Annotated in this window: 47 protein-coding genes and 1 pseudogene (1 of these 48 running past the window's edge); 11 read left to right on the top strand and 37 right to left on the bottom strand. The window is 35.8% G+C overall.

Annotated elements, in window-relative coordinates:
- The 5 genes from QQS35_RS07500 to xylA all read right to left on the bottom strand — a co-directional run.
- Window positions 1-1240, bottom strand: partial view of an extracellular solute-binding protein gene (locus QQS35_RS07500; RefSeq protein ID WP_285931323.1) — the 5' portion only. It extends 89 nt beyond the left edge of the window; only the first 1240 of its 1329 coding nucleotides appear in the window; its start codon is at window positions 1238-1240; its stop codon lies off the left edge, out of view.
- Window positions 1241-1352: 112 nt separating this feature from the next.
- The gene (locus tag QQS35_RS07495; protein WP_285931322.1) at window positions 1353-2132 is read right to left on the bottom strand and encodes a response regulator transcription factor; all 780 of its coding nucleotides are present in this window, start codon (window positions 2130-2132) and stop codon (window positions 1353-1355) included.
- Entirely contained in the window at window positions 2122-3876 is a 1755-nt protein-coding gene (locus QQS35_RS07490) for a sensor histidine kinase (RefSeq protein WP_285931321.1), read from the bottom strand. The genes QQS35_RS07495 and QQS35_RS07490 overlap by 11 nt, the downstream gene beginning before the upstream one ends.
- A gap of 524 nt (window positions 3877-4400) precedes the next feature.
- Window positions 4401-5900, bottom strand: a complete 1500-nt coding sequence (gene xylB / locus QQS35_RS07485) for a xylulokinase (protein WP_285931320.1) — start codon at window positions 5898-5900, stop codon at window positions 4401-4403.
- Window positions 5901-6169: 269 nt separating this feature from the next.
- Window positions 6170-7495: a xylose isomerase gene (gene xylA / locus QQS35_RS07480; RefSeq protein ID WP_285931319.1), complete on the bottom strand. Its 1326-nt coding sequence runs from the start codon at window positions 7493-7495 to the stop codon at window positions 6170-6172.
- A 137-nt stretch (window positions 7496-7632) separates the two neighbouring features.
- Here xylA and QQS35_RS07475 point away from each other — a divergent pair, with 137 nt between their 5' ends.
- On the top strand, window positions 7633-8811 hold the full coding sequence (locus tag QQS35_RS07475; RefSeq protein WP_285931318.1) for an ROK family transcriptional regulator: 1179 nt from the start codon (window positions 7633-7635) through the stop codon (window positions 8809-8811).
- A gap of 219 nt (window positions 8812-9030) precedes the next feature.
- Window positions 9031-9501 carry a nucleoside deaminase gene (locus tag QQS35_RS07470; protein WP_285931317.1) on the top strand — a complete coding sequence of 157 codons (471 nt, stop codon included), beginning with the start codon at window positions 9031-9033 and terminating at the stop codon, window positions 9499-9501.
- 733 nt (window positions 9502-10234) lie between these two features.
- Here the strand turns inward: QQS35_RS07470 and uxaC are convergent.
- A complete protein-coding gene (gene uxaC / locus QQS35_RS07465; protein ID WP_285931316.1) occupies window positions 10235-11656 on the bottom strand; it encodes a glucuronate isomerase in 1422 nt (473 codons plus the stop codon).
- A 24-nt stretch (window positions 11657-11680) separates the two neighbouring features.
- Window positions 11681-13174, bottom strand: a complete 1494-nt coding sequence (locus QQS35_RS07460; protein ID WP_285931315.1) for a tagaturonate epimerase family protein — start codon at window positions 13172-13174, stop codon at window positions 11681-11683.
- A 328-nt stretch (window positions 13175-13502) separates the two neighbouring features.
- On the opposite strand from QQS35_RS07460, the gene QQS35_RS07455 reads away from it, so the two are divergent.
- On the top strand, window positions 13503-14489 hold the full coding sequence (locus tag QQS35_RS07455) for a LacI family DNA-binding transcriptional regulator (protein WP_285931314.1): 987 nt from the start codon (window positions 13503-13505) through the stop codon (window positions 14487-14489).
- 401 nt (window positions 14490-14890) lie between these two features.
- A complete protein-coding gene (locus tag QQS35_RS07450; RefSeq protein WP_285931313.1) occupies window positions 14891-15055 on the top strand; it encodes a Gfo/Idh/MocA family oxidoreductase in 165 nt (54 codons plus the stop codon).
- 240 nt (window positions 15056-15295) lie between these two features.
- Here QQS35_RS07450 and QQS35_RS07445 read toward each other — a convergent pair whose 3' ends face one another.
- The 18 genes from QQS35_RS07445 to QQS35_RS07360 form a co-directional block, all read right to left on the bottom strand.
- Window positions 15296-16810, bottom strand: coding sequence for a glycine betaine uptake BCCT transporter (locus QQS35_RS07445; protein WP_285931312.1), 1515 nt, complete (start codon window positions 16808-16810; stop codon window positions 15296-15298).
- Between the two features lie 539 nt (window positions 16811-17349).
- On the bottom strand, window positions 17350-18174 hold the full coding sequence (gene larE / locus QQS35_RS07440) for an ATP-dependent sacrificial sulfur transferase LarE (RefSeq protein WP_285931311.1): 825 nt from the start codon (window positions 18172-18174) through the stop codon (window positions 17350-17352).
- Window positions 18175-18236: 62 nt separating this feature from the next.
- Window positions 18237-19007 carry an SDR family oxidoreductase gene (locus QQS35_RS07435; protein WP_285931310.1) on the bottom strand — a complete coding sequence of 257 codons (771 nt, stop codon included), beginning with the start codon at window positions 19005-19007 and terminating at the stop codon, window positions 18237-18239.
- A gap of 55 nt (window positions 19008-19062) precedes the next feature.
- Window positions 19063-20331 carry a nickel pincer cofactor-dependent isomerase, group 22 gene (locus QQS35_RS07430; protein ID WP_285931309.1) on the bottom strand — a complete coding sequence of 423 codons (1269 nt, stop codon included), beginning with the start codon at window positions 20329-20331 and terminating at the stop codon, window positions 19063-19065.
- Window positions 20332-20488: 157 nt separating this feature from the next.
- A complete protein-coding gene (locus tag QQS35_RS07425; protein ID WP_285931308.1) occupies window positions 20489-21331 on the bottom strand; it encodes a sugar phosphate isomerase/epimerase family protein in 843 nt (280 codons plus the stop codon).
- A gap of 240 nt (window positions 21332-21571) precedes the next feature.
- Window positions 21572-22585, bottom strand: coding sequence for a sugar kinase (locus tag QQS35_RS07420; RefSeq protein WP_285931307.1), 1014 nt, complete (start codon window positions 22583-22585; stop codon window positions 21572-21574).
- On the bottom strand, window positions 22582-23235 hold the full coding sequence (locus QQS35_RS07415; protein ID WP_285931306.1) for a bifunctional 4-hydroxy-2-oxoglutarate aldolase/2-dehydro-3-deoxy-phosphogluconate aldolase: 654 nt from the start codon (window positions 23233-23235) through the stop codon (window positions 22582-22584). The genes QQS35_RS07420 and QQS35_RS07415 overlap by 4 nt, the downstream gene beginning before the upstream one ends.
- 156 nt (window positions 23236-23391) lie before the next feature.
- Entirely contained in the window at window positions 23392-24966 is a 1575-nt protein-coding gene (locus QQS35_RS07410; protein WP_285931305.1) for a glycoside hydrolase family 28 protein, read from the bottom strand.
- Complete coding sequence (locus QQS35_RS07405; RefSeq protein ID WP_285931304.1) at window positions 24963-25664, bottom strand: rhamnogalacturonan acetylesterase; 702 nt, start codon at window positions 25662-25664, stop codon at window positions 24963-24965. The genes QQS35_RS07410 and QQS35_RS07405 overlap by 4 nt, the downstream gene beginning before the upstream one ends.
- A 209-nt stretch (window positions 25665-25873) precedes the next feature.
- Entirely contained in the window at window positions 25874-26980 is a 1107-nt protein-coding gene (locus QQS35_RS07400) for a glycoside hydrolase family 88/105 protein (protein ID WP_285931303.1), read from the bottom strand.
- Between the two features lie 132 nt (window positions 26981-27112).
- Window positions 27113-28672 (bottom strand): glycoside hydrolase family 43 protein, encoded by a 1560-nt coding sequence (locus tag QQS35_RS07395; RefSeq protein ID WP_285931302.1) that lies wholly within the window; start codon window positions 28670-28672, stop codon window positions 27113-27115.
- Window positions 28673-28695: 23 nt separating this feature from the next.
- A complete protein-coding gene (locus QQS35_RS07390) occupies window positions 28696-30246 on the bottom strand; it encodes a glycoside hydrolase family 43 protein (RefSeq protein ID WP_285931301.1) in 1551 nt (516 codons plus the stop codon).
- 31 nt (window positions 30247-30277) lie between these two features.
- Complete coding sequence (locus QQS35_RS07385; RefSeq protein WP_285931300.1) at window positions 30278-31807, bottom strand: glycoside hydrolase family 28 protein; 1530 nt, start codon at window positions 31805-31807, stop codon at window positions 30278-30280.
- A gap of 19 nt (window positions 31808-31826) precedes the next feature.
- Window positions 31827-32141 (bottom strand): cupin domain-containing protein, encoded by a 315-nt coding sequence (locus tag QQS35_RS07380; RefSeq protein ID WP_285931299.1) that lies wholly within the window; start codon window positions 32139-32141, stop codon window positions 31827-31829.
- 26 nt (window positions 32142-32167) lie between these two features.
- Window positions 32168-33361: an MFS transporter gene (locus tag QQS35_RS07375; RefSeq protein WP_285931298.1), complete on the bottom strand. Its 1194-nt coding sequence runs from the start codon at window positions 33359-33361 to the stop codon at window positions 32168-32170.
- A 31-nt stretch (window positions 33362-33392) separates the two neighbouring features.
- On the bottom strand, window positions 33393-34505 hold the full coding sequence (locus QQS35_RS07370) for a prenyltransferase/squalene oxidase repeat-containing protein (protein WP_285931297.1): 1113 nt from the start codon (window positions 34503-34505) through the stop codon (window positions 33393-33395).
- A gap of 137 nt (window positions 34506-34642) precedes the next feature.
- Window positions 34643-35533: a carbohydrate ABC transporter permease gene (locus QQS35_RS07365; protein ID WP_285931296.1), complete on the bottom strand. Its 891-nt coding sequence runs from the start codon at window positions 35531-35533 to the stop codon at window positions 34643-34645.
- A 21-nt stretch (window positions 35534-35554) separates the two neighbouring features.
- A complete protein-coding gene (locus tag QQS35_RS07360) occupies window positions 35555-36523 on the bottom strand; it encodes an ABC transporter permease (protein WP_285931295.1) in 969 nt (322 codons plus the stop codon).
- A gap of 240 nt (window positions 36524-36763) precedes the next feature.
- On the opposite strand from QQS35_RS07360, the gene QQS35_RS07355 reads away from it, so the two are divergent.
- A complete protein-coding gene (locus QQS35_RS07355; protein ID WP_285931293.1) occupies window positions 36764-37666 on the top strand; it encodes a pectinesterase family protein in 903 nt (300 codons plus the stop codon).
- 157 nt (window positions 37667-37823) lie between these two features.
- On the opposite strand, the gene QQS35_RS07350 is transcribed toward QQS35_RS07355, so the two are convergent.
- The gene (locus QQS35_RS07350; RefSeq protein WP_285931292.1) at window positions 37824-39359 is read right to left on the bottom strand and encodes an extracellular solute-binding protein; all 1536 of its coding nucleotides are present in this window, start codon (window positions 39357-39359) and stop codon (window positions 37824-37826) included.
- A gap of 1150 nt (window positions 39360-40509) precedes the next feature.
- On the opposite strand from QQS35_RS07350, the gene QQS35_RS07345 reads away from it, so the two are divergent.
- Together QQS35_RS07345 and QQS35_RS07340 are read left to right on the top strand one after the other, a co-directional pair.
- Entirely contained in the window at window positions 40510-41148 is a 639-nt protein-coding gene (locus tag QQS35_RS07345; RefSeq protein WP_285931291.1) for a YesL family protein, read from the top strand.
- 69 nt (window positions 41149-41217) lie between these two features.
- Window positions 41218-43515 (top strand): AraC family transcriptional regulator, encoded by a 2298-nt coding sequence (locus QQS35_RS07340; RefSeq protein ID WP_285931290.1) that lies wholly within the window; start codon window positions 41218-41220, stop codon window positions 43513-43515.
- 130 nt (window positions 43516-43645) lie between these two features.
- Here the strand turns inward: QQS35_RS07340 and QQS35_RS07335 are convergent, their stop codons facing one another.
- From QQS35_RS07335 to gloA2, 6 genes and pseudogenes are all read right to left on the bottom strand, one after another.
- Window positions 43646-44659 (bottom strand): dienelactone hydrolase family protein, encoded by a 1014-nt coding sequence (locus QQS35_RS07335; RefSeq protein ID WP_285931289.1) that lies wholly within the window; start codon window positions 44657-44659, stop codon window positions 43646-43648.
- Window positions 44660-44938: 279 nt separating this feature from the next.
- The gene (locus QQS35_RS07330) at window positions 44939-45685 is read right to left on the bottom strand and encodes an NAD-dependent epimerase/dehydratase family protein (RefSeq protein ID WP_285931288.1); all 747 of its coding nucleotides are present in this window, start codon (window positions 45683-45685) and stop codon (window positions 44939-44941) included.
- 164 nt (window positions 45686-45849) lie between these two features.
- Window positions 45850-46239: a VOC family protein gene (locus tag QQS35_RS07325; RefSeq protein ID WP_285931287.1), complete on the bottom strand. Its 390-nt coding sequence runs from the start codon at window positions 46237-46239 to the stop codon at window positions 45850-45852.
- 12 nt (window positions 46240-46251) lie between these two features.
- A pseudogene (locus tag QQS35_RS07320) lies at window positions 46252-47221 on the bottom strand (Gfo/Idh/MocA family protein); the annotation flags it as partial.
- 175 nt (window positions 47222-47396) lie between these two features.
- Window positions 47397-47852 (bottom strand): hypothetical protein, encoded by a 456-nt coding sequence (locus tag QQS35_RS07315; protein ID WP_285931286.1) that lies wholly within the window; start codon window positions 47850-47852, stop codon window positions 47397-47399.
- 340 nt (window positions 47853-48192) lie between these two features.
- Entirely contained in the window at window positions 48193-48576 is a 384-nt protein-coding gene (gene gloA2 / locus QQS35_RS07310) for an SMU1112c/YaeR family gloxylase I-like metalloprotein (RefSeq protein WP_285931285.1), read from the bottom strand.
- Window positions 48577-49247: 671 nt separating this feature from the next.
- On the opposite strand from gloA2, the gene QQS35_RS07305 reads away from it, so the two are divergent.
- From QQS35_RS07305 to QQS35_RS07295, 3 genes are all read left to right on the top strand, one after another.
- The gene (locus tag QQS35_RS07305; protein ID WP_285931341.1) at window positions 49248-50174 is read left to right on the top strand and encodes an aldo/keto reductase; all 927 of its coding nucleotides are present in this window, start codon (window positions 49248-49250) and stop codon (window positions 50172-50174) included.
- Between the two features lie 143 nt (window positions 50175-50317).
- Window positions 50318-50515, top strand: coding sequence for a methionine aminopeptidase (locus QQS35_RS07300; RefSeq protein ID WP_285931284.1), 198 nt, complete (start codon window positions 50318-50320; stop codon window positions 50513-50515).
- Between the two features lie 135 nt (window positions 50516-50650).
- Window positions 50651-51184: a hypothetical protein gene (locus QQS35_RS07295; RefSeq protein WP_285931283.1), complete on the top strand. Its 534-nt coding sequence runs from the start codon at window positions 50651-50653 to the stop codon at window positions 51182-51184.
- A gap of 147 nt (window positions 51185-51331) precedes the next feature.
- Here QQS35_RS07295 and QQS35_RS07290 read toward each other — a convergent pair whose 3' ends face one another.
- The 4 genes from QQS35_RS07290 to QQS35_RS07275 form a co-directional block, all read right to left on the bottom strand.
- Complete coding sequence (locus QQS35_RS07290; RefSeq protein WP_285931282.1) at window positions 51332-52153, bottom strand: sugar phosphate isomerase/epimerase family protein; 822 nt, start codon at window positions 52151-52153, stop codon at window positions 51332-51334.
- 11 nt (window positions 52154-52164) lie between these two features.
- The gene (locus QQS35_RS07285) at window positions 52165-53331 is read right to left on the bottom strand and encodes a dihydrodipicolinate synthase family protein (RefSeq protein WP_285931281.1); all 1167 of its coding nucleotides are present in this window, start codon (window positions 53329-53331) and stop codon (window positions 52165-52167) included.
- An 11-nt stretch (window positions 53332-53342) separates the two neighbouring features.
- Window positions 53343-54494, bottom strand: a complete 1152-nt coding sequence (locus QQS35_RS07280; RefSeq protein ID WP_285931279.1) for a Gfo/Idh/MocA family protein — start codon at window positions 54492-54494, stop codon at window positions 53343-53345.
- 112 nt (window positions 54495-54606) lie between these two features.
- Complete coding sequence (locus tag QQS35_RS07275) at window positions 54607-55425, bottom strand: AraC family transcriptional regulator (RefSeq protein WP_285931277.1); 819 nt, start codon at window positions 55423-55425, stop codon at window positions 54607-54609.
- A gap of 250 nt (window positions 55426-55675) precedes the next feature.
- Here QQS35_RS07275 and QQS35_RS07270 point away from each other — a divergent pair, with 250 nt between their 5' ends.
- Entirely contained in the window at window positions 55676-56860 is a 1185-nt protein-coding gene (locus tag QQS35_RS07270) for a Gfo/Idh/MocA family protein (protein WP_285931276.1), read from the top strand.
- A 245-nt stretch (window positions 56861-57105) separates the two neighbouring features.
- Here QQS35_RS07270 and QQS35_RS07265 read toward each other — a convergent pair whose 3' ends face one another.
- Window positions 57106-57258: a hypothetical protein gene (locus QQS35_RS07265; protein ID WP_285931275.1), complete on the bottom strand. Its 153-nt coding sequence runs from the start codon at window positions 57256-57258 to the stop codon at window positions 57106-57108.
- Window positions 57259-57671: the final 413 nt, after the last annotated feature.

The raw sequence follows: 57671 nt of genomic DNA, 5'->3' as shown, positions 1-57671 counted from the left end.
AGTGAACTTCTGCAACTCCTGGACTTATTTGCACATCTGCATAAAGCGTTAGGTTAGATGCATCATTTAAATCGTTTAGAATATCGATATACATTTGCGGAAGATCTGTTTCCGACGTATCAACTTTTGTAGCCGGAATAACACCTGCTTTTGTTACAGATTGCTCTCCCCATTTTTCTACAAAGAATGCCGCAAAGTCTTTTGCTTCTTCTTTCACGTCTGATTCTTCAGCTACGAACAACCCAACACCAGGTCCACCTACATAGCTATTGATGTCTCCTTCTCCACCTTCAACTGTTGGGAACTTAAAGTATCCTACAGAATCTCTGAATTCTTGTGGATTATCTTCATTTGTCGTCCATTCTGGAAGATCCCATGTAGCCATTAAATACATTGCTGCTTGTTCATTAATGAAGTACCCTTTTGCTTCGTCATTTCCTAGTCCGTTGAACCCTTTTACAAATGCTCCCATGTCTACTAGTTCTTGAATTTGTGCTGCTGCTTCAACTAAAGCTGGATCCTCAAAACTACCTGTACGGTTGATTGCATTTGTAAGTGTTTCTGGTCCACCAATTCTGTCTGCTAGGTACATATACCACATGGAACCTGTCCAGCTATCTTTATTACCTAAAGTAATTGGCGTAACACCGTTATCTACCAATGTTTGAACAACTTCTTTTAATTCTTCAAATGATTCCGGTGCTTCTAAGCCATACTCATCAAAAATTGCTTTGTTGTAATATACTGGAGTAATGTTTAACTCAAGTGGTAATCCATACGTATTGCCGTCAAGAGCATAAGCTTCTGCTGTACCTGGTACAAATGCATCACTTAGATTTTCTTCGATAACATCATCTAATGTAGCGAATTTATTTCCCTCTACATAAGGTTCTAAAAATCCCGCTGACCAAGTCATACCAACATCTGGTAGTTCGTTAGATGCAGACAATACTTTTAGTTTTTCTTTGTATTGCTCGTTACCAAGAATTTCAACTTCTACTTCTACACCTTCGTTATTACTTTCGTACTCATCAATAATTGAATTTACAATTTCATTATGCTGTTTTGAACTTCCTTCTGGCCATAAGTGCATAAAATCAATTGTCTTTACATCACCGCCATTTGAACCGCTTTCATTTTCGGATTCAGAAGATGATTCCGTATCACTAGAACATGCTGCTAGCATAAGAGATGTAACTACAATTAACAGAAAAGATACCGATAACGCTTTCTTTTTCATTTTAAAACCCCCATAAATTCAGTATTTAATATGACTTATCCTACAATTAAAAGCTTATCATTGGAGGGGTAATTTCGTAAGGTAACTACGATTGGCTAAAATACTACTTATTTTAGAAATCGCTTACATTTAACTTACGATATGCATTTGGTGTCATACTTTCCTGCTGTTTGAACAGCTTAATAAAATACTTGGATGTTGAATAACCAACTTTTTCAGCAATTTCTGTTATCGGTAATGTTGTGGAAATCAACATGTTTTTGGCATGTTGTAATCGTGTTCGAGTGAGATATTCACTAAAAGTTAATTGAAGTTCCTCCTTAAATAAAGCACTTAAATAACTCGCATTTAAATGGACGTGATCTGCCACTTCTTTAAGTGTGATTTCTTGGTTATATCGTTGATCAATATACGTTAAGCTATCTTTGATTGATGAATTGTATCGTTCATCCATATTTATAGTAAGTAACTTATCATCGATTACGCGCTCTATTCTCCCAGTACGTGTCCTTTTTTCTACTTCCTCAAGAGCCTCTTCAACCGCTTCCATTAACTTTTGCTTACTAATTGGTTTTAATAGGTAATTGACAACCCCAAGCCGAAGTGCTTCATGTGCGTATTCAAATTCGGAGTATGCAGATATAACGATTACTACAGGTTTTTTTGATTGTTCTTTTAAGATTTCTAGTAATTTCAACCCGGTCACTTCAGGCATACGGATATCTGTAATTAACAACATGATTTTACGTTGTTTAATTATGTCAATCGCTTCCAAAGCGCTAGCAGCACTGATAACTTCATAACTAGTCTCCGCCCAGTTTTCTAATGTCTTTTTCAATCCTTGTCTTGTTCTTGGTTCGTCATCAACAATTAGAATAGTTTTACGATCCATTGTTATCCTCCTCATTAATAGGTATTTCAAACGAGATGCGTGTGCCTTTTTCAACTACACTATCAATTTCTAAACCTTTCAAATTATGGTTTTGATAATATAAGTGAAGTCGCTTATGAACATTAGCCAAAGCAATTCCATTTCCTTTTAAAGATGAGTTTCCTCCTTGTTCAATAGATTGATAGATCCACCTCAGTGTTTCTTCCTCTATCCCATTACCATTGTCTTCCACAGTCACTCTAAGTCTATTTTTTTTGTTTGCTTTACGTATCGTGACGGTAACAACACACGCGCGTATTGTATTTCCGACGCCATGTAAAATAGCATTCTCTACTAAAGGTTGAATCAATAATTTTGGTATTTTCACATGTTCCCACTCAGGTTGCACACGCTTATCCCATTGAAGTCGATCACCAAAACGCATTTGCATAATGTTTATATATCGATCGCTATGATCGATTTCTTCTCTAATTGTTACCCATTCATTTTTGTTCTGATGGCTAATTGTGTACCTGAACAGTTCAGACATATCTAACACGAGTTCTGCTAATTCTTCTTCCTCTTTATCTTCCAATGACCAATATAGAGAATCTAATGTATTAAATAAAAAATGCGGATTTATCTGGGCTTGTAATGCTTTTAATTCAGAGCGGCTACGTATTAATTCCTTTTCATAAACCATTTGAATTAAGTGATTTGTTTCCACCACTAATTGATTGTATGTATTATTTAACTCATTAATCTCATTGATTGATGCACTATTAGGTGTCATCGTTAGCGTCCCCTTACTCGCTTGTTGCATTGTTTTCGTTAACTTTATAATTGGCTGAGTAATGAGCGTTGATAAAAAGAATGAGCAAACAGAAAAAATGATAAAACCAATGATTCCAGAAATAACAATCACTGTTCTTAAGACAGTGATACCTTTTGTTAACGTATGTACTGGTGTCAATATTGCCAATGTCCATCCAGTTAATGGAGATGTTTGTTTAACTAGCATGTAATCCTCGTCATTTATACGAATGGTACTATCTGTTGTGGTGAAAAGATGACTAATATTTGCTTCATAATTTGATATAATAGGTTGACCATTACTATCAACTAAAATCGTATAATCATTGCTCTGATCATCGCTTATGCCCTGATTTATTTGAAAATAATTTTTATTAATTCTAATTAATAAATACCCGCCTGTGCTAAATGCTCGATCCATCATACTAACTCTTCGCATCGCTAAAAAAAACTCTGGACTTCTTGGATCCTGACCAACCCAAATTAAACTTCCTTTGGCCTGGTTGGCTTTTTTAATCCAATCAGCATCAATTCGACCAAGTAAGTGTTCATCACCTAATGGTAATATTTTTTTGTAGTCTTTCGTATATAATTCGATTGAATAGATACCATCTGCGTTAGCCTGTAGTGTATTCGCTGTTTGCATTAAAGACTGACGTTCATTAAAGGTTGCTGCTTTTCCATCCAGCTCATTTAAAAGTAACTTTTGTAAATCCTCATTCGTTGCTACTTGTTTTGTCACCATATTTAACTGCTCAAATAACGACTCAAAACGACCATTTGCTTCCACTGCTGTTTGTTGCATTTGTTCTTCAGCATTGCTTGTTAATAGGGTAGACACACGACTGTAAGTCAAAATCCCTACGATCAAGAGGACAATCATCATAACAAATAAAAAAATAAACAGTATTTGATTTCGTAGTGTATTCCACTTTTTAATTAAATTCAGCATTGTTTGTCATTCCTTTATAAAATATGAGTTTTAGTCGACAATACTAATCTATTCTTTTTTAGGCTTTTTTCGTTAACATTGTTTTTAGACAGCCGTCGAACTTGATAGAAAGTCTTCACTAAGTTTATCGTAACTTCCTTGCATTCTTTCTGAGATAAGCGCTAAATCCAACGCTACGGAAAAACACTCCCTTTTCGTGGGGCGACACTCCTGCAGGAAAGTGCGAGCGGAAGATCGACTCAGAAGCGGTTTTCTTCTGAGTTAGCTGAAGCCGTGCCTGCGGAAAGGGAGTCGATTTTGCTTGAGGAGCAGGGCAAGTGCTCTAGTACAGACTTTATATTTTATCTGTCATAAACAAACTTTTAGATAACAGCTTTTTTAAAAATGACTTGCATTCAAAGACCGGAGGCATACTATTTTGGTGAAATATAGGAAGGGGGTATTTAATAGATAAGGAAGGAACACACTGTATAATTTTTTCAAAATTTAATACTAGTTTGTTCCTTCCTTATTGCATGTACTATTTATCTACGAAAAGGTGCTAATTGTTTATTTAAACTAGCTGTTTGAACATAAACATCTTTATATACTTCAAACAATTCGGCATATTTTTTAACGTTTTCTTGAATTGGTTCATACACTTCCGCTTCCTCCAGAAATTCTTCTGCACATTCCTCCAAAGAAGAAAACCAACCACAGCCATATGCTGCAAGCATTGCTGCACCCATACCAGGACCTTGCTCACTTTTTAATTTCACCATTTTAGCATTAAATATATCTGCTTGAATTTGAAGCCATTGCTCACTTTTTGACCCACCACCAATAGAATAAATCGTATCAATTGTTTTACCATTTTCTCGAAAAATAGCAATCGACTCGTTTAACGAAAAAGTGATTCCTTCTAAAACTGCACGGGCAAAGTCTATTCGTTTATGTGAGCTATCCATACCGATAAAACTTGCACGGATTGTCGCGTCAGCATGTGGCGTTCTTTCTCCAACTAGATACGGTGTGAATAATAATCCATTAGATCCAACTGGAACCGTACCAACTTCTTTTAGTAACGTATCGAAATCTTCTTCTTCCGCAAATGTATTTTTAAACCAGTTCAAACTATGTCCTGCAGATAATGTTACACCCATTGTGTAATAGGCGTTTGGTGCACCATGATTGAAATAATGCACTTTCCCTTTGTAATCCTTGTCACCAGTTTCTTCATAAGAAAGAACGACCCCAGATGTCCCAATGCTTGCAAACGTCTTTCCTGGAGAAAGAATACCCGAACCAATCGCCCCACATGCGTTATCTGCTCCACCAGCGAACACACTCGTTGTTTCTGCTAGTCCTGTTTGATTAGCAAAATCAGTAGTAATCTTGCCTACATTATCGTGTGAATTTACTAATGGAGGACAAATCGAAATATCAATATTGAGTAGGTCACAAATTTCTTTACTCCAGCCTTTCTCACTTATATCTAGTAAACTTGTACCAGCCGCATCGGAATACTCCATTTGTAATTCACCAGTTAAGCGGTAACGCAAGTAATCTTTTGGTAGTACAAACTTCTTAACTTTTGCATAAAGACTGGGCTCATTTTCTTTCACCCATAATATTTTTGGCAAGGTAAATCCTTCTAATGCAAGATTCTTTGTAATAGAAATGAACTTTTCTTTACCAACTTTCTCATAAATATCTTGGCACTGTTTTGTTGTGCGTGTATCGTTCCATAAAATTGCGTTACGCAGGACGGTATTTTCTTCATCTAAAAGTACCAAACCGTGCATCTGTCCAGAAAAGCTAACTCCTTCAATATCTATATTATTTCCATCAAATGTTGCAAGTAGTTCAGCAATACCACTTGCCGTTTGGCTTATCCACTCTTCAGGATCTTGTTCACTATAACCGGATTTTTCTTGAATTAATGGATAGGATTTAGAAACTTCATGGACTACTTCTCCAACGCGGTTAACTAGTAAAAGTTTGACAGCACTTGTACCAAGATCAACTCCAATTACATATTTCATCAGTGCACCTCTTTCAATAAATAAGTTTGGCTATTTCACAAAGCCTATTGTTGGCTAAAATATATAGAATCCGACAGTGTGACTCCTTACGCACTTTGGAAGATGAGGGTTAATGCGTACTGCGGAAAGGGAGCCAATATCACTTGAGTAGCGGTTCAAAAACTACGACGATTTGGATCAACTTCGGAAATCGAGTTTAATACCCTCACTTGCGTTGTTAAGTGAGGGTATTAAAAATAACAACAGGAATGAGTTAGGTTATTTTAAACTTATTCGCCTGCGTATGCTTTTAATAGATATTGGTTAATGGTAGCTTTAATACTTTCTAATCGACCAGACTTGTTCTTGATTTCTGTTAATCCTAATGCATGGTCTTCTAATGACTTGAAGTTAGCTTTACCTTCAACGATTTCTTTTCCAATTCCACTCGTATAGCTTACATAACGATCATCAATAATATTTTCTAATACTTTATCCTCGATTAATTGGTTAGCAATTTTGTAACCTACCGCAAAAGCATCCATACCTGCAATGTGTGCGTGGAATAAGTCATCTTGTTCAAATGAACCTCTTCTTACTTTCGCATCAAAATTAAGACCGCCTGTTCCTAGTCCACCATTTTTAATAATTTCATACATTGCTAATGTAGTAGAGTACAAGTCAGTAGGAAATTCATCTGTATCCCACCCTAATAATGTATCACCTTGGTTCGCATCAACAGAACCTAACATACCGTTAACTCTTGCATAACGTAGTTCATGCTCAAAAGTATGACCCGCAAGTGTAGCATGATTCGCTTCTATGTTAAATTTGAAATGTTTTTCTAGACCATAACTTTGTAAAAATGCATATGCAGTAGCAACATCATAATCATATTGATGGGTAGTTGGTTCTTTCGGTTTTGGTTCAATTAGGAACTGTGCATCAAAGCCTATCTCTTTTGCATAATCTACTGCCATATGGAAGAAACGCCCAAGATTATCTTGTTCTAATTTTAAATCCGTGTTTAACAGTGTTTCGTATCCTTCACGGCCACCCCAGAACACATAGTTTTCTCCACCTAGTTCTTTACCGATTTCTAATTGTTTCTTCACTTTTGCAGCAGAATAAGCAAATACATCTGCGTTATTTGAAGATGCTGCCCCATGAACAAAACGTGGATTTGTAAAGTTATTTGCAGTATTCCAAAGCAATTTCACTTTACTATCCTTCATGTAGTCTTTTATCATAGCAACAATCACGTCTAAATATTGATTTGATTCTTTTAATGTGTTTCCTTCAGGTGCGATATCAACATCATGAAAACAGAAATATGGTACACCTAACTTTTCAAAAAAATCAAAAGATGCTTCGACACGTGCTTTTGCTAAATCCATACCTTTGAATTTGTCCCAAGAGCGAACCATTGTACCTGCGCCAAATGGATCTGAACCATCAGCAGCAAATGTATGCCAATAAGCAACGCCATAACGTAAGTACTCTTCCATTGTTTTTCCATTAATTATTTCTTCTGGATTATAAAATTTAAATGCAAAAGGATTCGTTGATTTTGCACCCTCAAACTTAATCTTGTTAACGTTTCCAAAATGAGTCATGTGAAATTCCTCCGTTTTTATAATTTGGTAACTGCTTGGTTAGATTATATCAACGCCCCCGCACTTTGTCTAGTGGATAAACAAAGTTTATGATAAAATAAATAAACATGATAATAATTGAGAGCGAGTGATTAGAAATGAACCAAACTTGGAATCAACATGTTGTTAAAAAAGAAAACAAAACGTTGGTACTTGAGATTATAAAGAATCAAGCACCAATATCCCGAGCGGATGTTGCCCAGGTAACTGGATTAAATAAAGGAACAGTTTCTTCTCTAGTGAGCGAACTTATTAAGGAGCAATTAATTCAAGAATCAGGACCTGGTGAATCAAGTGGTGGCAGAAGGCCAGTGATGTTGCTATTTAACCACTTAGCTGGTTATTCTATCGGAATAGATTTAGGCGTTAATTATTTACTAGGGGTTTTAACTGACCTTGACGGAAACATTGTACATGAAAGAAAAGTTCAATATAAAGATTCTTCCTACCAAGAAATAATGCAACAATTATTTGAATCGATTGATGACTTAATAGCCTCTACACCTTCTAGTCACTATGGTGTCATTGGCATAGGAATCGGTGTCCCTGGAATTGTTAGTAACGAAGGAGAAATTTTACTTGCTCCTAACTTAAATTGGAAAAGAATTAAACTAAAAAAAATGGTTGAAGATCATTATGAATTACCTGTAATTATAGAAAATGAAGCTAACGCTGGTGCCTATGGTGAAAAAATGTTTGGAGTAGGTCAGGATTGTCAAGATATTGTGTATGTTAGTGCAGGAGTTGGAATTGGAATAGGTCTTATTTTAAATGGATCTCTTTATAAAGGAAGTGCTGGTTTCTCTGGTGAATTAGGTCATATGACTATTGAAGTAAATGGATTAGAATGCAGTTGTGGGAATAAAGGTTGCTGGGAATTATATGCTTCAGAACAAGCCTTAATTAGAAAGGCCGAACAATCTGTCACTCTAAATTCTAAAGGTTATGACCTTACACTTGATCGTTTAAATCAACTTGCTGAGAGCGATAAAGAGGCTACTAGTCTATTTGAAGAAATTGGTGACTATTTAGGTGTTGGGATTACAACGATTGTAAATACATTTAACCCTGAACAAATTATTATAGGAAATAGATTAGCATCTACCGAGAAATGGGTAAAACCTGCACTTATCAATCGAATCACTAATTATGCCTTAAAACAACATCAAAATAATCTAAAAATAAATTTCTCAAAACTAAATATCCACTCTACTGCGATGGGAGTCATCGCATTTACGATTGAGAAATTTTTAGAAGTTGATCTTACTCATAAATAACCTATTAACATATAAGGGAAACTCAGTATTATACCTAGTTTCCTTTGATATCATAATTAAATTCGGTGAAATGGCATTTCTTGAATATTGGTAGTGAAATTCTGTTGAATAGAACTTAACAGACAGGATGACAAAGAGTATTCAGAAATTTCTTTCAATTTTATCAACTTATTGGTATTATTAATTATAAAAAGAGAATAGATTTTGGGGGAATTTACAATGAGCAATGAAGAATTCTTAAATACAGCAATACAACTTGCAGTCGAAAATGTAGAAAGAGATGGCGGACCATTTGGTGCCATAATCGTAAATAAAGAAGGCGTTATTGTAGGACGTGGACAAAATCGAGTTACAGACAATAATGATCCTACTGCTCACGCAGAAGTACAAGCCATTAGAGAGGCCTGTCAAAAACTAAACGATTTTCAGTTAACTGATTGTGTCTTATATACTAGTTGTGAACCTTGTCCGATGTGCCTTGGAGCTATTTATTGGGCGCGTATCAACAAGGTATATTACGCAGCAGACCAAAAACTTGCTGCAGCTGGCGGATTTGATGATGCATTTATTTATGAAGAAATCGCTAAAAAATATGATGATAGAACGATTCCGTTCAAAATGATTGACTTACAAAATAAAAATCTTCCATTTGAACAGTGGGCAAAGCAGGAAGCAAAAGTTGAATATTAATTAATAAAACTTTAAAAATAGTGTATGTAACTTCATTCTCAAAGTATAAAGAGAATCCGATCATTCCATTTAGATGATCGGATTCTTTTTATTAGCTTTAAGTTTTTAAAAACACCTTAATTGCTGCCTAACATTCTACTAGACTTCTGTTAGTTGTCTAACTTAAATTGTTCACAGTTGATATAAAGTGCGAAGTAACCGCTATGTTGATTTCCGCTCCGGGCAGTCGCACACCTTAGGGCACGGCTTCAGCTAACTCAAAAGCAAAGTACGCTTCTGAGTGGATCTTCAGCTCGTGGGACTGCGATTACTCGCCCCATCGGAAACATTCGCTGTTCCCGCAGGAGTCGACTGCCCTCCGCTCCAATCAACAATCTAATGTGAGTAGTTGTTATCTGATTAAATTTTGTTTTAGAACAAAGCACTATTCCTATACCAGGCTAAAGAAATACACTACACTTTTGAACGGCTAACCCCTCTCATGAATGAAGAAAACCATATCAGCGTAGGGAAAATGCGAGACTCCTATGGGAAAGGAACAGTCTGAAGGCCCCGCAGGGAGCGTTCTTTGCTCGCGAGGAGACTGAAGCGTTCCCCATGGAAAGGGAGTATTTTTCCGTAGCGCTGTTTAACCACTCATCTTAAATAGAATGCAAGGAAGTTACGGTAAAGTTAATGAGTACTTTATATTTTATCTGTCATAAACAACTTAACTTTCAAGAAACAGCCATTCTTAATTATTCACCTTCGCTTTTTTGAAGTCAAAGTATTCCTCGGCATTGTAATATGAAATGCCTTGAACGATTTGCCCCAATACTTTCTCATTATTAGGATATTCACCGTTTTCTACCCATTTCCCTATCAAGGAACATACTAGCCTTCTAAAATACTCATGCCTTGTGTATGAAAGTAAACTTCTAGAGTCTGTAAGCATACCGATGAATCGGCTGAATACTCCGATGCTTGCGAGCGTCTCCATTTGGTCAAGCATTCCTGGTTTCGTGTCATTGTACCACCAAGCTGTACCAAACTGTATTTTTCCCGGTATTCCTCCACCTTGGAAACTACCGATTATCGATGCTATTGTGCTAAAGTCAGTCGGATTAAGTGAGTAAATAATTGTTTTTGAAAGTGCATCTTCTTTCTCCAATGAATCTAGTAAATTAACTAAAGGTTTAGCAATTAATTCATCATTCATAGAATCATAACCTGTATCCGGACCAAGTTCGTTAAACATTCTTGTATTGTTATTTCGGTGTGCATTGATATGGAACTGAGTAACCCAATCACGTTTCGCGTATTCCTTACCTAAAAACGTTAATGTATATGATTTAAACTTTCTTTCATCTTCTAAAGAAACGTTCTCTTTATTTAATGCATTTCGAAAAATTTCTTCTACTTCTTCCTTGCTAGTATTCGAATACATCATTGTATCAAGTGCGTGGTCAGAAACCTTACCACCTAGTGAATCAAAAAATTCAACTCTAGATTCAAGTGCTTTTAGATAAGCATCATAAGATTCGATCGTGATCCCAGACACTGCATCAAGTTTCTTGACCCAATCATGGAATCCAGCACGATTTATTTCCAACCCTTTATCAGGACGAAAACTCGGTAGTACTTTCACATCGAACTTAGTATCCTCTTTCAATAACCGATGATATTCCAGACTGTCAGTTGGATCATCCGTAGTACATACGACATTTACTTTTGATTTCGTTATAAAGTCACGTGCACGGAATTCGCCACTTGTAAGCATCGTATTTACTTTCTCCCAAATCTCAGGTGCACTTGCTTCATCTAGAACTTCATCAATTCCAAAAAAACGTTGTAATTCTAAATGCGTCCAGTTATAAAGTGGATTACCAATTAACATTGGGACAGTCTTTGCCCATGCGATAAACTTATCGTAATCACTCGCATTACCTGTAATGTATGTTTCATCTATTCCATTCGCTCGCATGGCACGCCATTTATAATGGTCCCCATAAAGCCAAATTTCCGTAATATTGGTGAATTCTTTGTTTTCATATATTTCCTGTGGTATCAAATGACAGTGGTAATCGATGATTGGTAAATCCTTTGCATAGCTATTATACAATCTTTTAGCGAGTTCATTATCCAAAAGAAAATCGTCATCCATAAAATTCTTCATCATGCACCAACTTTCAAAGTATTTTTACAGTCCAAGTAAATCAACATGCTTCCCAATATGTTTTACAAGCGCTTGACTATAGGTTTCTTCCTTCTCATTTAATGTCTTAAAGAATTCATCCTTAAACAAGAAATTTCCTTGTTCATCTGTAGCAGTAAGCAAAATACCATACGTGACATGGAATAATTGACGTGCAGCATCATTATCCATGTAATTCGGTAGATCAGCATCCTGTGTAATTTCAAGTGGCGCAATGCTTTTGAGATCTGGAGTTACATGGTAGTACTTTAGCGTTTCCTCAAAGTGTTCTTCTGCATGAATATGCATTTTTCTATAAAGGTCTGGGTTTGTATTAGCAATCACTCTAACCGCTTCCAACCAGTTCGTTCCAGCAGTTTTAATATGAAGAACGCCCTTCGTGTATTCACCTATGATAGGAAAAACACTAAATTTGTCACTTCCAGAGTGAATGCTAAGTTTGTATCCAAAATATTCTGCAATCGATGCATGCTCACTTAGCTCTTTTTCAAATTGCTTCATATCCCCAATGTAGTCAATTCCTTTCTGGAATTCACCACAGAATCTCGGAGCAAGACTGGTAACAGACACTTGTCTTCGCTTAAGTTCATTGGCAACAAAGAAATGTGCATCTGGTGATGTTATTGTTTCTGTTTCATCAATGGAAATCTCAAAGTCTATCGCCTTGTCTGCTTCAGTAATATAGGATTTATACACATGTTCCGTATAATTTAATGCTCCACCATATAACAAGACATTTTTCATCAAAGCGATTTCATCATATTTTATTGCCAGACCATCTACATCAAATGATTGATTCAGATAAATCTCATTAAAATAATCTTTGGTTTCTTGTGGAAGTTTTTCATAGTCTGCACGTACATCACTATCTGAAGCAGATTCTATTTGATTGGGTATGTGATCGGAACAATCCAATGTTAAAAATGAAATTCCTAATGACAATGCATACGCAATATCTTTTTCTTCTTTTATATGATCACCATCTGCACCGTATCCATCCTTATACCCTTCCTGAAAAACCGCAAAGCTAGCTGCATCAAGTATATCAATCATCGTACGATTGGTGAGCGTTAGTTCACGAATGCTTTGCTGTGCTAAAATCGGCTTTACCTTTCGATTTCTTAATGTTTGAATATGTCCAGGTGAAGCAAGTCCTAGACGATCACCAAGTCCCATCGTTGCAACCTTTGTACCAAATGCTTGAGGAACGGTGTACGTAAAATAATTATTTAACACCAATCGATTTTCGTGAGAGAGCGGACAAGCTTTTCCAAGACCTTTGATATCTTTACCATTTAGCTCTTTATATAATTCCCCATCACCTACAGCTAGAATCCACTTACCATCTTGCTCATTAACCATAACCAGTTTCACATTTTCTTTTTCTGTAAAAGATTTCTCATACACTTTCACATTCGAATCCGACTCTGCAACTTTTCCTTCTTTTAACAATTCTAATACCGAAATAAGATGTTCCATTCATCTACACTCCTCTTTTGTTAACGTTTTCATTAAACGTTTAAAAACCGTATTAATCTTTTCAGATAAGTACTAAAAAAATTGATTACCATTTTTAACAACGTTGTTATTTATATAGTAAAGCATTTTTTTATATTCAACAACCTTTTTAATGATTAATTTACTAAAAATTCAAAATCTCTCTAACAGCATTACGTTTAACCAAAATCATACTGTAAAAGTGTTCAATATATGATAAATTATAAGGATAAGCAATCTGATATTGTTATTTTAGTTAATACTGAAATCAATTTTAATAAAATAAACGAACGGTTTAGGTGATTCTGTCATGAATATTACAATTAAAGACATAGCCACTCTAGCAGGTGTCAGTTACTCTACTGTCTCTAAAGCTTTGAATGGCAGCCCGTTAGTTAAGGAAGATACAAAAAGAAAAATAGTTGAGATTGCTAAAGAAATGGGCTATGAGCCTAACATTGCTGCTCAACGTTTAGTAAGTAAAAACACAAAAATAATTGGATTAATTTGGCCAACAATTGAAAGAACTGTTCTTGCAACATTAGTAACGAAAATAAGTGATGAAATTGCAAACACTTCTTATTCTATGGTTTTATCTGTGGATCCAATTCAAAAGGCAATGGATACGTTCAAAAAGTTTCAAGTCGATGGCATTATTTTGTTTGAAGAAAATGTCAACATCGACATTAATCCTAATTCCACCCCGCTAATTGCTTACGGTGTTTCCCGTCAAAGAAATTATCAATATCCCATTATTGATGCAAATCATGAACAGGCGATGTACGAAGCAGTCCATTATTTATATGGTCTAGGTCATCGAAATATCACATACATTGGAGATATTTCACCGATTGATCCATTTCAAATGGAAAAGTACGAAGGATTTAAAAAGGCAATGGATAAATTTGGATTGGCTGGTGATGAATATATTATCGATACAAGAGGTTTAGATTGGTACAATGGCTATGTAGCAGCAACTAAATTATTAGAGCTTAATTCCTTACCGACAGCAATTGTTGGAGGTAGTTACGATATTAGTGGTGGAATTATTCGATGTTTAAAAGAAAACAATGTTAGTATCCCTGAGGATATTTCTGTAATCAGTTATGACAATATACCACAAATGGCCAACATGGAAATTCCTTTAAACTGTATAGGCGTTTCTGTTGAAGCACTAGCATCTGAAATTGTCCATTCGATTATTAACCTTGTTGAAACGGAAAATTTGGAAACCCAGTATAAAAAAATGACTCCAACTCTTATTGAAAGATCATCCTGTGCCTACGCTAGGACATAAGAAACCAAAGATAATTTTAAGTAACATTTCGTTTGTAAATTTAACAATCCCATTTATTTGTTTGACAAACAAATATAAAGAAAGCACATGAAACAGAATCTAATAGTAGTTCAGTAGAAAGCTTTTAATCGCTAGGAGGAAAAACATAACATATGTTTATTTTGCTATTGTTGGTTGTGGAACTATTGCCAAGAAGGATATAAAAGCAATTGAAAATACTATGGGCGCTAAATTGGGTGCCTTATATTCAAGCGATCAAAAGAAAGCAAAAGAATGGGGATAGACATATCAAGTTCAAACATATTCCCAATATAAACAATTACTAACTAAATGATACGATTGACGCCGTTGTTATTTTAACACCTAGTGGATTACACGCTAAGTATAGTATCGATGCAGCTATGGCAGAGTCTATTCAATCCTTTACTCGACAATATACGGATATCGTTGAGTCCATCCAAGATAACAGGGAACCCCTTATTAATGGCGATGAAGCGATAAAAGCACTTCGTTTGATATTGGCCATCTATGAATCAGCAAAAAAAGGACACCCAATAAAATTATAATAACAGGCCTACTTTATATTGGTATTAATACCAAGGATAAAAGCTCAGGGCGCCTTACTCACCCTTGGGCAATTAAGACGAACATCTATGTGGTGTTCTTTACCACGGGTAGGCGCTGTAGCTGGACGTGGCACATGCAATAGTCAGTTATCCACAGGACACAAAAATCTATAATTTCCTATACCAATAAGAAAGGCTAGTTGAAGCAGGTAACAACCTGTTCAACTAGCCTTTTTAACTTTATATATTTTTCTTCCTTTTAGGTTTCAAATAAAGCCCTAGTTCCTTTTTCTCTTTCGCTAATGAACGATAAAGAGAAAGCATCATCAGTAATATGATGAATGAAAAAGGAAGTGCAACAATGATTGCGGCATTTTGGAGAGCTTGTAGTCCACCACTATATAATAAAATTAAAGCGATAGCAGACTGAGAAACTCCCCAAGTTAATTTAACACTATTTGGTGGTGTTAATGAACCATAGGTTGTTTGCATTCCAAGAACGAACGTAGCTGAGTCAGCAGAAGTAATAAAGAACGTACTGATTAACACAATAGCTACGAAGGACAGTGTAGCTGCTCCAGGGTACTGACTAAAGGTTGCAAATAAGACTTCTTCTGTTGCAAATTGTGTTAAGTCAATTAGTCCTGCTTTTTGCGTTTCAATCGCCGAAGTACCGAATACTGCAAACCATAAGAAACTTACAAGTGAAGGTAGTAGTAATACCCCAATTAAAAATTCTCGAATGGTTCTTCCTCGTGAAACGCGAGCGATGAAAATTCCTACGAATGGTGCCCATGACATCCACCATGCCCAATAGAAAATGGTCCAATCATTAATCCAGGCACGATGCCCTTCATTAAACGGAGCAATCCGGAAACTCATACGTATGATATCCTGAATGTACCCACCAAGTGAATCTGTAAAAACATTCAAGATAAAAATAGTAGGTCCAATAAAAAACATTAAAACAAATAACCCAATACCTAATATCAAATTCGTGTTACTTAAATATTTAATTCCTTTACCTAAACCAGACCAAGCTGAGATCATAAATAACACTGTAACAACGAGAATGATGATAACTTGCGTAGTGTAATTGTTTGGTATACCAGTGAGGTAGGATAAACCTCCATTGATTTGAGCTGCACCAAATCCTAAAGTGGTTGCGACACCCACAACTGTTGCAAATACAGCTATCACATCAACAACTGTACCTAATGGTCCATCCATGCTTTTTCCTAAAACAGGTTTCAATGTTGCTGAAATTAGACCTGGCTCGCCTTTTCGGAATTTGTAATAAGCTAACGACAAAGCAACAATGGCATAAATGGCCCAAGCATGAATACCCCAGTGGAAAAACGCATATCTCATAGATTCTTTGTTCGCAGCATTTGTGGAACCATCTGCTAGCGGTGGGTTTATATAGTGGAAAAGTGGTTCTGCCGCTCCCCAAAAAACAAGTCCAATACCCATACCCGCACTAAACAACATAGCAAACCATGTTCCTTTTGAGAATTCAGGTTCATCTTCTGGCTTTCCTAGTTTTATAGCGCCTACAGGACTAAAAATAAGAAAGATACAAAAAATAACTAAAACTGTAACTAAAATAAGATAATACCAACCGAACGTTGATTTAATAGCTGATTGTATATTATTTGTGACTTCTTGGAAGCTTTCTGGACTAAAAAAACCGTATAATACTGCTGCAAATACAAGTGCAATCGTAATCCAAAAAACGCTAGATATTTTCTTCATTCAATTTCTCCTTCTAACCTGAAATGATATTTATCCCAATGTGGCCTTAAATTTCTTATGAGAACTTGATAGTTAATAGAAAAAATACTAAACCTTATTAAATCGACACCAATGAAAATAATTGATAAAACGTTGGGATGAAGACGCTACTGGATATCTGGTAAAGATGCAGGCGGTATCGCACCCTAGATAAACTTAGATCTATCACTATCGTTTCCTGAGTTGCAAGATTTATGCATAATAAAGACCCCTTCATACACTAGACAATGAGAGGTCTGATGTCAATGAATATACTTTTCAACAAAAGATTCCACTGATAAAATTAAGCGTGGAAACAGAGATAATATTTCTTCATCAAATAGTTCCACGGTTAAATTCCCTCTGATAGAATCAAATTACTCGCAAGTGCTTTGTAACAAGATAGTATAAAAACAAGAACACTTGGAGATTAAAGATCCAAGCGTTCTGTTTTGTTATTTACCGCGCTAATCCCAGGGTATCGTAATTTTTCACTAATGGTTCGCTTCGTATGTTATTGATTAACCAACATCAACGTTTAATGTTTTATCCTCTAGTACTTCATTCATACTACCTGTTCGATATCCTCTTAAGTCTACTGAAATATATGAGAAACCTAAAGATTTTAATTTTAAATAGATTTTATTACTCGATTCCATTACCTCAATCATTTGTTCCGGTACTACTTCAATTCGAGCCACATCACCATGGTGACGAACACGCACCATATCAAAGCCGAGCTTCGCAATAAACTTTTCTGCTTCATTGACTTGATTAATTTTCTCCCTATCTATCTTTACTCCATAAGGTATTCTTGAAGCAAGACTACAAGATGCAGGTTTATCCCATACAGGAAGGTCCATTGCTCTAGACAAATCACGTATTTCTTGTTTATATAACTTAGCTTCTTGAAGTACACTACGAACACCCGCTTCAGTTCTTGCTCTTAGACCTGGACGAAAGTCATCAAGATCATCCATAATCATACCGTCTAATACATATGGATAACCTTTTTCATCAGCCAACTGATTTAAATGAGAATATAACATTTTTTTACTATGATACCAACTTTCTGGTGTATTAGCGACGATTGCTTCATTATCAAGCTCTTTAATCTCAGTTTTTTGAATTGGTACACCCATTTCAGTTGCTAATTTAACAGCACCTTCAAGTTCTTCATTACGAAACAATTCTGATGCAACAACAACAGCTAATACATTAGATGCACCTAACTCCTGTTCTGCTCGTTTTAGAACAAATGTACTATCGACACCACCAGAAAAAGCGACCATCACACGTCCCATGCTTTTTAGAATATTACCAAGCTCACGATTTTTCTCCATCATTCTTTTTCTCCTCCTTCATATTTTTTGTATCAAAATTCCAATCTTTACTAATATATGCTTTTTTATATCGTCATACTTCCAAATCCACCATCCACACGTAACATTGTTCCAGTTACAAAACTAGAGGCCTTATCGGAAGCTAAATAGATTGCAGCCCCTTCTAGTTCTTCTGGTTCTCCAAAACGGTTCATTGGCGTATGGCTCATAATAGATGCCACTCTATCTTCACTTAGAATTTTGCGGTTTTGTTCAGCAGGAAAAAAACCTGGAATAATCGCATTAACTCGAATTCCATTTGGTGCAAACTCTTTTGCTAAAAATTGAGTGATACTATTTATACCAGCTTTAGAAGCCGAATACGTAAATACTTTTGACAATGGCGTTGTTGAGGAAACAGAAGAAATGTTAATAATACTTCCTTTTCTATTTTGTTCCACCATTCTTTTAGCAAAAATCTGTGTAGTAAAAACAACTCCTCTTAAATTAACATCCATGATTTTATCCCATTCTTCTGGTTCAAGTTCAAAGAAAGGGGTCGGACTATTCATTCCAGGAGCGTTTAGAACAATATCCCAACCTCCTGCCCATGCTTCAATTTCTTTCGCTGCTTTTTCCACCGTTGCCAAGTCACTTACATCAGCCTGAAATGACTTAGCTATACCACCATTTTCTTCAATAGCCTTTGTTACTTCTTCTGCTTTCTCCATATTCCTACCAACAATCGCGACCTTGGCTCCATGTTCTGCAAAGCTTTTGGCTATCGCTCCCCCTAACACACTATTTCCACCCACTGCTACGGCAACTTTTCCACTCAAATCGAATAATTTACTCACTAATTTTTCATCTCCTTTAAGCTAAAGTACTCTGTTAGATTGCTTCGACCTAAAACTAATTCAAGTTTCCATTTTCATTAAATGTAAGCTCCACAAAGTCTGTAAGTAGCTCCATACTTTCATGTTCCCTAACGTGATCAAACAAAGCCTCTGATACTTCTATTTCGCCAATATCCAGTGTGTTTTTTATACGGACTAATTTTACTTTTTTAAAATCAAGAATATTACACGTCTTAATTGCAGCCTTTATTGCTTGTTCGTCATTCGGAAGGGCGGTCGAAATATGCGTAGGACCTACTACTGTTGAAGTTAAACCATTAGCGTATGTTGTATCACGGTCCATTTTATCTACTAGTCGCTGGGTCGTGAAATCAGCAGTCCCAACGCCGTTTGCGTTACCTTCTGTTTGCTTTGTTAGATCTAGTACTACCATTTTAGTAACTTCCGGGCCACCATATGCATATGGAGTTGGGTAGCGTCCTGTTATGTTCGGGTCCATCCCGTCTCCACTTATATTTTTACCAATTTGGTCAATGACAAGCACATCAATCTGATCAAAGAAAAGCTTCGGTAATAGTTGCTTAGACAATTGTTGCATTTCTGTTTCTTTTTCTTCAATCTCTTCAGGGGTCCAAACTTCAACTTTGGCAACTTTATCAAACGCATTTTCTACTGTTGCGACTGTAAACAAGAATGGCATTTTGGAAAGTGTCAGTTTTGCCATGGCAGGTACATGCTCAGCCATATGTTTAAAACCTAGTTGGTGGCATGCTTCTGCGCCTTTTTGTTTCCCAAGTCCAATACTAATCATTTTCATAATCCCGCTTTCCACCGGGCCACGGAAAGCTGTATGTGGTTTGATACGATTAATGACTACAATACCATCTGCTTCAGAAGCAAGCTTATCGATAAACACTGGTAGACCGTTTGACAACTCCCCTAGTTTAATAACTTCCATGGAGGATTTAATTTCAGCATGAACGGTTTCTTTTGTAACACCTAAGTGTTCCAATACCGCCTTTTGACCTTCTGCAGATGCACCTCCGTGACTGCCCATACTCGGTACAATGAATGGCTTCGCTCCTAGCTCTTGTAAAAAAAGCACTGTTTCCGCTGTAATCTCCACAAGTCGGTCTAACCCTCTGCTCCCAACGGCAATTGCTACTTCCATACCCGGCTTTATCGTTTCTTTAATTGACTCTCTGCCTAATTTACTTTGTAATTCTGCAGATAAATCAGCAATTTGATTATTATCAAAGGTTTGCCTGACCTTTGCTGTCTTTGGAAGCGGAATATCTTTCAACAAATCCTGAATAACACCCATGATCTTATTTCACTCCTTCTGCATCTCGTTTTTCGCTCTGAATTGATACCCATTACAAAACCGTTACTTTATTTGTTTGACGGATAAACTAATATAAAAACTGTATCATGCAATTCATTCTTCGTCAATAATAGAAGGCTTTGAAAAGCCTGAATAATCAAGCTTCATCATACTTCTTTTCTAAATAAGTTATACTATCATCAATGTAGGGTTCTTTCGTATTTTCTAATAAAATATGGATAAAAGGTTTGTTCTGTTTTAACCATTTAAAAATGAAGTCATAATTTAGTAAGCCCTCACCAACCGGAACCATTTTAATCCAGTTATCTTCTATTACAAAATCCTTCGCATGAATAGCAACTATTCGGTCACCAAATAGATGAAACGCTTGTTCCACAACTTTTTCTTGCTCTTTATAATTATCCATCGAGATAAAGTTGGCTGGATCAAAGATAACCTGTAAGTTATTCGATTCTATGGTATCTAATAATCGTTTCATCAATTCAGGTGTATGAACCGGATGATTAATCCCTCCTTCAATTCCAACGATAACGCCAAATTTTTCTGCCTCTTTTACTAGTTCACGAACACTATCAACTACTTCTAAAAAAGGTTTTTCATGAAAATTGTCTTCCGTATAACCCATCTTTGCATAAACATTTCCTGTTTCAGAACCAACAATGGTACAACCAAAATCTCTCGCGAAACGAATATGTTCTTTAAAACGAGTTAATAGATTTTTTCTTGCTTGTTTTTCTGGATGAATCATATTAATATAGCAACCTAAAATAGCAATATTAACCCCCTGATTCTTAAATTCATCCCTAATATGATTGGCATACCCAGTACTTAAACATCCACTTGCAGTTTTAAAATCTTTGAACGACTTACCTAATGCTAACTGTACTGAGGATAGGCCTTTTTTTGAAACCTCTTTTGCAATTGATTCCGGTTCATGAAGGTCTATATCGTGCGCACGAATTCCAAGATTTAGTTTCATACTAATATCCTCCAGTTTATTTTCGTTAAAACTAAATAAAAGCTGACAGAATTGCATCTATAGTCAGCCTTTTTTATAGTGTTACATCCTCTCACCATTAAAATAGTGAGCTCCCAAGTGAAAGTAGAGGTGATTGCTCGCTAGCACGGAGACGATTCGGTTGCTACTTGATTCTGTAATCACTTGATTTCACCCTCCGAATTACCTCAAATAGGTTTCTATTAATTTCAGCACCTCTATTTAACGACTAATTTTACCGGATCCATTTTCAGCAAATGCAATAATTTCTTCTAATGAAAAAGTATTACAATCGCCGTGTAATGTATGTTTTAGTACTGATCCAGCAGTAGCAAACGATACCAGTTTGTTAGGCTTTAATCCTTCTAGAATCCCATATAAAATTCCAGCAGCAAATGCATCACCACCCCCTACTCTATCCACCACCGGATCTATCGTGTGCATTACAGATTGATAAATGTTAGACCCTTTAAAATAATTCCCTTGAAGTTTATGTTTAGATGCTGAAATCACGTCTCGAAATGTGCAACTGATATGCTTAATATTTGGGTAACTTGATTGGACTTCTCGGTAATAGTAGTCTAACTTTTGAGCTCCATCCATTGCTTGATTGGCTCTTTCAATTCCTAAAAAATGAACTGCATCCATTTCACCCATAAAGCAAATATCTACATACGGTAAAAGTTCCTTAAAAACTAATGCTGCATCATCCGTCCTCCATAGCTTTGATCGATAATTGAAATCAAAACTTGTTAATACTCCTTTTTCTTGTGCCGTTTTCAGTGCACGTAATGTGATTTTACTTAAAGCAGGTGATAATGCAGGAGTAATCCCAGTAACGTGGAACAAGTCTACTCCTTCAAACACCCTACTAAAATCCAATTCATCTGTTGAAATTTCTGCAAAACTTGAGTATTTTCGATCATAAACTACCATAGCATTCCTTTGTCCAACTCCAGACTCCATATAATAGGTGCCTAATCTTTCGCCACCTTTTAGTAGAAAATCTGTTTGTACATTGTTAGCTCGCAAATGGCTCTCAGCACCATTTCCTAATAAATTATCAGGAATCTTGCTTACAAAGTTCACATCATAACCAATGTTGGCCAATGATATTGCCACATTTGTTTCTGCACCTCCATAGTGCATATGTAGCTGGTTTGTCGTAGAAAGACGCTCACCAACATTGGTAGAGAGACGGATTAGCAATTCCCCCATCGTTACTATTTTTTTCATAATAAAGCACCTCTTGCTTCTTCTACCTTTTTGACATATTCCTCTGCAATTTTAGTTATTTTTTCAAAATCACCATCTTTAGCTGGGGCAATAAGATTACCACCTACACCTACTGCGACAGCACCATTTGAAATCCAGTCTTTTATATTATCCAGACTTACTCCACCTGTTGGCATGATATTCACTTGAGGTAATGGGGCTTTAACCGCTTTCAAAAAACTCGCTCCGAACCCATTACCTGGAAATAGTTTTATAATGTCTACACCATATTCTAGCGCCTCTCTCATTTCTGTGATGGTTAAGCACCCAGGCATGTACGGAATTTGATACATGTTACAAATTTTTGCAGTAGCTTTATCAAAAGTTGGACTAACGATAAATTCAGCACCTGCAAGAATAGCAATTCTAGCAGTATATGGATCTAATACTGTTCCTGCACCGATAACGACATCTTTATTGTTTTGATACTTATCAACAAGTTGTTTAATTACCTGGTCAGCATCATTTACAGTAAAAGTTATCTCGACACCGTAAAGCTTTCCTTTTATACAAGCGTCAGAAATCTCTATTGCTTGTTGAGGCGAATCTCCTCTAACCACTGCAACTATTCCATGGTTAACAATTTTAGATAAAACATTTAGCTTTTTCATAAGCTCTCCTCCAAACTTAAATGTTTACATTTTGAAACGTATTTACACTTAGGGAACCTTTATCACTTAATCTAAATTAACTAATTTGTACCAAGCTCAAAGAAGAGGATTGCTTGAGGTGTAAATAAACATCTTATTCATTAATGTACGGACTAATTAGTTAATCACAATCTGATTTCGGTTAACTTCGGTAGCTACTTCTAGCATTTGCTCACAGTTAACCTTACTATCAATACATTTAATAGACCTATTGTTTATTCCAGATACATCCATAAACGTACATACTTGGGTATGATTTTTGAATTCTTTGATAAAAATCTCATCACAGTTTTTTATTTTCATTAGGGGGCCCTTATTTATGTCAACTTCCATATTACAAAAATCAAGTTTTTTCGCATTAGAAACTTCGATACCATTCTGTGAAACAATTGAAATTTTTTTAAAAGTAATAGAATCAAGTGGCATCTCTGGTAGACCTTTTAGTACAATAGCTGACGTTGCATTTGTACATTGGATATCTTCCATATAAATATTCCGGAAAACTGGAGTGCCATCTGTCACCTCTTCTTCTAAATCATCTATCTGTTCTTCTTCATAGTACATCTGAAAAATGATAGCCTCTTGATTAATCTTGTTCATCCGAATCTTTTCAATGGAAATATTCTCTACTATTCCGCCTCTACCTCTAACTGTTTTAAAACGAATGCCTTTATCCGTTCCAGAAAATAAACAATCCCTTACCTTAATGTTCCGAACACCACCGGACATCTCACTACCGATAACCACTCCACCATGTCCACTGTAGACAATGCATCGTTCCACTAAAATGTCTTCACTCGGGACTGCAATCCTTCTACCAGCTTCATTTTTTCCAGACTTTATACATATGGCATCATCCCCTACATCAAACACAGAGTCTGTAACAGTAGCATAACGACATGATTCTAAATCAAGCCCATCACCATTTTGAGAATACCAAGGGTTCCTTACAGTTATGTTCCGAATCGTTATGTGCTGACATAACCACGGGTGTAAATTCCAAGCAGGAGAGTTTTGAAATGTTGGACCATCTATTAAAATTCTTTTAGATTTTCGTAAACTTAATAGATTTGGTCGTAAATATTCACGAACCGGTAGATAGTCTTCTATTTCAACAAAAGGTTTATTTTTCAGTTCTGCTAGTATCGATGACCCGTTTTTCGCTTTTTGTGTAGGCCACCATATCTCGTTCTCTTCGTCAATAGTCCCTCCAGATTCTACCAATTTTGCCCACTGTTTCTCTGTCATCTTCCACTTTTTGACCGGACGCCACCGCTCCCCAGACCCATCAAAGACTCCTTTACCTGTTATCGCCACATCTTCTAGACCTTCTCCATCTATCGGGGATTGGCAACGCACAACTGGTTCACCTTCAAAGCTAGACATAATTAAAGGATATGCCTTGTAATCATCCGTAAACAAAACGAGTGAACCAAACTCCACATGCAAATTCACTTTGCTTTTCAGCCGAAGCGGACCTGTTAACCAAATACCTGAAGGGATAACTACTGTTCCGCCACCGGCATTAGAACAAACCTCAATCGTTTTGTTAATTGCCTCTGTATTAAGATGTACACCATCGCCAATTGCACCGTAATCCTTAACATTAAAGCGCTCTTCCGATATTATTGGTAAATCCACTATAAATGAAGGGATCTGTTTGTTTTCCAGTGGTTTATATTCACTAGTCATACGTTCCCTCCATGTACACTTTCTTTTAAGCACTTTACTAGTGGAAAATCGAATTCTTTTAATCCATCTACAACTAACTGTGCAATTCGTTCGGCACCTTCCAGAGAAAAATGAGTATTATCTTGCTCACCATCTGGGTAATAATCGTATTCTCCTGGTTCTAGCCACATAAAAAGCTTTTTAGAAGACCTGTCTCCTAATTTTGCCAACATTGTTGTACTAGACTTCGTTATATCAATTAGCGGAACATCTAATTCCTGTGCTAGCTCTCGCATTGCAACAGGATAATCCTTATGCGAATCAATTACACTACCATCTGGTTCAAAATTCCTCCTCTGCACCGGTGTTAACAAAACTGGTTGTGCTTGTTTTTTTCTTGCTACTTCTATAAAAGCACGCAAGTTTTTCTTATACGTTGTAAAGGGATCCGTGTATCGCTCACTATCTACTTTTGAATCATTGTGACCGAATTGGATAAACAAGTAGTCATTCGGACGAATCTTTTCGTCAATCTGTTGCAAACGTTCTTCTTCCATAAATGTTTTCGTACTACGACCAGAGGCCCCATGATTACAAACTATAACATCCTCTTTAAAATGATTTTGAAACACTTGCCCCCAGCCTGTTCTCGGATATCTTTCGGGTTCGTAATCAGACATTGTCGAGTCACCGGCTAAATATACATGAATTTTCTCCATGGTTCTTCACCACCATTTTATTAGTTATTCTTGTTTTTTGAGTCATTTTCATAATTACCTTATTCAGTCATCTAAGGGCAAGTAGGTGACGACAAAATTGGTATTATGAAATTCATTTTTTCAGCTAACTTTTCTAATATTTCTATTGATTCCGAACTGTAGTCACTATAGATTGGAAGTTACATTCTCTAAACATATGATTGTGTAATCTATTGATCATGCTGGTGAATTTGAACACTTGCTAATATAAAAGCTCCTACACCATGAAGATCATTTTCACTCGTTTCTCGGTTAACATAGTAATCATAAACACCGATCGATGTTCCAATACAAATTCCACTTAGTGTTAAGTTACCTTTGTTATCAACGTCAATGCTATGTTTTAAAAGACCTTCATATCCTTTAACTGCCGCTTCAAAATAGGACTCATCTATATATCCTTTGTTTACTGCTTTTGCAATGGAATAAACAAACAAACTAGAGCATGAACTTTCTAGCCAGTTATCTGGTTGATCACCCTTGTCAACGATTTGATACCATAGTCCAGTCTCTTTGTCTTGAAACTTGATAAGATTATCAATTAATTCTCGTACAACAAGTTTCAACTCATCACGTTTCGGATGATTTTCAGGTAACATTTCTATAAAATTCGTCGTTACCATACTGTACCAACCAAGTGCACGCCCCCACACCTCAGGAGCATGACCATTGTGAGTTGCCCATGGCGCTTGTTTACTCTCATCATATCCATGGTAATAAAGCCCCGTAATTTCATTTTTTGTGTTATTCCTCATTAATTCTTCTTGATACATTACTAAATCAGTTAATTCAGGTTCATCAAACAGCTGTCCATACTGGATAGCAAACGGTCCACCCATATATAAGCCATCTAACCACATTTGGTATGGGTATTTGTCCTTATGCCAGAAACCGCCCTCTCTCGTTTTATTCAACGTCTTCAGTAAGTTTCTAAGTTTTGTGGCAGCGATCTTATACCGTTTTTCACCAGTTTTTTCATATAAAGGAAGTAATAATAGACCTGGCTGGATAGCATCTAACTCACTACGAGCAAACAGAAAATTCCCTTCCTCATCTATAAGCTTATCTACATACTCTTTAAAGTAGTCGTAATAAGATTCTTCATTAGTTTCTTTCCATACATCATGCATTCCACATAGAAAAACACCTTGGTGATAATGCCATCTATTTTCTGGCGGAAGTTTAATCGGTTCATACTGATTCATTAAAGTTTTACATGCTTCTTCAGCCCATTCTAATGCTTTTTTTCCTTGATATGTTTTCAGCTTAACAGTCATTCAATCTCCTCCCAATCATTAGGATAATAGTCTTTAAACGAGTCAATTTCATAATTACCTTATTCAGTCATCTAAGGGCAAGTAGGTGACGACAAAATTGGTATTATGAAATTGATTAAAACAAGTAAGTAATTAAATTTCGTTGTATTCAAACCAATCAAAATCAGCATGGTTATCACTGGCTTTACCGTTGCTACTTGCATAGAGTCCAATATAGGCACCAACAAATCCACCAGCTATATCTGTACTTAAAATAGTTCCATCAACGTTTAAAGCAAGCTCTTTCCAGTCCGTTTCTGTACGATAGAAAAAGCTATATTTTTGGCCATATGCCTCAACCTTTAGATACAGCCTATCTTTATCAATCACCTCGGCAGCTATCTTCTCGTCCTTGCCTTGTTCTCTTCTAATTAATTGAATCTTGTTCTTCTGCCCTTCTAGGACATGTTCCATTCGAAATTGAAAATCATTGTTTTGCAAGAGGACAACACCCGCTGTATCTGATTGTTTATTTGGTTGAAAATCCATCACAGTCGTTACCTCAAAATTAATATGCTGCTGGCGCCTACATACAAAAGCTGGATTTTCCACTTCCATTATTGTCTCTGGTTTTAACTTCAATCGTAAGTATCCTGGTCGTTCTTTTAAAGACCAGAAATTCCCTCGTGGTGTTCGTAGAAAATTCCATTGTAACTGCAAATCTTCTGACTCAAAATTGTCGCAGGCAGGCGGACGGATCCACCTTGTCTCTTTAAGGTTCGGAAACTCCATTTCCATTTCAATCATTCCTTTACCTGGGTTAACAACTGGCCAGCCATCTTCCCAAATAAATGGTGCTAGGAACGTTTCTCTACCAAGATTTCGGTAGTAACCACCATATGGACGAGATCCAAGACAAACCATCCACCAATCTCCGTCTTGTGTTTCAACAATGTCAGCATGACCAACATTAACGATTGGATGTTTTTTTCCAAGGTGGCGATGCGTCAAGATAGGGTTTGTTTCAGTTGACTCATAGGGGCCGGTTATATTTTCACTTCGGGCTATCGTAACGGCATGTGTAAAACCAGTACCACCTTCAGCAATAATAAGATAATACCAACCATTAACCTTATAAAGGTGAGACGCCTCTTGGGCATGGGCCTGTTTTAGTGCACCTTCCCACAAACTAAATGTTGGTCCAACGAGTTCTTTCTTTTCTAGATCTAATTCTTGCAACCAAATCTCATTGTGTTTCGGATATTGTTTTCCTTTCAGCGGTGGACGGTTCCCAGTGTAGTAAGCCTTTCCATCCTCATCAAAAAACAAGGATGGATCGATTCCAGGTGCACCTTCCAACCAAATTGGATCAGACCAAGGACCAGCGGGGTCTGTTGCTGTTACATAAAAGTTCTTTCTAGCTCCCGTTTTACTAACAACAAATGTTGTAATCATATAAAAAACACCATCATGATAGCGGATTGTAGGCGCATAGATGCCCTTTGAACATGGCGTTTCATCTAGATTTAATTGTGACGGACGATCTAACACATGACCTATTTGACGCCAATTTACTAAGTCTTTACTGTGAAAGATGGGTACTCCTGGAAAATACTCGAACGTAGATGTAACTACGTAATAATCTTCTCCTACCCTACAAATAGAGGGATCTGGATAGAAACCTGGTATGATAGGGTTTTTGAATGTTTTCATACGCTTACACCTCCATTACTGTCTTATTTATGAATCTTAAACCAATGCACATCCGTGTAACCTGAACTGTCTGAAATCCCTTCCTTTACACAAAACATCCCTACCTGACTCCCTATCCATTGACCAGGAGTTGCGACAAACGAATCACCGATTTTGATGAAATGTTCACCATCCGTGCTGTAAGTAAATTGACATTTTGCTCCAATATCTACTACTACCTGAAGATACAAGTTAACCTTGTTGGATTGCTCTAGTTTAATTACATCTTCAAGCACTTCCGATTCAGACAGATTTCCTGTTACTTTTGAGATAGTTAGATTGCCTTCTATCTTTTTCACTTTAAGTGAGGAATACTGCCTGCCCGTCACGATAAATCCAAGACAATCATCCTCGCTTGCTGGTTTAAATGTTAGCTTTGTTGTCGCTTTAAAGGTTGGTGAAGGAAATTTTTGTGTTACGATATTTGGAAGATCATATAAGGTTCTTAAATAATTAGGTTGAGAAACAGCATGTAGTCTTAGTCGGTTATCTAAAAGCGTGTACCAGCTATTGTTTACATTGGCCTTCCATTGCCACTGAAGTCCCAACGTTTCACCTGTAAAGTCATCAGACATTTGTGGTACAGTAACTTCTTTATTTTCTATAGACACTGATGGTTTCTTCCATTCCAGTACCGGTTCACCTACACCATTTTCATCCTGGTCTGTCCCCATTATCGGCCAATCGTTCTCCCAGCTCATTGGCTGAAGATGCGTGATTCTGCCGTAAGCACCTTTATCTTGAAAATGAATAAACCAACTTTCTCCAGATTCAAGCCCAACCCAGCCTCCTTGATGTGGACCATTCACATCTGTTTGTCCCTGTTCCAAGACAATTTTGTCCTCATATGGACCATAAACTGATTTCGAACGCAAAACCGTTTGCCAACCAGTCGCAACACCACCAGCCGGTGCAAAAATATAATAATAGCCATTTCGTTTATACATTTTAGGACCTTCAATAGTTGGGTGATTTTCTGTGCCATCAAAAATATATCTTCCTTCATCTAGAAGCTCTGTACCATCTGGCTTCATTTTACAAACTTGTAATATGTGTTTGATACCAGCCCTACTTCTAGCAAATGCGTGGACTAAATATGCATTTCCGTCGTTATCCCAAAACGGGCACGGATCAATCCACCCCTTCGCCTTTTTCACTAGATGCAAAGGACTCCATTCACCAAATGGATCGTCCGTTGTACTCATATAAATCCCTTCATCAGGAGCACCAATAAACACCCAATACTTCCCATCGTGATAACGGATACTTGGCGCCCAAACCCCATCACCATGACGTGGTAACTCATAGGAGGAATCAGGAAATGTATCAGAAACATAATTTATAATTTCCCAATTCACTAGATTCTTAGAATGTAAGATTGGCAAACACGGAGACATATTAAAGCTTGATGCCACCATGAAGAAATCGTCACCTACTCTAATCACGTCAGGGTCAGAATAATCAGCATGGATGATTGGATTTTGGTAATAGCCATTTCCTAAATCAGCGACCCATACATTGTTAGTCTCCTTCATCACTTCATCCCCCCCTTTACTACTAAATTCTTCAGTTAAATAGTATTTTGCTTGAGCTGTCCTTATCTAATGCAGCATATTCATCCGCTAAATTTATCGATTGTCTTCCACAAATATATATATCCTCCACATTGTTAAGTTTTACAACTGGTGTATTCGCATGGATATTTTTCATCGTCAGATTATCAATTTCTGCATCTTTAGTTTCCTCTAGAAATAATGCACAGCCTTGTCGTGTTTCAACACGAACACGATGAAACTCAATTCCCTCAACGTACTTACAGAAGATACCTTCACCAACCATAAAGATTTCCTCTTTAACCATATCTGGTTCACCGCCTGCTGCTGCAGGGTCATTTGTCATTTCTATCGTTACATGACGTAAACTAATGTCTTTTACAGGCATTTCAGGAAGTCCATATATAAATCCTGCTGCAGCACGACATTTCTTTGCTGTGACATTGCTAATTTGAATATGTTCTATCACTGGCGTTTTTTCAGTAATAGGCATAGGCGACTGATCAACCATCGATGGATCAGTTAGATCGACACCATAGCGATAAAAAGAATTAATCGCAATTGGACATAATACATCTTCCATGAATATATTGTTAACGAGAATATTTCGGATATAGCCTCCTCTGGCACGGTTCGTTTTCAAACGAATTCCACGATCAGTCCCAATAAACACACAATTAGAAACGGTTACATTTTGGATACCTCCTGAGTTTTCGCTCCCCAGAACAACACCACCATGCCCATGAATCATCGTACAATTTGTAATTGTAATGTTTTCTGAAGGTTTACCTATTCTTCTTCCTTGCTCGTTGATGCCAGACTTCACTGCAATACAATCATCACCAACATCAAAATAGCAGTCAGATACCCGAACACTAGAGCAAGAGTCAATATCAAGCCCATCCCCATTTGGAGTATCCGATGGATTTCTTATCGTGACATTATGTACCGTCACATTGTCACAGTAAACCAAATGCGTATTCCAAAATGGAGAATACTGTAACGTAATTCCATCTAACGTAACATTTTCACAATTCATTAATTGTAATAGGGCTGGACGTAAGAACTGTGAATCCCATTCCACTAAATTAGTATTTTCTGGTTCAGTTAACTCCTTATTCAATTCCGCTATTTCGTCCGTTTCAATCGATTGATAGTTAATACCCTGCTTCAAATCCCTATTCACTTTCCACCAGGACTCGCCCTGACCGTCAATGACACCGTCACCTTTTATCGAAATGTTTTTCAAATCTTTTCCGTAAATTAACGGTGAGAAACCGAAACATTCATAGCCAGACCACCTAGTTAAAACCGGTGGATAGGCATTAAAATCATCGGTGAATAATATTGTTGCTCCTGCATCCACATACAATGTAATATTACTTTCCAAATGAATTGGTCCTGTTAAATAAGTTCCGGCAGGGAAATAAACCATCCCACCACCTTGATTACTACAAGCCTCAATCGTTTTTCGAATACTAGTTGTATTTAGATTCTTCCCATTACCTTCTGCACCATAGTTTTTTACATTATAGGAATACAAGTTACAGTCCTCCCAACTTTCATTTGAGTAAATCTTCACGTAACGGATTAAACGTATCTAATAGGCTACTTGGCTCTAGTGCTTTCACACCATGTACAGCATCGCTTGGAATATGAATGGATTCACCTTGAGACAGAATCGTAATTGCACCTTCTATATCAAATTCCATTTTACCTTTCAGACAGTAAGTTAACTGCTCATGTGGGTGACTATGTTTTGCCCCAATTGCCCCTGTCTCAAATTCCACTTCCATCATCATTATGTTTTTACCAGGCTCATGAATCTTTCTTGTTACACCTGAATCCACGTTTTCCCAGTTGCCAATGTTGGCCATAAAAAAATCCTCCTATATTATGTTTATTATTTTTCCTTTGCTAAAAAAGGAAGAATCATTTGAATTACCATCACTATGAAAATGACATACGCAACAACCGATGTATCGATATCATTAGAAAAGATCATAAAAATGATAATTCCCATACCTCTTCCTAGATTGATGATTGTTTCTCTTAGAACGACAGATTCCACACGAAATTCTCGTTTAAGTGGCAGTAAATCTATCCACTTTAAGTAATAGGCTGCAAATGAATTTGCTTGTAGTGGCTTAAATAGATGGCTAATACACATAAATAAAATAACTGTAAGCATATTTATATCCCAGATTAAAAATAAAGCTGAAAGTGTAAAACCTAACGCTGCAACTAATAAGTATTTTCTAGTAGAATTTATTACTGCAAATCTAGATATTAGGTAACTGGAAATAATAGAAAGACCTAAAAAACCAACATTTAAGTAGCCCACAACACTTTCATCATTAAAAATGCTATAAATAAGTATCGGTGGGATATACATCAATACACCTTGGGGGAATCCAATTAAAAACCAACCGATCAGCGCTTTAAGGAAGTTTGGCTTTTTACGGATCATTAAGGGTAAATATTTCATGTAATACGTTCGATGATGAATATGTTCTTTTTGAATTCGGAAACTACCAATAGTCGCTATGACAAACATAAGAAACGCTAAAGAGAAGACAATAATATAACCACCAAGCTCACTTGAGATACTAATTATCCAACCTGCAAGAGCGGGGCCTAATAAATTCGATCCCCCCATTACTATCTGATTCCAACCAAGATACCGGTGCCGGTTACTGTTGGAGGATACTTGGTGAACAATGGTAAAATACGCCACCCAATATAACCCTTGAGCTATCCCTTTAATCAATGCGAACCAATAAAAATGATTGATGATACCCTCTTGTACAATTACAATACAAAGGTAGAAAAAAGCTGTTAGGAAGATACCATAACGGTACATGATTGTTCGGCCTTTTTTCTTGGCCACTTTCCCGATAGAAAAAGTTGTAGCTGCTTGTGTCAAAATTGCAATCAAGTTATATAAGCCATTGACCCATAAGCTGTTCGTCAATCTCCATAAGTACAAGTTAACAAAAATGATTGATAACGAATTTCCAAACTGATAGATAGCGTGATTAACAAGTATTTGAACAGCTTGTGGTGCGAGTTGTTTATTCTCAATTCGTTTTTTCATCTATTTGCAACACTTCTTTCAATTCAACATTTCAAGTCTGTTGCAGAAATTTCAAAAAGTTATTGGCATTTTTATGTGGATTAATTTCTTGACCACACAACTGGTAACATTGCATTCGAATCAAAGTGGCTTGTGTACTGGCATTCATATCCCCTTCGTACAATCCTTTACTTAGAGGCACTGGTTCTGGCATATTCGGATATTGTTCACCGCTTTTCACTTGAGCTACATTTGGTGCAATTGGTGAGTTTCCTGATTCCCTAGAAAACCCTCCATCTTCCCTTTTTAACTTTTCCATATTGCTAATGGTTATCTCTATTATTTCTAGTAATTCCTCATCTGGAATCTTTAGATCTAAGTAAGCAAGCAGGTTAATCGGATTACGGATATAGCACATATCCGTCGCCTGTTCTGTTCGGAGACACGTTAGAATACTTTTATAAATCAATTCTTGATTGGGCATTGGGAGTTCAAACCTACTATAAAATGTATGCAGTTTAAACGTACCTGATATTCTTACATAAAGACTTCCCTCTCCCCATAAGCCCGTTTCTTGATTTTGAATACTTTTTAGATATTTCACGGCTTTATTTAGAAACGGCTGTCTGTCTTTCTTTGACATTTGACTCATATATACGCATGAGGTAGCTAGAAGATCACAACCACGCCAACTGTTACTCATATCTATGGATTTCCACTTTTCGAGATAAGATTCCGGTGATTTCACATATATTGGAGCATGGTTAGAATGAAACGGTAATTCGTATAATGGATTATTTCCTAGTTTTCGTAATGAACCAATAGCATAACCAATTGCACGATGGACCATCACTTCATCGTTTCTCATCGACGGGTGTTCATCATAAAAGTAACCGGTTACTGGATCTTGTTTTGATTGGTAAAATTGCGTCATTTTCCGTTTCATGCTGACTGGTATTGACTCTATAAGTCCATTTCTTATTAATATATTTAGTGCTTGTGAAGTCGATTCGATATCAGGGGAAAATTCTCCTATAGAACTTCTGGCATAATAAAATCCACCAGATTTTGGTTCATATTGTTTAGCCAACCATAAAAATAAATCGTCAAACAACACTTCCATTCTTTCAAACTGTTCCTTTAAATTATTTGAATAATTCGACATCCACCCACCTACTTTTCTCTTAGTTACAGTAAATTAATAGAGAGGATTAAAATATTTAATACCGTATCTAGTCGCACCTGTCTTTCTCCTTGTAGACAGGTGCCAGACCTTTCATTACCTAAACAGGTTCGATCTTTTTAACCTTTTACAGAACCTAGTAAGGCACCTTTCGCAAAATACTTTTGAAGGAAAGGATATACCAGTAATACAGGAACTGTTGCAACAACAATGGTAGCCATTTTAACTGTAACTTCCGGTGGTGGAACATCTGTATATGACGCACCATCATAGTTAATACCACTAGCAAGTACAACAATTTGTCTTAAAAGAACTTGCACAGGCCATTTAGCAGAGTCACTCAAATACAATATTGCGTGCATATAGGTATTCCAGTAAGTAACTGCGTAAAAGAGAGCGATTGTTGCAATAGCTGGTAAAGATATTGGAATGACAATACGGAACAGAATACTAAAGTCATGTGCACCATCAATCTTCGCTGATTCTTCTAAACTTTGTGGAATATTCATAAAAAAGCTTCGTAAAATAATCATGTTGAATGCATTAATGGTTACAGGAATAACTAGTGCCCAAAGTGAGTTCATTAAGCCTGTTTCCTGAACAACTAAGAAAGTAGGAATCATACCACCATTAAACAGCATCGTAAAAATGATTAAGAAATTTATAACTCTTCTTCCTACAAGGTCTCTTCGGGATAAACCATAAGCAGTTAATACAGAGAAAAACATACTCCATATCGTTCCACCAATTGTTACTACAGCTGAGACACCTAAAGCCCTAAATATTGTGTCTGTTGAAAATATATAACGATAGGCACTCAAGCTAAATTCTGTAGGAAAAAGCAAAAACTTTGTATTGGCAACTTCTGCACTTGTAGCGAATGAACTACCTAACACATGAATGAACGGCAGAATCGTTATGATTCCTAGAAGTCCAAGTAATAAATAGTTAAAAAAATCAAAGATATTACTTCCTTTTAATCCTCTTTTTCTACTTTTAATTTTCTGCATGTATTTCACCCCTTAGTTTGATTAGTATATTCCTTCTTCATTAAATCGCTTGGCTAATTTATTCGCAAAGATTACCATGATTAACCCAACAATTCCTTTAAAGAAGCCTACTGCGGTACTGTAACTAAATTGACCTTGTTGCAGACCTGCAACATAAACATACGTATCAAATATTTCTGCTACTTCACGATTCGATGCATTTAATAATAGATACACATGCTCAAATCCAAGTTCAAGAACATCACCAATTTTCAAGATTAGTAAAACAATGATTACACTTCTAATTGCTGGTAAAGTAATATGCCACATTTGTCTGAAACGATTTGCCCCGTCCATTTTTGCTGCTTCATATAACTGTGGATCTACTGCTGTAATGGCTGCCAAAAAGATAATTGTGCCCCAGCCAGCCTCTCGCCATATTACTTGGATAATATACATTGGCCGAAACCAATCTGCATTCATAAGAAAATTTACTTTTTCAAACCCAAGAACTTCGAATATCGAGTTGATAATACCGCCATCTAATGTAAGCATCACATAACTAATGGAAACAATTACAACCCATGACATAAAGTGAGGTATATAAACTAGCGTCTGTATTCCTCTCTTAAAGAATGAATGCCTTACTTCATTTAACATTAATGATATAAGGATAGGGATTGGGAAAAAGACAAAAATTTGTAAAGCAAATAATATAAGGGTGTTCTTAAAAATCATCCAGAAATCCGGACTAGTAAACAACCGCTTAAAATGTTCTAAACCTACCCACTCACTACCGGAAATACCAAGATATGGCTTGTAGTCTTGAAATGAAATGATTAACCCGTACATTGGTAGATACTTATATACAATAAAGTAAAGAATTCCAGGTAAGATCATTAAATACAGTAGTTTATTTTTCTTAATTTGTTTCCACTTTTGAGCTCTTAACTTCTTTTTTATATCGATGTTTACGTCTCTACTAGAATCTGTAATCGGTGTATGTTCCATAAGCAACTCTCCCCTTTTTAAGATTTGATAATTGTTTTGCTTGCTTTATAACTTATTTAAATCCTAATTCAATAAACACGTATGGTAAATAATCATTATGTTATCAACTCAATGTTTAAAGCGTTTTCATTAGTTTGCACCCAGCCTTTTTATCTAGATATAAGATAATGATTATTGTAACTACCTAAGCGTTACAGTAATGTTATATTATAAAAAGCAACGTCAGGAGGAAATACATATATGCATAAAGTTTTCGTAGCCAAAAATGATAATGCTGTATTTCAAACCATTCAAGATGCCATAGACAGCATACGGGTTTTCCCACTAGAGGATGTCACGATTCATATTGCTGATGGCATTTATTATGAAAAGATTATCGTTCCTGAAAATAAACCAAATGTTCATTTGATCGGTGAAAGTCCCGAAAACACAATACTTACCTTTGATGATTATGCAGAGAAAACCGATTATTTTGGTAATAAACTTGGTACATTTAGAACTGCAACAGCAACGATTCATGCAGATAACTTTACCCTTGAAAATATAACGATTGAAAACAGCGCTGGCTTCGGAAAAGATATTGGCCAAGCGGTAGCATTGTATCTTTCTGGCGATCGATGTACGATAAATAACACTCGTTTGTTAGGTAACCAGGATACACTATACACAAGTAAGGGTCGGCAATTTTTCAAAGATTGTTATATCGAAGGGCATGTAGATTTCATTTTTGGTGCTGCCACTGCAGTATTCGAGGAATGTGAGATTCATAGTCTTCGCGAAGGCTACGTTACTGCTGCTTCTACACCTAAAACACAACCCTATGGTTTTGTATTCTTCAACTGCAAACTTACGGGGGAAGCAACAGCTGATTCTGTATTCTTAGGTCGGCCTTGGAGACCTTATGCCCATACTTTATTTATAAATTGCATGTTAGGAAAACATATTAAACTAGTTGGCTGGGATAATTGGCGTAATCCTAATAATGAAAAGACTGCACGGTACGGTGAATATAACAGTTTGGGACCCGGTTCAAATCAAACACATCGCATCCACTGGGCAAATCAATACCATCAAAAAGATACCGATTTACTAACACTTAAGCAAATCTTTACATGCTCTAGTCAATGGTTACCTAATCTATAATAGAAAAGCCTGACTCCATAAAAAATACCAATGGGGGTCAGGCTTTACTATGTTCAACGTTCAATTTCATCATTCTATTTTGTCAACACTACATACAAGAGTCGTAGATGACTGAATAAAGTGATTAGGAAATTAACTACGGTTATAAAATCAATACTTAGTTTGCATTATATTCTTCGATAATTTGTTCTCCACCTTGTGATTTCCAGTTTTCTACAGCATCCTCAAACCCAGCTTCATCTAAATCACCAAGAATATATTGATAGGTTGCATCAGTAATAATCTGTTGAAGACGAGAACCGTCTTGTACAAATGTATCAGAAACTAAAGTAACCGTCGGATCATTTATCAAGTAATTCTCATTATCTTTAAATAGTTCTTCTGATTTTGCTTTAGGTTCATATTCAAAGAACCCTTCATATCTACCATTTGTTTCTGGTTCACCGATTTCAATAGCTTGATAAGGTTTAACTTCTCTATCAAACAAAGCTTGATCTTCAGTTGGAACGGCACCACCATCATTTATTGTGTAATGCTCATCTTCCATACCCCAGTATGCTAAGTTGGAGATTTCTGGAGTCATCATTTGATCAAAGAATCCTAGAATACCTAATAATTCTTCTTCTGTTTCTACAGAACTTTTAGGAAACATCACAAGGTTTCCATACCCAGGAATAGCCCAAACTCCAAATTCACCATCTGGCCCTTCTACATGATTATGAACATCGTATTCCACATCTGGGTTGATTGCCACAGCATCGTTATATAAGCTTACAACATCACCCATAGAACCAACATAAATTCCAGCTGTTCCATTTTTAATAAATTCTTGTTGGTCCACTTTACTTGTTACAGGAAAGTCTTGGTTAATGTAACCGTTTTCACGAAGGTCTTTAAAATAGTCCATTGTTTCTGTATATTCATCAAACATAAATTCAGGTAGCAATTCTCCGTCTTTTTCTCCCCAATAGTTAGGTGTTCCAAACCAAGAAGAAACAGTTTTGAATGCTCCATAGATTAAATCACTACGGTCAGTTACACCAAATGTATCATCTTTACCATTTCCATCAGGATCATCCTCTGTAAATGCTCTAGCCATTTCAAAGAATTCTTCTGTAGTTTCTGGAGCAGAAAGTCCTAAATTGTCTGCCCAATCTTTTCTATATATGATACCTTGTCTAGATAATGGTCTTCCTTGGTATAACGTATAAATTTTCCCATCAACTTTTGTATTGTTAAGAACTTCTTCCTTCATTCCGCTTAAATTCTCAAATTGGTCAAGATATGGTCCGACTTCCCAGAATTGTCCATCCGTAATCGCGTCTCTAAATTGAGTAAAGGTATTTTGATTTTTTAAAAATACTGCATCTGGCAAAGAATTCGTAGCAAATGCAGTGTTTAATCGATCCTCATAGTTGTTATCAGGAACCCACTGGATCTCAATATCCGTGTTTGTTCTCTCCTCAATTTCATTAAGCACCTTTTCTTCAGGTACTTCCGGTGTGTGTAAGTTAGCCATCATAGAGAACTTAACAACTTCATCCGTTTCAACTTCTTCTCCACTTTCATTATCCCCCGTGTCTTCACCTGAATCACTTTCATCTTCTGAAGCGCTTTCATTACTACATGCAGCAAATAATAGAAGTAACGACATAAGCACTAGAAGTCCAGTTAGCCTCTTCCAACTAATCATGGTACCACCCTCCAAAAATTTAATTTTGTTGTACAATTTCAATACTATTTCATTACCAAAAAATTGTATATAATCAGTATCTTACATTATTAACAACGTTTGCAATCAAGCTGATACCATAGCATTACAACTCTTTCCATTTTTTATTAACACTAAAAATAATCATCATGTTTTATTGTTGTTATCGCCCATTTTAACTTATCTTATATGATGATTATTAAAAAGTTCACCGTATTCGCATATACATATTGCTTCGTCTAATTTTACAAATGTGCATTATTACACAAATAAAAAAGGAAATTTATACACAGTTAAATTTCATATAAAAAATAACTATAGTACGTATCTATATTATCTCTTATGTTAGTTCGTCTTACGTTTAAAGAGCTAACGATAGAGCTTTGAAGTTAAATAAATCGTGAAAAACGACTAAAGAAGTACAATTCACTTTCGCAGAATCTACCTTACTGAACAACACCGCACAAGTAAAGGCTAGTATCGATATCAAAAAAGTTTCGGTAGTATTCTATCCTAGGAAGAAATCACTTATTTTTAAAGTCTTCGTGTCCTTCACATTATGGGTTTCTTTAACTTACCAAACACATTTGATTGTAATTAAATTAATAAATTGAATCGGAAGGAAATCTACTGCTGGTAACAACGCAATTCTGAAGCTATTTCCCGCAGTAAGTGACTACCTAAAGACCTGGTAGAGAAGTACAATTTAAATTATAGGTTTATAGACTACTATAAACTAATAAACTTCAATATATATTTCTCCAAAGATTGGTCAATGGGTCACATTATTTTTCCGTCTTCTTTCTTATTATATAACAATAAGCAGTTTTATTATCTTGGGGTAGGTTTTCAGTTTGGTTTATGTTACTATAATAACAACGTTGTTATAAAAAGAATATATACTTAAGATTAATAAGAATTGGATAATCAGATCGTATTGTATCTGGTTGTATTTATACTGAATAAAACAATATGTAACCGCATACACACATATTCACCCATTACTTGTTATTTTTATCCATAGTTTTAAAAATAGATAATTACACTTATTTTATTAGTGAACAATCATGTTATACTTATCTTTCAAATACAAATTTTGTTAATAAACCTAGAAGAAATGAGGGAATTGGTTATGGAAATTAGAGGTCTATGGGGAGGATTTTATACAATTAGTCAATGGGTGATGCGCTTTGTTTATATAAATCTTCTGTGGATTTTTTTTACTATCCTTGGACTTATCTTTTTTGGTCTGATGCCAGCAACCATTAGTATGTTCACGGTTATAAGAAAATGGATTATGAAGCAAACAGATATTCCAATTTTTCAAACCTTCTTCATCACATACAAAAAGGAATTTCTAAAATCCAATTTATTCATGGTTGTAATTCTAGTAGTAGGAGTCTTTTTATATTTCAACTTAAGATATGCCGGGTTTATGGTCGATAGCACGATTTATCCAATACTACTAGGTGGATTTATTATTACTACCTTTTTATATATGATGTTAGTTATTTATATTGCTCCAGTCTACGTACATTTCAACTTATCATTCGCACAATATGTGAAATATGCAATTATGATTGGTGCTACAAATCTACATTATTCAATTACAATTATCGTCAGTATATGTGGAATATACTATATATCTATGAAGGTTCCTGGATTAGTTCCTTTTTTTAGCATTAGTGTCAGTGCCTATATCATTATGTTTGGCGCCAATCTTGCTTTTAATAATCTAGTTAAAAAGAAACAGCAACTAGAACAACAATAGAAATAACATTAAAGTTAATATAACAAACTGCTTTCATAACTACATTCTAAACATAAAGAAGGTCATAGTATGAAAAAGGGATCCATTCGGCATTACTACAAGCTAATTACTTTATTAATAGTTTTAAGTACTGTTCCTGTAATTATCACAGGTAGTCTTTCTTTTTGGAAATCAGCCGATGCAATCCAAGAATACTCCACACAAGAAAAAGTACAAAATGTATATCAAATACAAACAAATGTTGACCAAGTACTAAAGCATGTAGATCTATCGATTACCTACTTTGTAAGATCTACTAAAACAAAACAAATTTTGCGTGAAGAAATGTCTTCAGATACTTTTATTACATATCATGATACGAATAGTGAGTTAAACCAATTACAAACATTGGATACAGGAATTGAGGATATTGTCTTAGCAAGTTTCGAAAAAAAGTGGCTTATAAATAATAACGGATTGTCCAACATCAATGATTCTGAATACAGCGAAATATACTCTACCTATATGTCATTACCTAAATCATCATCTTGGATTTTAGAAGAATATGGCGATATCGCAATCAATAACGATGTCAAAGGTAGCTGTTCACATTATATTAATCTAGTTAAAAAGCTTCCTATCATTGGATCGGAAAAGACTGGAATGGTCAGTGTGTTAATTCCAAGTTGTAAGTTAACAGACATTATGGCTGAAAAAGTCGATTCAGAATCCTTTATAATATTGGACGAATCACAACAAATAATTGCACATAGTAACCCTGGTTATATTGGTAATAACATTGATATACCCGAATCCGTTTTCTCAGATATAGACCAGGATGCTCCAACAGGGCAATTCAATAAAAATATAAATGATACTGACTATAAAATCACCTATAGAACATCTGAATATAATAATTGGACATACTTATCTTTAGTAAAGATAAAAGATTTAAACAAAAAATCGATATCGATAGGTTGGGTCACATTAATTATCTGTTTAGTTTTACTTGTTCTCTCACTTACCTTTGCCTTTATTGGTAGTAGGTCTATATACAGACCTATTAGAAATTTGCATGAATTAATTATTAATTCTTTTCAAAATAAAGAAGAAATACAACAAGATAGATCAAACGAACTTGAATTAATCGAAACACACATAAAGCAGATACTTAATAAGAACAATCAACTCGAAACTCAGATGCAAGGCCAAGTAACTCAACTTAAACAATTTTTCGTCATACGACTTTTACAAGGGAAAGTTGGTCAAGCAGAAATCCCTTCTAAATTAACCTCGTTTAATTATAAACAGAAGTGGAAACAACTAACTGTTTTTACACTTCAAATTGATTCATTTGAGAATAGTCAATTTGATAAAACGGATTCAGATTTGCTTTTATTTGCTATTAATAACGTAATTCAAGATTTAATTGATGCTGATAAAAGCTTAACACCTGTCGTAATTAACAATACTCAAGCAACCGTTTTAATGACAGAATTTGATAGCGATGATAGTTATAGGCACTATATAAATAAACAAGCCGAAATAATTCAGGAGGAAGTTAAAAAGATATTTAAATTATCTGTCAGCATTGGGATAAGTCTACCTTTTGAACAGTTAAACCTTGCAAAAAATGCCTTTAATGAAAGTAAAGAAGCCTTGAAATATCGATTAAAGCTCGGTACTGAATCCATTATTTTTTACGCAAGTCTCGATAGGAATTATCAATTTTTCACATCCTATCCATCAAGTATCAAAAATAAACTATTTGATGCCATTAAGTTAGCCGATAAGGGGAAAGTAGACCAGGAGTTAGATAGATTTTTTGACTTTTTATCGGATAAGAAATTACATCATAATCAATATGATATTATTATCACTAGATTTTTATATGATTTAATGGAATTACAACAATTGCTAGGTATTGAAAATCCTGAGTTAGACAATAGACCAATCATGATGGAATTATATGAACTAAAAACGTTTAAAAGTATTCAGGGGTGGTTTAAAGAAAATATTATTCAACCGCTTATTGAAAAGGTTGAGGAGCGAACAGAATCACAATATAAAACTATATCTGATAAAATGATTCATATCGTTCAAAAAGATTTTGATAAAAATATATCACTCGATTCCATTGCAGCGCAACTTCACTATAATCCGAATTATTTAAGTAGTATTTTTCAAAAAGAAATTAAACGACCTTTCAGTGAATATCTTTTAGCTTATCGTATTTACAAAGCAAAAGAATGGCTAATAGAAACTGATATGTCGGTAAAAGAAATTGCCATGAAGTTACAATATAATAATTCTCAAAATTTCATTCGATCTTTTAGAAAAATAGAAGATACAACACCTGGCAAATATCGATCTCAAAACAAAAAATAAACTAGCAGATTTAGGAAGTTTTCCTACAAACGTTGGAATAGGTAATTCAAAGAGCTGTCATCTAAGATAACAGCTCTTTGTCAAATTCATATTTTTTACTATTGTTTTAACCTTTACTATATTCTGGATATTAATTGTCAATATGTTTAATTAGCCAATCAAAAGACCTTTCACCGCTGACTTCGTGCCCTCCATCAAACAGATGATGTGCCAGATGATCTTCTCCTTGAAAAACCTCATAAATCTCATGTATCTTTTTTATTGCTATTTTAACATCGTTTATAGGAAATAGATGGTCATCTTTACCAGCTTCAATAAATAGTGGTCTAGGTGCAATGAGCCCAATCAGTTCTGGCATTTCTGTTAATTCCAAAATTCCCGGAACATAATTATCTAGGCAGTGCCTTCGCTCCATAATACTTCCTTTAAATGTATTCGTATAACCGCTAATTACCGTTGCTTTTATCCGTTCATCTAATATGGAAGTAAATGCGGAAATAAGCCCACCGCCTGACAAACCCATGATTCCTACCTTACCGCTCTCAACACCATCAAAGGTTTTTACATAATCAATTAATCGAATACATTCCGCAACTCTCAACCCTGGTAGTGTTTTACCAAATAACAGCAATTGGCTAGCTAATCTGTAGCAGGAATTTTCAGTTGGATCGCCACCATTTTGATCCTCGACTAGCTTGCGGTCTCCAAAGCCAATTAATTCTGGCGCAAACACCACTACTCCTTTTTCGACCAACTCTACTGCAAAGTTTTTATGGATACCCGGGTCTTGATTAAGTGATCCATCTGGATTTAAACCAACAATCTCTTTACTACCGTATCCATGCCCATGGACTGCTATGACAGCCGAAAGATTTTTTCTCCCCATATTATTAGGAACTAAAACATAAACAGGCATTTTGAGTGTGTCGATTGTACTAATTTCCACCCGCATTCTTGTGTAATTTCCCATGTTTTCTTTTTCTAATAAAACGGGTGTTGGTGAATCTAAATTATTTTTAAAATTACCTAAATTACTTTTAAATTGATTTATTATTCTGGTCTTCCATTCTTGACTATAATCGTAATCGTGCGTTTTTAAGGTTCCATTGTATAAACTCTCAAGGTACGGTTCTATAGACCACATAGGATTCTCCTTTTAAAATAATTAACCAAGACTTCACGGTGTTTAAACACTTTATTTGTCGGACAAACTATTTATATAAACAATAAATGAAAACGCTTTATTTTACAAGGGGAATCCTTCATATTCTGATAAATAAATAGCACTTATTCGCTCCAAGTCGGTTGAATAAGTAATGCACAAATAACTAAATCAAGTTCCATTATCCCTGCTAAACTAATTGCAAAAAGAATGAGCTAAACACACACTATTTTTTATATAATATCTTACAAATCTTTAAAATCAACTAATATCGTTACTATTCATCATCGACTTAAATCCTAATTCGATTGTTGCATTGGCAGTGTCCCACGGTTTATCTGGATTATCAGAAACACCATAGTAAGTGCCAAAGTTAATAGTTGATTCGATTGCATCCTTAAATAATTCAACTAAATCAACATCCGTTAACAAAGTCTTCGTCAATCGTTCGTTTTCTTTTAAGTCTTTTTTACTTACTTTAGGTGGGACAGAACCTATTCTAATATTAATAACGGAAAGCTTAGCATTGTTCGAAAAAATAAAACCCAATTGTTCTGATGCTAACTTTAAAACACCGTATAATCCCTTCATAGAAGGATAATCTGAAACATTAATGTCTCGATTAAATATAGAATTTCCTTCTTCTTCATAGTAATCAGTAACATGATTACTACTGGCAAATATTACTTTGGGTATGTTGAATTGGTTAGCGACCATTAATATGTAATACGTTGATTCAAAAAAAACTCGTGTCATTTGTTGAAATACATCTATATTCTCTATTGGGGAATCCGTATCTGTTTTTAACAAGTTTATTATACAAGATGTATCTTTTGGTAGGTTAGATTGAAGGTCTTGAAAATTCGTTGCATCTACTCTGATAAAATCACAATTTTTATTTGGACTAGCTTTGGTGTCCATAACAACAATTTCATACTTATCACTTAATCCATTTGCTATTCGTGTCCCAACTGTTCCTGAGCCACCAATTAAGACTATTTTTTTCATATGGAAATGTACACTCCTTGTAAAATTTTCGTTTTAGCATAACCTTACAAAACTTAATCTATACAAGATTGAATTATTGTTACGTCGATAGCTTATTTATGGAATGAACTATTTTTTTGCAAAAAAAAGATCCCTATTTATAGAAGAAGGGACCCTCTTGATGTTTAATTCATATTCGTTTGATTTACATTAAACTCTATTAAATTATGGTCGGGATCCATGCAAAAAATTTGAGCAAAACCACTTTTACTGTCTGGCTTTGTTACTACATCGATTTCACCTTCTTTTAAAGTAACTAATGTCTGATAGTAATCTTTTACTCTAATTGCAAAATGTCCATGTCTTGAATTGATACCTGATGTCCGAAGTGTTTCTGAATCTGGATCTACGATTAAGTGGAGTTGTTGGCTCCCAACTTGATACCATGCTCCAGGGAAATCAAAATTAGGTCGATCTAATTCAGCTAAACCAAGAACTGTCCCATAAAAATGTTTTGCTTTTTCTAAATCAGTGATAGCCAAGCTAACATGGTGAATGCTTTCTGTTTGTATCAAACATTTACCTCCTTAAATAGATGTTGGATGATTGGCTGATTCTATTAATAAAGCCTGTTCCTGTGCATCAACACTTAACCGAGCAGCTTCAAAAGCGTGCGCCTGAGTCATTGCATGTTCTGTTCCATTAAGACAGTCTAAAATAAACGCTCCAAAGTAAGGATATCCGACCTTACCAGCTAATTCAAAATGTTTTTCACCATCATCATTTACTAAATATAAATGATTGGTCTTTGAACTGTTAGCAATATCAATATACTTACGCAATTCAATATACCCTTCTGTCCCTAAAATAAACGTCCTTCCATCCCCCCCCAGGTACGGAGTCCATTTGGAGTGAACCAGTCAACCCGGAAATAAAAAGTAGCTCCATTATCGCCGACTAATGTTGCATCTCCATAATCTTGAAAATCCGGGTACTGTTTGTACTTGTAATTGGCAACTTTACTATGAAGAACCTTTGCACTTTTTGCCCCTGAAAAGTGTAAAAACTGTTCAATTTGATGACTACCAATATCACATAAAATTCCACCATAGAAGTTTGGGTCGAAAAATCACTCTTGGCGTCCCTCCATGTTTACTCGGTGTGGACCGGTTCCAATTACTTGTACAACACGTCCAATAGCACCCTCTTCAATCAATTGACTTGCATAGATGGCATTTTCAACATGAAGTCGTTCACTATAATATATTCCCCACTTCAATCCAGTTTGCTTTGTTTTTGTTCGGCCTTTTCTATTTGCTCTTTGGTAGTAAACGCTGGTTTATCCGAAAAGAAGTGCTTATGTTGATCCATCACGCGTAAACCTAAAGCACATCTTTCTGATGGAATACATGCACTAGCCACTAGATTAATAGAATCATCTTCCAATATTTCATTTTCCGACCCTACCATATTCGCTTCTTGGAACTTTTGACAAAAGGCCATAGCCTTTTCTTTGTCTGGGTCATAAACAGAGACCAATTCTCCACCAGAGTAAATACAACACCTTCCTGTTTGGGAGTAAGACTACTCTAGCAACTTAATATTAGATCGCTTTCATTGTTATAAATTATAATAGCTTTATTAGCTAAACTAAAACATATATTAAAACATCTCTGTTACTTGAAGATTTATCACTAAAAAACAATCCTGTACGTATTGTTAAAATTCAAGGTCACTTTTTATAGTCCCATAATATCTTCCATTCATCTTCCTCTTTTGTTGCAAAAACAGATTGATTCAAATTAAAATTACCATACTTTCCTTTATAGGTTTTTGTCACATTTACTTGATAGACAACATCAAGTACTTCTGATTCTTCACTAAGTTTCCATTCATTAACTTTATCCACATTACCAAGTACATATGTAAATGTTGTTACACCAAAGTGATTCATAAACACATGAGCTCGGTCCTGTATATAGTGGCCTTTATCGAATTTTCCTTTCATCTGCGAATGAAACAATGCCCAAGAATCAGCAAATTTTCCTTCTTGTTCTAATTTATAAAACGAATCAATCGTTTCCTTTGCCTGATGACTAGGGGACATTTGAATGTAGATAAATATAGTCATAGTTATAGCTATGAGCACTACTAATCCGGCAATGATTGCACCCCGTTGTCTCTTCACGATTATCGTCTCCCTTTTGTTAACCTTAGCTACATAAAAGAAATTAATTAGAATAATTATAGAAGCAATCAAACATGATTACTCCTATAATTATTCGAGCTCGTCAAGATTTATTATATTAATATCGCTTAGCCTAGATTATGTTCAGGTGAGAGTGTATTATTCATAGGTTAAGATTAGCTTCTATTGGCTATAATGCCATTAACTCTTATAGAAATGCGAGGAGTATATATGGAACATGAAAAAGAATCATTTGCTAAAGGCTGTTTTTTCGGCTTACTTTTTTCTACCCCTTTATGGGCACTCATTATTACATTATTAAGAAAAGTAATGTAGGGCCTTATTTTTCGTAGATTTCTATCGGTAGTTGATCAGGATCAGCAAAAAATGCAAACCGCTTATTAGTTATTTCATCAACCCTAATTTCTTCTACCTCAATAGCTTGTTCTTTTAAATAAGTCACAACTTTATCGATATCATGTACAGTAAACGCAATGTGTCTTAGCCCTTGTGCCTCTGGATAACTTGGCCGAGTTGGTGCGCTTGGAAAAGAAAACAATTCAATAACGTATTCGTCTCCTAACGCTAAATCTAACTTATACGAGTCACGTTCTTTCCGGTAAACTTCACGTATAATTTTCAACCCGAGTTTTTCTACATAAAAATGCTTTGAGACAGGATAATTCGAACAAATAATTGCAACATGATGAATACTACTAAACATTTCATTCCCTCCTTTTTTATAATTGTATACCATTTTCATTTCTATTGTTTTAGATTAGTTCTTACGTAAGTTTTGGTGCTATTCCTTTTTCTCAATATCTTTCTTCTGGTTTTTACAAGTTAAATGGTAATATGCCGCTTGGAAAAAACAATTCGAATTTCTTCGTGCGATGTCTATTGAACAGCGAATGTTCCGTACCTGTTGGAAAAGAAAACGGAGTATTACCACACTCCATCATCTTTGCAACGAAAAAAGATTAAATAAAAGTTTAGTTTATTTAGTGCGGACTCTATATTTTATCTGTCATAAACAAAAATCTTTTGAAATATTAAAATCATTAACAACAATCTCTAGTTAGAAAATATTTTAAGAAAATATAGTACTTTAGACTGATGCATCAACTTGACATCTATTATATAATGAAAACGGTTACAAATTAAGGCGTGAGTACATATATTATTGTGAATAGTCATGATAATATACTTGTGCAATATTTTTTTCGAAATAGATTGTCCCCCTATTGGGCATCCTTGTGAGGATGTTCTTTTTTTTGAATGTTTTTATGTAGTTTGGTACGTTTTCTTGTAGAAATACTAGTAGCTATTTATTTCTTACAAAAAAAGTGTGATACTAAGCTTAAAAACTGCAAATTATATTAATGAGGTGATTGTATCAAATATAGACGCTTGGGTAATACAAATTTAAATGTATCTGTTGTAGGTTTAGGAACGTGGCAATTCGGAGGCGAATGGGGAGTAAACTTTACTCAAAGTGAGGTAGATCAAATACTTGATAAGGCGAAGGAAATGGGGATTAATTTACTTGATACCGCTGAATGTTACGGAGACCACCTTTCTGAATCATTTATCGGAAATTATTTAAAACGAAATAATCGTGAAGATTGGATCGTAGCTACGAAGTTTGGCCACCACTTTAAAGACAATTTTGAAAGAACGAGACACTGGCGTGCTGATGAAGTATTAAAACAATTGGATGATTCTTTAAAAGCATTGCAAACAGATTATATTGACTTATATCAGGCGCACTCCTGTACAGATGAAGAGTTTAATAATGATGAACTTTGGACGATGTTAGATAAACAAATACAAGCAGGAAAAATTCGTAACCTTGGAATATCACTCAAACAAAATGAAGATGATTACCAAACAAAATCTGCACTACATGTTAATGCTAAAGCAATTCAAGTTGTCTATAATCGATTGGATCGCAAACCTGAAGATCAGATATTTCCTACCTGCCAAGAACAGAACCTTGGAGTTTTGGCTCGTGTTCCATTAGCTAGTGGTTATTTGAGCGGAAAATACAATCCAGGTGCGATTTTTAAAGAAAATGATGTTCGTTCCAAACATGATCAAGCTGAAACTACAAAAAACTTAAAGCTCGTTAAAGAGATTGAGCATAACGAAGTTCCAGAAGGTATTTCTATGGCTTCATGGGCTCTTGCTTGGTGTTTGAAACATCCAGCAGTGACATCCGTAATTCCTGGGTGTAAAAACCCAAAACAAGTAGAGCTTAATGCTCAAGCAGCAAGCTTAGACATTGTCTCTGTTAATCACCCACAACACACAGAAAAATAATAAAACTAAAATGAACCTATCTTGTTTGGTTCATTTTTTTCTTTTCAGAATAGCTCTGACAAACTCCAATTATAGAACCTAATCACCTTAAGTATATTTCTATTATTTTGTTACATAATACGAAAAAAGCGCGAGGTGATTAAATGGGACTTTTTAATGCTATTAGTAACTGGTCTAATGGTAGATATGAAAAAAGAGTTTCGAAAATGCAAGAGCAAGGGCATTGTCCTGATTGTGGTGGCAGAGGTGTACAAATACTTCCCTATGAACATTATTATAATAGTGCCTATCACTGTCCAGGGTGTAATGGCAGCGGTCAGTTTGAAGATTGGATGAGGTAGTACTTCTATCAGCAGGTAAGTTTCAGTTCATTTTCATTTGAAAGAGAAGCCAATGAAATAAAAATTCCATTGGCTTTTTACATACGTATAAATATAGCTTCAGGTAGAAATACTTCTAAATGAGGAGAATTTCAAATGAAGCACGTTACACTTAAGTTCACAATATTTCTTATTATCGTTATGAGTATTCTTTATTTTAAGGAACAAATTTCATTGGCGACACCAGAGAATAAAAGTATTATTTCAAGTAAACACCAAACCGTACATTCAGCAGAATTAATAATTCGCAACACGCCAGTTGATAAAAAATCAATGACCGTACAAGAGTTAAAATTTCAATACGAGCAGAAATTTAAAAAACTAAGATACACAGTTAATGACAAGTTAGATAACTTAATGGAACAAGCATATAACGAATATAAGCAAAAACAACAAATCGGTGAAGAAATATCTTATTTCTACTTCTATAATAAGTACAAGGATATTGCTGTGCAATTAGAGGAAAATACCGACACACATTTTAACCAGTTGTATAAACAACTACAAGTAGAGCTTGAATCACAAGGGTACAAGAAAAGTGAAGCATCAGAATTTAGAGCTATATATGAAAAATCAAAGTCCAAACAAAAAAAGAAAATGTTAAAAAGATTCGTTAATGCACTTGGGTAGTATTTCAGTGGTTGCCTCAGTTTTTAAATTATCGGAACCAGAATACAACTCTTTTTCTTCCTACTTCCAATAACAAAATAAACTGGATGGCTTGAAATCTGCCATCCAGTAATATAAACCCCATCCCGTTACTTCCATTATACTATGTTATACGTGCTTCAGATAGCTTTCTTTAATTTTTTTTAGAACATCATCACCTGGTTGATCCCATAGTGACTGATTTATAATTTCTACTTCGATGGGGCCATGGTAACCCGCTGCTTCTACAGCCTTACGAATTCTGCGTATTTCAATCACACCATCACCCATCATGCCACGGCCTTTAAACATATCTGGAACAGGAACAATCCAATCAGAAACATGAAATCCATGAATTCGTCCACTGGCACGTGTAATTTGATTATATAGATCTGGATCCCACCATACATGGAATACATCAACAACAACCCCTACTTGTTGTGGAGTGTATTGTTCAGCAATCGTGTTGGCTTGGTCTAAAGTAACGATTACCGAGCGGTCAGCAGCATACATTGGATGTAATGGCTCAATTGCTAGTTTCACCCCATGGGACTCAGCAAAAGGTACTAATGCCTCTATTCCATTTTCCACAGAACTTCTCGCAGCGTCAATATCTCGATCAGGACCTGGTCCACAAACGAGCACAAGTGTATCCGTTCCAAGCTCAGCCGCTTCTTCTATGGCACGTTTATTATCGTCTATTTTAACCTGACGCTCCTTAGCAGTAGCTGCCGGAAACATTCCACCACGGCAAAGACTAGAAACCTTCAGTCCAGCGTCTGTAACAATTCGTTTACTTTCAGCAAGTCCTATTTCTTCTATTTTATGACGCCATAAAGAAATCCAAGGTATCTCTTTACGGACACAACCTTCAACTGCCTCGCGCAGGTTCCATTGTTCCGTCGTGATTTGATTGAGACTAAGGTTTTTTAATAATGGACCATCACTCATCTTTTTCCCTCCTATCTTATTCCTGCTTGCGCTAATACAAGTTGCATACGTTCGACAGCAAGGTCTGGTCTTTCCAAGAGCCCCGCCTCATCAGCCATTACAAATAGATCCGCTAAATGGGTGATTGAGCGAGCACCTTCCATTCCACCAATCATACGAAAATGAGATTGATGTCCATTTAAATAAGCCATAAATACAACACCCGTTTTATAGGAAAATGTTGGTTTTTGAAAGATGTGTCGTGATAACGGTACTGTTTTTTCTAAAAGCGAATCATAGGTTGCTAGGTCACCTGCGTCAAGGGCGTGTAGAGCAGCTGATGCAGCAGGTGCGATGGCATCAAAGATACCTAGTAATGCATGGCTATACCCTTGCTCGTCACCTTTGATTAAGGATGGATAATTAAAATCATCACCCGTGTACATGCGTACACTATCTGGAAGAAGTCGACGCATTTTAATTTCTTTTGTATCATCTAGTAACGATATCTTTATCCCGTCTACTTTTTCTACATTTTCTCGAATTACCCGTAGACATACATCCATTGCTTCGTCCACATTTTCATAGCCCCAATAACCTTTAAGTGCTGGGTCAAACATGTCTCCAAGCCAATGCAAGATAACTGGTTGCGATACATTACTTAGAATTTTATTGTAGACCCGTTCATAATCATCAGGACCAGTTGCACATGCCGCTAAAGCACGACTAGCCATTAAAATAATCTGGCCACCTTCTCCTTCTACAAATGCACATTGTTCTTCGTATGCAGCTTCAACATCCTCTAGTGTTACACCTGGACCTGGCCTTAGTTGGTCTGTTCCAACACCACTAGCGATTTTACCTCCAACAGAACGAGCCTCTTTAACGGACCGATGAATTAATTCCTTAGCACCATTCCAATTTAGTCCCATTCCTCGTTGGGCTGTATCCATTGCTTCTGCAACCGATAGTCCAAGCGACCAAAGATGGTGACGATATTTCATTGTTTCATCCCAGTCAATTTGTCCGTTAGACAATGGATCCGTATTTGCAAGTGGGTCACAAACAACATGTGCGGCTGAAAATGCTATTCTTTTTTGAAAAGATTTTCCTTTTGGCACGTCAAAGGATACTGTATTTCTAGGCTGGTACGTATAAAGTTTTCTACCTTCACCTGGTAAAATTAATTCCCTAACCATCGTTCAACCTCCTATATTTTCAACTCTGGTACATCAAGCCATCTTCTTTCCTTCCAAGACTGGAGGCCAAGATCAGATAACTGCGTCCCTTTCGCACCTTCTAGTAAGTCCCATTCGAATGGTTGATCTTCTACTATATGCTTTAAGAATAGTTCCCATTGAACTTTAAAGCCGTTATCAAAGAATTGATTGTCAGGTACTTCTTCCCACTGTGCTTGAAAATCATGAGGGTTTTCAATGTCTGGATTCCAAACTGGTTTTGGTGTGTTAACACGGTGCTGCGTTTTGCAATCCCTGAGCCCCGCAACAGCACTACCTTCTGTCCCATCAACTTGAATTGTCAATAAATCATCGCGATTAACACGGACCGCCCATGATGAATTAGCTTGAACGACAATACCTCCATCCAATTCAAATGTACCGTATGCTGCATCATCTGCCGTACATTGATATTTCTCACCTTGCTCATCAATCCGTTCGCTGATATGCGTTGCACCCAAACACGAAACCGTGCGTATTGGTCCAAATAAATTATCAATCACATAACGCCAATGGGCGAACATATCTACGATGATACCGCCACCGTCTTCTTCACGGTAGTTCCATGATGGACGCTGCCCCTCTTGCCAATCACCTTCAAACACCCAGTATCCAAACTCCATGCGAACGGATAAAATTTTCCCAAAAAACCCTGCATCTATTAGTCTTTTTAACTTTAACAAACCTGGTAGAAACAACTTATCTTGCACTACGCCATTTTTCACTCCAGCATCTCTGGCCAACTTAGCTAATTCCAAAGATTCTTCAACACTAGTTGCAGTTGGTTTCTCACAATAAATATGCTTGCCTGCTTTTATCGCTTGACGAATTCCCTCTGCACGACGTACCGTCGTTTGTGAATCAAAATAAATTTGATTGAATGAATCTTTCATCGCTTCATCTAAATCCGTACTCCATCGTTCTATATTGTATGTTTTTGCTAACGCTTCCAATTTATTTGAATTTCTACCTACTAATATTGGATCAGGTATCAATTTGTCACCATTTGCTAGGCTTACACCACCCTGTTCTCTAATAGCTACAATGGAACGAATTAAGTGTTGATTTGTACCCATACGTCCTGTTACACCGTTCATAATAATACCTATCTTTTGTTCTGCCATGTTTTTCCCATCTCCCTTTATGGTTTCTCAATACTTACGTTTAGTATATAGGCATAAAAAAAATTCGTCTTATTAATCTAAGAACGAATTTCTTAAAATCGGAAACAATCACTTACTTAGTTTTTTTATAAGCTGTTCGATATTTGTTTGGTGATATGTCCGTAGAGTTTTTAAAAGCTCGATAAAATGTAGATAGAGATTCAAAACCAACCTCAAAACAGATGGAAGCAATATCATTGTCAGAGTCAATTAGCATGTTTTTCGCCAAACCAATCCTTACTTCCGTCAAGTATTGAATCGGAGTAACGTGGTATCGTTCTTTAAAAATAGTATTAATATGCCTAGTACTAACCGCTAACTTTTCTGATAAATCATCCGCATTAATATTTTCAAAATAATGTGTATCAATATAATTACGAAGACGTTCCGCTCTTAAAACGTTAGCATCGAATACTTCTGGTTGCTTTTGTGATCTAGCAAGTTTCAATAACAATTCAGATAAAAAGATTTTCATTGCTACAAAATTTATCGAATCACCGTGTGATTGCTCATAGAGCATCTTCCTTAGTAATTGTCTAATTGTACTACCATCAAATGGGTTTAATTTAATTAGCTTTGTGTCATCAAAAAAAGTGAAAAGCAAGTCTTCTTGAATGGACTGTTCTAAACAAGATTTATCAAAAGCCAATACTAGAACTGTTAGTTTGTTATCCGAGATGATTGAATGCTCCGAAAAAGGTACAATAACGGCTACATTATCTTGTTGAAAGTCAAAATGAGTTCCATCTAAAACTACTTTCCCTTCGCCATCTAAGGCATATAATAGTTGATAAATGTGGTGATGATGCTCATGAACCGAATCTCCTTCAACATGGTTACTTTCATACAAACGAATTCCCGCCTGTGATAATTCTAGCTCTCTACTACTCATAACCATTTACCTCCAATTTAAAATTTAGAAAAAATAATCAATTTAATAATACCAATTTTGTCGTCACCTACAACAATTTATAGTTGGATAAAACCATTCCAAATTATATATTGCCCTTAGATGACTGAATAAGGTAATTATGAAATTGACTCAAAAAACTGAAATTTTTAATAATCTGTGATATATTGCATATATTATCAACAAATCAGAATCATGTACACACATCGTTCGATTTAGGGGGAATGAAGTAGTGAAAGAAGTTTCTATCGTGTTAGTTGGAATAAGTGGTTATGGAAATGTATATTTAGATGCTTTGTTTAATGGTGATTATGAAAACGCATTCATAAGAGGCGTTGTTGACATCAATCCTGGACGCTCAGAATACTATCAAGAAATACTCGATCATAACATACCCATTTATCAATCACTCGAACAATTTTATCAGGATTTTCAAGCTGATTTAGCCATCATCTCTACACCTATTCATCTGCACAAACAACAAGCTTGTGTAGCGATGAATAACGGAAGCAATGTACTTTGTGAAAAACCAGCCACAGCAAGTGTAAAAGACTTAGAAGTGATGATGAAGACAAGAGATCGAGCAGGTAAATTTTTAGCAATCGGATTTAACTGGTCCTTTTCACCTTCTGTTCAGCAACTTAAAAAAGATATTCTAGATGGATTGTATGGCTCTGCTAAGCAATTTAAAAGCTTGGTTCTATGGCCTAGAAACGAAGACTACTATATGCGATCATCTTGGGCCGGGAAAAAATATAGTCCAGATGGTGATATGATTTTTGATAGTGTTGCGAATAACGCCACCGCTCACTTTTTACATCATTTACTTTATCTCATTGGTGATAGGACTGATACTAGTGCCAAGCTAAAACAAGTAACAGCTGAATTATACAAAACAAACAATATTGAAACATTTGATACATGTGCAGTGAAAATAATTACGGCAGAAAATATTGAAGCAACCTTTTTTGCTTCTCATACTATTAAAGAAGAAAGCTATCCCCGCTTTCAATTAGAATTTGAGCAAGCTACAATCACTTATGAACCCACCTCAGAAAATAACGATGTTGTTGCACATTTTAATGATGGCTCAACGAAAGTTTATTCCAACCCCGAAAATGATCACATTGCTAAGCTAGGTGTTTGTATTGATGCAATTACGAACGGAAGTAGATCTATTTTATGTGGACCGGAAGCAGCCTCAGCACACGTTGCGTGTATTCAAGCGATGCATGAATCAGTGCCTGTCATTCCTGCTTTCCCAGAAAAAATAACCCTTTATGATAAGGTAAAGAAACAATATTGGATTGAAGGTTTAGCTGAGACATTAGAAAACTGTTATCAAAAAGCTTGTTTGCCTAGTGATTTAAAGGTTGATTGGAGTAACAGAGGACAATTGATTAAGTTGAACAATTAACATCCTAGCACTGAGAACAAAAGCTATGGGCGCCTTCGAAACAAGAAAAAAAACTTGTTTCTGTGATGCCTTTCTTTGTGCTCGCCCTAGGGCAATAAAGACGAACATCTATGTGGTGCTCTTTAACCACATAGATGCGGGTAGGCGCTGTAGCTGGACTTCGCACTTGCAATAGTCAGTTATTCACAGGACACTAAATCTCCTGGTTATAAAAAAACTCAAGGATTAACCCTTGAGTTTTTTTCTTATTTATCAAATTTTGATACATCAATAGGAATTGTTCCATTTTTACTATAAAATCTAGTTAATTCGTCCGCATCTGCAGTTTCTTTTTTATTATCTTTACTTACATAATGATCAAAATATTCTTCACTTGGCTTTCGTTCTTTTTTATCCATACAAAACGCCTCCTTTGTCTTTAGGATTTGCATATTAAAACAGCTTTATGTGTATAACAATTTCAGCTTCCATAATTAGCTCTCTACTTTTATTTTTCACTGCAAAATTGGACTTAAAACTTACTATTTAACGCAAATTTCAATCTTACTTAACAAAAACGGTAAGACTATTTTGGTTAGTTTTTAAAACTTCACACTTGATATAAAGTACGCACTAGAGCACTGGCCTCGCTGTTCAAGCAAAATCGGCTCCCTTTCCGCAGGCACGGCTTCAGCTAACTCAGAAGAAAATCGCTTCTGAGTGGATCTTCAGCTCGTGCTGTTCCTGCAGGAGTGTCGCCAATTTTGCTTGATCCGCTTAAAACAGCATCTATTTGAATAATCTTCATGTGGTAGTTAAATCTTTTACTATG

This window comes from Aquibacillus rhizosphaerae (genome assembly GCF_030282825.1).
Classification (GTDB): Bacteria; Bacillota; Bacilli; order Bacillales; family Amphibacillaceae; genus Aquibacillus_C; species Aquibacillus_C rhizosphaerae.
The sequence above is the reverse complement of the archived record's forward strand: the minus strand, read 5'-3'. Positions and strand labels throughout refer to the sequence as shown.

Bases quoted from the DNA above. Each gene is read 5' to 3' on its own strand.
- QQS35_RS07495 (WP_285931322.1), bottom strand. From the start codon at position 2,132: ATGGATCGTAAAACTATTCTAATTGTTGATGACGAACCAAGAACAAGA.
- QQS35_RS07490 (WP_285931321.1), bottom strand. From the start codon at position 3,876: ATGCTGAATTTAATTAAAAAGTGGAATACACTACGAAATCAAATACTG.
- xylB (WP_285931320.1), bottom strand. From the start codon at position 5,900: ATGAAATATGTAATTGGAGTTGATCTTGGTACAAGTGCTGTCAAACTT.
- xylA (WP_285931319.1), bottom strand. From the start codon at position 7,495: ATGACTCATTTTGGAAACGTTAACAAGATTAAGTTTGAGGGTGCAAAA.
- QQS35_RS07475 (WP_285931318.1), top strand. From the start codon at position 7,633: ATGAACCAAACTTGGAATCAACATGTTGTTAAAAAAGAAAACAAAACG.
- QQS35_RS07470 (WP_285931317.1), top strand. From the start codon at position 9,031: ATGAGCAATGAAGAATTCTTAAATACAGCAATACAACTTGCAGTCGAA.
- uxaC (WP_285931316.1), bottom strand. From the start codon at position 11,656: ATGAAGAATTTTATGGATGACGATTTTCTTTTGGATAATGAACTCGCT.
- QQS35_RS07460 (WP_285931315.1), bottom strand. From the start codon at position 13,174: ATGGAACATCTTATTTCGGTATTAGAATTGTTAAAAGAAGGAAAAGTT.
- QQS35_RS07455 (WP_285931314.1), top strand. From the start codon at position 13,503: ATGAATATTACAATTAAAGACATAGCCACTCTAGCAGGTGTCAGTTAC.
- QQS35_RS07450 (WP_285931313.1), top strand. From the start codon at position 14,891: ATGGCAGAGTCTATTCAATCCTTTACTCGACAATATACGGATATCGTT.
- QQS35_RS07445 (WP_285931312.1), bottom strand. From the start codon at position 16,810: ATGAAGAAAATATCTAGCGTTTTTTGGATTACGATTGCACTTGTATTT.
- larE (WP_285931311.1), bottom strand. From the start codon at position 18,174: ATGATGGAGAAAAATCGTGAGCTTGGTAATATTCTAAAAAGCATGGGA.
- QQS35_RS07430 (WP_285931309.1), bottom strand. From the start codon at position 20,331: ATGGGTGTTATTCAGGATTTGTTGAAAGATATTCCGCTTCCAAAGACA.
- QQS35_RS07425 (WP_285931308.1), bottom strand. From the start codon at position 21,331: ATGAAACTAAATCTTGGAATTCGTGCGCACGATATAGACCTTCATGAA.
- QQS35_RS07420 (WP_285931307.1), bottom strand. From the start codon at position 22,585: ATGAAAAAAATAGTAACGATGGGGGAATTGCTAATCCGTCTCTCTACC.
- QQS35_RS07415 (WP_285931306.1), bottom strand. From the start codon at position 23,235: ATGAAAAAGCTAAATGTTTTATCTAAAATTGTTAACCATGGAATAGTT.
- QQS35_RS07410 (WP_285931305.1), bottom strand. From the start codon at position 24,966: ATGACTAGTGAATATAAACCACTGGAAAACAAACAGATCCCTTCATTT.
- QQS35_RS07405 (WP_285931304.1), bottom strand. From the start codon at position 25,664: ATGGAGAAAATTCATGTATATTTAGCCGGTGACTCGACAATGTCTGAT.
- QQS35_RS07400 (WP_285931303.1), bottom strand. From the start codon at position 26,980: ATGACTGTTAAGCTGAAAACATATCAAGGAAAAAAAGCATTAGAATGG.
- QQS35_RS07395 (WP_285931302.1), bottom strand. From the start codon at position 28,672: ATGAAAACATTCAAAAACCCTATCATACCAGGTTTCTATCCAGATCCC.
- QQS35_RS07390 (WP_285931301.1), bottom strand. From the start codon at position 30,246: ATGAAGGAGACTAACAATGTATGGGTCGCTGATTTAGGAAATGGCTAT.
- QQS35_RS07380 (WP_285931299.1), bottom strand. From the start codon at position 32,141: ATGGCCAACATTGGCAACTGGGAAAACGTGGATTCAGGTGTAACAAGA.
- QQS35_RS07375 (WP_285931298.1), bottom strand. From the start codon at position 33,361: ATGAAAAAACGAATTGAGAATAAACAACTCGCACCACAAGCTGTTCAA.
- QQS35_RS07370 (WP_285931297.1), bottom strand. From the start codon at position 34,505: ATGTCGAATTATTCAAATAATTTAAAGGAACAGTTTGAAAGAATGGAA.
- QQS35_RS07365 (WP_285931296.1), bottom strand. From the start codon at position 35,533: ATGCAGAAAATTAAAAGTAGAAAAAGAGGATTAAAAGGAAGTAATATC.
- QQS35_RS07360 (WP_285931295.1), bottom strand. From the start codon at position 36,523: ATGGAACATACACCGATTACAGATTCTAGTAGAGACGTAAACATCGAT.
- QQS35_RS07355 (WP_285931293.1), top strand. From the start codon at position 36,764: ATGCATAAAGTTTTCGTAGCCAAAAATGATAATGCTGTATTTCAAACC.
- QQS35_RS07350 (WP_285931292.1), bottom strand. From the start codon at position 39,359: ATGATTAGTTGGAAGAGGCTAACTGGACTTCTAGTGCTTATGTCGTTA.
- QQS35_RS07345 (WP_285931291.1), top strand. From the start codon at position 40,510: ATGGAAATTAGAGGTCTATGGGGAGGATTTTATACAATTAGTCAATGG.
- QQS35_RS07340 (WP_285931290.1), top strand. From the start codon at position 41,218: ATGAAAAAGGGATCCATTCGGCATTACTACAAGCTAATTACTTTATTA.
- QQS35_RS07335 (WP_285931289.1), bottom strand. From the start codon at position 44,659: ATGTGGTCTATAGAACCGTACCTTGAGAGTTTATACAATGGAACCTTA.
- QQS35_RS07330 (WP_285931288.1), bottom strand. From the start codon at position 45,685: ATGAAAAAAATAGTCTTAATTGGTGGCTCAGGAACAGTTGGGACACGA.
- gloA2 (WP_285931285.1), bottom strand. From the start codon at position 48,576: ATGTTTAGTAGTATTCATCATGTTGCAATTATTTGTTCGAATTATCCT.
- QQS35_RS07300 (WP_285931284.1), top strand. From the start codon at position 50,318: ATGGGACTTTTTAATGCTATTAGTAACTGGTCTAATGGTAGATATGAA.
- QQS35_RS07295 (WP_285931283.1), top strand. From the start codon at position 50,651: ATGAAGCACGTTACACTTAAGTTCACAATATTTCTTATTATCGTTATG.
- QQS35_RS07290 (WP_285931282.1), bottom strand. From the start codon at position 52,153: ATGAGTGATGGTCCATTATTAAAAAACCTTAGTCTCAATCAAATCACG.
- QQS35_RS07285 (WP_285931281.1), bottom strand. From the start codon at position 53,331: ATGGTTAGGGAATTAATTTTACCAGGTGAAGGTAGAAAACTTTATACG.
- QQS35_RS07280 (WP_285931279.1), bottom strand. From the start codon at position 54,494: ATGGCAGAACAAAAGATAGGTATTATTATGAACGGTGTAACAGGACGT.
- QQS35_RS07275 (WP_285931277.1), bottom strand. From the start codon at position 55,425: ATGAGTAGTAGAGAGCTAGAATTATCACAGGCGGGAATTCGTTTGTAT.
- QQS35_RS07265 (WP_285931275.1), bottom strand. From the start codon at position 57,258: ATGGATAAAAAAGAACGAAAGCCAAGTGAAGAATATTTTGATCATTAT.